The sequence below is a fragment of the Acinetobacter ursingii DSM 16037 = CIP 107286 genome (assembly GCF_000368825.1).
In the GTDB taxonomy this organism is placed as follows: Bacteria; Pseudomonadota; Gammaproteobacteria; order Pseudomonadales; family Moraxellaceae; genus Acinetobacter; species Acinetobacter ursingii.
Genome location: NZ_KB849711.1, coordinates 1 through 57,671 on the forward strand (window position 1 = coordinate 1; position 57,671 = coordinate 57,671).

55 protein-coding genes, 2 tRNA genes, 1 rRNA gene and 1 pseudogene (1 of these 59 running past the window's edge) are annotated in these 57,671 nt (G+C 41.7%); 15 read left to right on the forward strand and 44 right to left on the reverse strand.

Annotated elements, in window-relative coordinates:
• From F944_RS00985 to F944_RS01000, 4 genes are all read right to left on the reverse strand, one after another.
• A tRNA-Ala gene (locus F944_RS00985) sits at nt 1–76 on the reverse strand.
• A 55-nt stretch (nt 77–131) separates the two neighbouring features.
• A tRNA-Ile gene (locus tag F944_RS00990) sits at nt 132–208 on the reverse strand.
• 169 nt (nt 209–377) lie between these two features.
• Nucleotides 378–1,914: ribosomal RNA gene (locus tag F944_RS00995) — 16S ribosomal RNA — on the reverse strand.
• A 471-nt stretch (nt 1,915–2,385) separates the two neighbouring features.
• The gene (locus F944_RS01000; RefSeq protein WP_004985559.1) at nt 2,386–2,979 is read right to left on the reverse strand and encodes a TetR/AcrR family transcriptional regulator; all 594 of its coding nucleotides are present in this window, start codon (nt 2,977–2,979) and stop codon (nt 2,386–2,388) included.
• A gap of 86 nt (nt 2,980–3,065) precedes the next feature.
• Here F944_RS01000 and F944_RS01005 point away from each other — a divergent pair, with 86 nt between their 5' ends.
• Complete coding sequence (locus tag F944_RS01005) at nt 3,066–4,271, forward strand: oxygenase MpaB family protein (RefSeq protein WP_004985562.1); 1,206 nt, start codon at nt 3,066–3,068, stop codon at nt 4,269–4,271.
• A gap of 45 nt (nt 4,272–4,316) precedes the next feature.
• Here F944_RS01005 and F944_RS01010 read toward each other — a convergent pair whose 3' ends face one another.
• The 4 genes from F944_RS01010 to def all read right to left on the reverse strand — a co-directional run bounded on the left by F944_RS01010 (nt 4,317) and on the right by def (nt 7,803).
• The gene (locus F944_RS01010) at nt 4,317–4,574 is read right to left on the reverse strand and encodes a hypothetical protein (protein ID WP_004985566.1); all 258 of its coding nucleotides are present in this window, start codon (nt 4,572–4,574) and stop codon (nt 4,317–4,319) included.
• A 43-nt stretch (nt 4,575–4,617) separates the two neighbouring features.
• The gene (locus F944_RS01015; RefSeq protein WP_004985567.1) at nt 4,618–6,660 is read right to left on the reverse strand and encodes a TonB-dependent copper receptor; all 2,043 of its coding nucleotides are present in this window, start codon (nt 6,658–6,660) and stop codon (nt 4,618–4,620) included.
• A gap of 101 nt (nt 6,661–6,761) precedes the next feature.
• On the reverse strand, nt 6,762–7,193 hold the full coding sequence (locus tag F944_RS01020) for a DUF2946 family protein (RefSeq protein ID WP_370685012.1): 432 nt from the start codon (nt 7,191–7,193) through the stop codon (nt 6,762–6,764).
• A gap of 85 nt (nt 7,194–7,278) precedes the next feature.
• The gene (gene def / locus F944_RS01025) at nt 7,279–7,803 is read right to left on the reverse strand and encodes a peptide deformylase (protein ID WP_004985572.1); all 525 of its coding nucleotides are present in this window, start codon (nt 7,801–7,803) and stop codon (nt 7,279–7,281) included.
• Between the two features lie 121 nt (nt 7,804–7,924).
• On the opposite strand from def, the gene F944_RS01030 reads away from it, so the two are divergent.
• The 3 genes from F944_RS01030 to F944_RS01040 are packed head-to-tail and all read left to right on the forward strand — an operon-like array spanning nt 7,925 to nt 10,833.
• Nucleotides 7,925–9,076, forward strand: coding sequence for a LysM peptidoglycan-binding domain-containing protein (locus tag F944_RS01030; protein ID WP_004985575.1), 1,152 nt, complete (start codon nt 7,925–7,927; stop codon nt 9,074–9,076).
• Nucleotides 9,077–9,087: 11 nt separating this feature from the next.
• Nucleotides 9,088–10,218, forward strand: a complete 1,131-nt coding sequence (dprA, locus tag F944_RS01035; protein ID WP_004985578.1) for a DNA-processing protein DprA — start codon at nt 9,088–9,090, stop codon at nt 10,216–10,218.
• A gap of 42 nt (nt 10,219–10,260) precedes the next feature.
• Complete coding sequence (locus tag F944_RS01040; RefSeq protein WP_004985579.1) at nt 10,261–10,833, forward strand: L-threonylcarbamoyladenylate synthase type 1 TsaC; 573 nt, start codon at nt 10,261–10,263, stop codon at nt 10,831–10,833.
• Between the two features lie 493 nt (nt 10,834–11,326).
• Here the strand turns inward: F944_RS01040 and F944_RS01045 are convergent, their stop codons facing one another.
• The 12 genes from F944_RS01045 to F944_RS01100 form a co-directional block, all read right to left on the reverse strand.
• Nucleotides 11,327–12,244: an ABC transporter permease gene (locus F944_RS01045; RefSeq protein ID WP_004985582.1), complete on the reverse strand. Its 918-nt coding sequence runs from the start codon at nt 12,242–12,244 to the stop codon at nt 11,327–11,329.
• 9 nt (nt 12,245–12,253) lie between these two features.
• Nucleotides 12,254–13,360, reverse strand: a complete 1,107-nt coding sequence (locus F944_RS01050; protein WP_004985584.1) for an ABC transporter permease — start codon at nt 13,358–13,360, stop codon at nt 12,254–12,256.
• Nucleotides 13,361–13,387: 27 nt separating this feature from the next.
• Nucleotides 13,388–14,998 carry an ABC transporter ATP-binding protein gene (locus tag F944_RS01055; protein WP_004985586.1) on the reverse strand — a complete coding sequence of 537 codons (1,611 nt, stop codon included), beginning with the start codon at nt 14,996–14,998 and terminating at the stop codon, nt 13,388–13,390.
• A 119-nt stretch (nt 14,999–15,117) separates the two neighbouring features.
• Complete coding sequence (locus F944_RS01060; protein WP_004985588.1) at nt 15,118–15,612, reverse strand: nucleoside deaminase; 495 nt, start codon at nt 15,610–15,612, stop codon at nt 15,118–15,120.
• A gap of 100 nt (nt 15,613–15,712) precedes the next feature.
• Complete coding sequence (locus F944_RS01065) at nt 15,713–16,621, reverse strand: hypothetical protein (protein WP_004985591.1); 909 nt, start codon at nt 16,619–16,621, stop codon at nt 15,713–15,715.
• Nucleotides 16,622–16,942: 321 nt separating this feature from the next.
• Complete coding sequence (locus tag F944_RS01070; protein WP_004985592.1) at nt 16,943–17,884, reverse strand: LysR substrate-binding domain-containing protein; 942 nt, start codon at nt 17,882–17,884, stop codon at nt 16,943–16,945.
• Nucleotides 17,885–18,004: 120 nt separating this feature from the next.
• Entirely contained in the window at nt 18,005–18,622 is a 618-nt protein-coding gene (locus F944_RS01075) for a glutathione S-transferase family protein (RefSeq protein ID WP_004985594.1), read from the reverse strand.
• Nucleotides 18,619–19,530 (reverse strand): hypothetical protein, encoded by a 912-nt coding sequence (locus tag F944_RS01080; protein WP_004985597.1) that lies wholly within the window; start codon nt 19,528–19,530, stop codon nt 18,619–18,621. Before F944_RS01080 ends, F944_RS01075 begins: the two co-directional genes overlap by 4 nt.
• Nucleotides 19,523–20,179, reverse strand: a complete 657-nt coding sequence (locus tag F944_RS01085; protein WP_004985598.1) for a Rieske 2Fe-2S domain-containing protein — start codon at nt 20,177–20,179, stop codon at nt 19,523–19,525. Before F944_RS01085 ends, F944_RS01080 begins: the two co-directional genes overlap by 8 nt.
• 42 nt (nt 20,180–20,221) lie before the next feature.
• Complete coding sequence (locus F944_RS01090; protein WP_004985599.1) at nt 20,222–21,400, reverse strand: BMP family ABC transporter substrate-binding protein; 1,179 nt, start codon at nt 21,398–21,400, stop codon at nt 20,222–20,224.
• Nucleotides 21,401–21,764: 364 nt separating this feature from the next.
• Nucleotides 21,765–22,679: a DMT family transporter gene (locus tag F944_RS01095; RefSeq protein ID WP_004985600.1), complete on the reverse strand. Its 915-nt coding sequence runs from the start codon at nt 22,677–22,679 to the stop codon at nt 21,765–21,767.
• Between the two features lie 115 nt (nt 22,680–22,794).
• Nucleotides 22,795–23,448: a TetR/AcrR family transcriptional regulator gene (locus F944_RS01100; protein WP_004985603.1), complete on the reverse strand. Its 654-nt coding sequence runs from the start codon at nt 23,446–23,448 to the stop codon at nt 22,795–22,797.
• Between the two features lie 139 nt (nt 23,449–23,587).
• Here F944_RS01100 and F944_RS01105 point away from each other — a divergent pair, with 139 nt between their 5' ends.
• From F944_RS01105 to F944_RS01125, 5 genes are all read left to right on the forward strand, one after another.
• Nucleotides 23,588–24,802 (forward strand): MFS transporter, encoded by a 1,215-nt coding sequence (locus tag F944_RS01105; RefSeq protein ID WP_004985605.1) that lies wholly within the window; start codon nt 23,588–23,590, stop codon nt 24,800–24,802.
• Nucleotides 24,799–25,569: a helix-turn-helix transcriptional regulator gene (locus tag F944_RS01110; protein WP_004985610.1), complete on the forward strand. Its 771-nt coding sequence runs from the start codon at nt 24,799–24,801 to the stop codon at nt 25,567–25,569. Before F944_RS01105 ends, F944_RS01110 begins: the two co-directional genes overlap by 4 nt.
• Before the next feature lie 123 nt (nt 25,570–25,692).
• Nucleotides 25,693–26,238, forward strand: coding sequence for a glutathione peroxidase (locus F944_RS01115; protein ID WP_004985611.1), 546 nt, complete (start codon nt 25,693–25,695; stop codon nt 26,236–26,238).
• A 211-nt stretch (nt 26,239–26,449) separates the two neighbouring features.
• Nucleotides 26,450–27,592 carry a S8 family peptidase gene (locus F944_RS01120; protein WP_004985612.1) on the forward strand — a complete coding sequence of 381 codons (1,143 nt, stop codon included), beginning with the start codon at nt 26,450–26,452 and terminating at the stop codon, nt 27,590–27,592.
• A gap of 145 nt (nt 27,593–27,737) precedes the next feature.
• Nucleotides 27,738–28,355: a hypothetical protein gene (locus tag F944_RS01125; protein ID WP_010588874.1), complete on the forward strand. Its 618-nt coding sequence runs from the start codon at nt 27,738–27,740 to the stop codon at nt 28,353–28,355.
• A 58-nt stretch (nt 28,356–28,413) separates the two neighbouring features.
• On the opposite strand, the gene adhP is transcribed toward F944_RS01125, so the two are convergent.
• The 12 genes from adhP to F944_RS01185 form a co-directional block, all read right to left on the reverse strand.
• Nucleotides 28,414–29,445, reverse strand: a complete 1,032-nt coding sequence (gene adhP / locus F944_RS01130) for an alcohol dehydrogenase AdhP (protein WP_004985615.1) — start codon at nt 29,443–29,445, stop codon at nt 28,414–28,416.
• 166 nt (nt 29,446–29,611) lie between these two features.
• Complete coding sequence (locus F944_RS01135; protein WP_004985618.1) at nt 29,612–29,917, reverse strand: hypothetical protein; 306 nt, start codon at nt 29,915–29,917, stop codon at nt 29,612–29,614.
• An 83-nt stretch (nt 29,918–30,000) separates the two neighbouring features.
• Entirely contained in the window at nt 30,001–30,420 is a 420-nt protein-coding gene (locus tag F944_RS01140; RefSeq protein WP_004985620.1) for a F0F1 ATP synthase subunit epsilon, read from the reverse strand.
• 27 nt (nt 30,421–30,447) lie between these two features.
• Nucleotides 30,448–31,842, reverse strand: coding sequence for a F0F1 ATP synthase subunit beta (gene atpD / locus F944_RS01145; protein WP_004985622.1), 1,395 nt, complete (start codon nt 31,840–31,842; stop codon nt 30,448–30,450).
• Nucleotides 31,843–31,871: 29 nt separating this feature from the next.
• Nucleotides 31,872–32,741, reverse strand: a complete 870-nt coding sequence (gene atpG / locus F944_RS01150; protein ID WP_004985623.1) for a F0F1 ATP synthase subunit gamma — start codon at nt 32,739–32,741, stop codon at nt 31,872–31,874.
• A gap of 76 nt (nt 32,742–32,817) precedes the next feature.
• Nucleotides 32,818–34,362: a F0F1 ATP synthase subunit alpha gene (atpA, locus tag F944_RS01155; protein WP_004985624.1), complete on the reverse strand. Its 1,545-nt coding sequence runs from the start codon at nt 34,360–34,362 to the stop codon at nt 32,818–32,820.
• Nucleotides 34,363–34,404: 42 nt separating this feature from the next.
• Nucleotides 34,405–34,941 carry a F0F1 ATP synthase subunit delta gene (locus F944_RS01160; RefSeq protein WP_004985625.1) on the reverse strand — a complete coding sequence of 179 codons (537 nt, stop codon included), beginning with the start codon at nt 34,939–34,941 and terminating at the stop codon, nt 34,405–34,407.
• Between the two features lie 11 nt (nt 34,942–34,952).
• Complete coding sequence (locus tag F944_RS01165; protein WP_004985627.1) at nt 34,953–35,423, reverse strand: F0F1 ATP synthase subunit B; 471 nt, start codon at nt 35,421–35,423, stop codon at nt 34,953–34,955.
• Between the two features lie 38 nt (nt 35,424–35,461).
• A complete protein-coding gene (atpE, locus tag F944_RS01170) occupies nt 35,462–35,707 on the reverse strand; it encodes a F0F1 ATP synthase subunit C (protein WP_000424060.1) in 246 nt (81 codons plus the stop codon).
• 83 nt (nt 35,708–35,790) lie between these two features.
• A complete protein-coding gene (gene atpB, locus F944_RS01175) occupies nt 35,791–36,666 on the reverse strand; it encodes a F0F1 ATP synthase subunit A (protein WP_004985629.1) in 876 nt (291 codons plus the stop codon).
• A 99-nt stretch (nt 36,667–36,765) separates the two neighbouring features.
• Entirely contained in the window at nt 36,766–37,164 is a 399-nt protein-coding gene (locus tag F944_RS01180) for an ATP synthase subunit I (RefSeq protein WP_004985632.1), read from the reverse strand.
• Between the two features lie 170 nt (nt 37,165–37,334).
• Nucleotides 37,335–38,174, reverse strand: coding sequence for a metal ABC transporter solute-binding protein, Zn/Mn family (locus F944_RS01185; RefSeq protein ID WP_004985634.1), 840 nt, complete (start codon nt 38,172–38,174; stop codon nt 37,335–37,337).
• 122 nt (nt 38,175–38,296) lie between these two features.
• On the opposite strand from F944_RS01185, the gene F944_RS01190 reads away from it, so the two are divergent.
• From F944_RS01190 to znuB, 3 genes are read left to right on the forward strand one after another with little or no spacing between them, the layout of a single operon-like run.
• On the forward strand, nt 38,297–38,797 hold the full coding sequence (locus F944_RS01190; RefSeq protein WP_004985636.1) for a transcriptional repressor: 501 nt from the start codon (nt 38,297–38,299) through the stop codon (nt 38,795–38,797).
• Complete coding sequence (gene znuC / locus F944_RS01195; RefSeq protein ID WP_004985638.1) at nt 38,767–39,558, forward strand: zinc ABC transporter ATP-binding protein ZnuC; 792 nt, start codon at nt 38,767–38,769, stop codon at nt 39,556–39,558. The genes F944_RS01190 and znuC overlap by 31 nt, the downstream gene beginning before the upstream one ends.
• Before the next feature lie 3 nt (nt 39,559–39,561).
• Nucleotides 39,562–40,380 (forward strand): zinc ABC transporter permease subunit ZnuB, encoded by an 819-nt coding sequence (gene znuB / locus F944_RS01200; protein ID WP_004985643.1) that lies wholly within the window; start codon nt 39,562–39,564, stop codon nt 40,378–40,380.
• Between the two features lie 2 nt (nt 40,381–40,382).
• Here znuB and F944_RS01205 read toward each other — a convergent pair whose 3' ends face one another.
• The 5 genes and pseudogenes from F944_RS01205 to F944_RS01225 form a co-directional block, all read right to left on the reverse strand.
• Complete coding sequence (locus tag F944_RS01205) at nt 40,383–41,003, reverse strand: LysE family transporter (protein ID WP_004985646.1); 621 nt, start codon at nt 41,001–41,003, stop codon at nt 40,383–40,385.
• A gap of 177 nt (nt 41,004–41,180) precedes the next feature.
• A pseudogene (locus tag F944_RS17215) lies at nt 41,181–41,878 on the reverse strand (hypothetical protein).
• A 13-nt stretch (nt 41,879–41,891) separates the two neighbouring features.
• Nucleotides 41,892–43,937: a peptidoglycan DD-metalloendopeptidase family protein gene (locus tag F944_RS01215; RefSeq protein WP_004985651.1), complete on the reverse strand. Its 2,046-nt coding sequence runs from the start codon at nt 43,935–43,937 to the stop codon at nt 41,892–41,894.
• Between the two features lie 10 nt (nt 43,938–43,947).
• Entirely contained in the window at nt 43,948–47,268 is a 3,321-nt protein-coding gene (locus F944_RS01220) for a type VI secretion system Vgr family protein (protein ID WP_004985653.1), read from the reverse strand.
• A 151-nt stretch (nt 47,269–47,419) separates the two neighbouring features.
• Nucleotides 47,420–49,120 carry an NAD-dependent malic enzyme gene (locus tag F944_RS01225; RefSeq protein WP_004985662.1) on the reverse strand — a complete coding sequence of 567 codons (1,701 nt, stop codon included), beginning with the start codon at nt 49,118–49,120 and terminating at the stop codon, nt 47,420–47,422.
• A gap of 275 nt (nt 49,121–49,395) precedes the next feature.
• On the opposite strand from F944_RS01225, the gene F944_RS01230 reads away from it, so the two are divergent.
• The 3 genes from F944_RS01230 (at nt 49,396) to F944_RS01240 (ending at nt 52,573) form a co-directional block, all read left to right on the forward strand.
• Nucleotides 49,396–49,950, forward strand: coding sequence for a hypothetical protein (locus tag F944_RS01230; protein ID WP_004985664.1), 555 nt, complete (start codon nt 49,396–49,398; stop codon nt 49,948–49,950).
• Nucleotides 49,951–50,088: 138 nt separating this feature from the next.
• Complete coding sequence (gene argS / locus F944_RS01235) at nt 50,089–51,879, forward strand: arginine--tRNA ligase (protein WP_004985667.1); 1,791 nt, start codon at nt 50,089–50,091, stop codon at nt 51,877–51,879.
• A gap of 76 nt (nt 51,880–51,955) precedes the next feature.
• Nucleotides 51,956–52,573: an SPOR domain-containing protein gene (locus tag F944_RS01240; RefSeq protein ID WP_004985671.1), complete on the forward strand. Its 618-nt coding sequence runs from the start codon at nt 51,956–51,958 to the stop codon at nt 52,571–52,573.
• A 68-nt stretch (nt 52,574–52,641) separates the two neighbouring features.
• Here F944_RS01240 and F944_RS01245 read toward each other — a convergent pair whose 3' ends face one another.
• The 7 genes from F944_RS01245 to F944_RS01275 form a co-directional block, all read right to left on the reverse strand.
• Nucleotides 52,642–53,904 carry a ParB/Srx family N-terminal domain-containing protein gene (locus F944_RS01245; protein ID WP_004985673.1) on the reverse strand — a complete coding sequence of 421 codons (1,263 nt, stop codon included), beginning with the start codon at nt 53,902–53,904 and terminating at the stop codon, nt 52,642–52,644.
• 164 nt (nt 53,905–54,068) lie between these two features.
• Complete coding sequence (locus F944_RS01250) at nt 54,069–54,710, reverse strand: glutathione S-transferase (RefSeq protein ID WP_004985675.1); 642 nt, start codon at nt 54,708–54,710, stop codon at nt 54,069–54,071.
• A gap of 100 nt (nt 54,711–54,810) precedes the next feature.
• The gene (locus F944_RS01255) at nt 54,811–55,209 is read right to left on the reverse strand and encodes an OsmC family protein (RefSeq protein ID WP_004985679.1); all 399 of its coding nucleotides are present in this window, start codon (nt 55,207–55,209) and stop codon (nt 54,811–54,813) included.
• Complete coding sequence (locus tag F944_RS01260; protein WP_004985681.1) at nt 55,206–56,153, reverse strand: pirin family protein; 948 nt, start codon at nt 56,151–56,153, stop codon at nt 55,206–55,208. Before F944_RS01260 ends, F944_RS01255 begins: the two co-directional genes overlap by 4 nt.
• A 305-nt stretch (nt 56,154–56,458) precedes the next feature.
• Nucleotides 56,459–56,761: a DUF3861 domain-containing protein gene (locus tag F944_RS01265; protein WP_004985683.1), complete on the reverse strand. Its 303-nt coding sequence runs from the start codon at nt 56,759–56,761 to the stop codon at nt 56,459–56,461.
• Nucleotides 56,762–56,787: 26 nt separating this feature from the next.
• Nucleotides 56,788–57,177, reverse strand: a complete 390-nt coding sequence (locus F944_RS01270) for a Fur family transcriptional regulator (protein ID WP_004985684.1) — start codon at nt 57,175–57,177, stop codon at nt 56,788–56,790.
• A gap of 14 nt (nt 57,178–57,191) precedes the next feature.
• Nucleotides 57,192–57,671, reverse strand: the 3' portion of a protein-coding gene (locus tag F944_RS01275; RefSeq protein WP_004985686.1) for a PadR family transcriptional regulator. The gene runs 45 nt beyond the window's last position; the window shows 480 of its 525 coding nt (coding positions 46–525); its start codon lies off the right edge, out of view — the gene reads right to left on this strand; its stop codon occupies nt 57,192–57,194.

A 57,671-nucleotide genomic window follows, 5' to 3' on the forward strand; every position in this document is an offset into this window, starting at 1 on the left:
TGGTGGAGACTAGGAGAGTCGAACTCCTGACCTCCTGCGTGCAAAGCAGGCGCTCTACCAACTAAGCTAAGTCCCCAGCTTATATCATTTACGTATCTTTAACTCTGTACTCATTAATCTATTCGTCAGAATGGTGGGTCTGACAAGACTTGAACTTGTGACCCCACGCTTATCAAGCGTGTGCTCTAACCAACTGAGCTACAGACCCTGAGAAAGTTTTAAAGCACCGCTTTAAAAGTTTCGCAAGACAAACAGCTTCGCTGTGCGTAGTGTTTGATTCTCGCTCTTTTTTTAAAAGCTTCTCTCTAAATCTTTTTCATTCAGATACCAGAAGAACAACTTGTTGTGGATTCTTACCAATCAACCAATCTTTTCGTTAAGGAGGTGATCCAGCCGCAGGTTCCCCTACGGCTACCTTGTTACGACTTCACCCCAGTCATCGGCCACACCGTGGTGAACGTCCTCTTTGCAGTTAGACTATCCACTTCTGGTGCAACAAACTCCCATGGTGTGACGGGCGGTGTGTACAAGGCCCGGGAACGTATTCACCGCGGCATTCTGATCCGCGATTACTAGCGATTCCGACTTCATGGAGTCGAGTTGCAGACTCCAATCCGGACTACGATCGGCTTTTTGAGATTAGCATCCTATCGCTAGGTAGCAACCCTTTGTACCGACCATTGTAGCACGTGTGTAGCCCTGGTCGTAAGGGCCATGATGACTTGACGTCGTCCCCGCCTTCCTCCAGTTTGTCACTGGCAGTATCCTTAAAGTTCCCACCCAAAGTGCTGGCAAATAAGGAAAAGGGTTGCGCTCGTTGCGGGACTTAACCCAACATCTCACGACACGAGCTGACGACAGCCATGCAGCACCTGTATGTAAGTTCCCGAAGGCACCAATCCATCTCTGGAAAGTTCTTACTATGTCAAGACCAGGTAAGGTTCTTCGCGTTGCATCGAATTAAACCACATGCTCCACCGCTTGTGCGGGCCCCCGTCAATTCATTTGAGTTTTAGTCTTGCGACCGTACTCCCCAGGCGGTCTACTTATCGCGTTAGCTGCGCCACTAATCCCTCAAAGAGACCAACGGCTAGTAGACATCGTTTACGGCATGGACTACCAGGGTATCTAATCCTGTTTGCTCCCCATGCTTTCGTACCTCAGCGTCAGTGTTAGGCCAGATGGCTGCCTTCGCCATCGGTATTCCTCCAGATCTCTACGCATTTCACCGCTACACCTGGAATTCTACCATCCTCTCCCACACTCTAGCTAACCAGTATCGAATGCAATTCCCAAGTTAAGCTCGGGGATTTCACATCCGACTCAATTAGCCGCCTACGCACGCTTTACGCCCAGTAAATCCGATTAACGCTCGCACCCTCTGTATTACCGCGGCTGCTGGCACAGAGTTAGCCGGTGCTTATTCTGCGAGTAACGTCCAGTACCTGGTAGTATTAATACCAGTACCCTCCTCCTCGCTTAAAGTGCTTTACAACCATAAGGCCTTCTTCACACACGCGGCATGGCTGGATCAGGGTTCCCCCCATTGTCCAATATTCCCCACTGCTGCCTCCCGTAGGAGTCTGGGCCGTGTCTCAGTCCCAGTGTGGCGGATCATCCTCTCAGACCCGCTACAGATCGTCGCCTTGGTAGGCCTTTACCCCACCAACTAGCTAATCCGACTTAGGCTCATCTATTAGCGCAAGGTCCGAAGATCCCCTGCTTTCTCCCGTAGGACGTATGCGGTATTAGCATCCCTTTCGAAATGTTGTCCCCCACTAATAGCCAGATTCCTAAGTATTACTCACCCGTCCGCCGCTAAGATCAGTAGCAAGCTACCTCTCTCCGCTCGACTTGCATGTGTTAAGCCTGCCGCCAGCGTTCAATCTGAGCCATGATCAAACTCTTCAGTTAAAATCATTTCGCACCTTATTAAAGACAAGGTGCCAATTCTGGCTCATCAATTACTGACAAATTCTCTCAAATAAACTTCGAGTAATTTAAACCAATCAATTAATGATAATATTTCGATCAATCAATTAGTAAAAATCCACACAAGTTGTTCTTCTATATTCTTAATGATCTTCTTCATGCTTCGTCAGCATCAAGCTAGGTCGGCTATATTACTCTCAATCTCTTAAAAGTCAACAGGCAATTTAGATATTTTTAAAACTCATTTTACTCAACCAAAATATCAATCAAATCCCTCAAGACCCAACCAACACCCTGTTTTTCAACAAGTTTTTATCCGCTTCACCGCCGATGAGTGCGCATTCTACAGCATTATCAGTTCTTCGCAAGCCTTATTCTGGTTTTTAATTTTCAAGTGCTTATCTTTTAAACCAAATTAAACATAAATACATGATTTTAATTGTTTAATTTATTTTAGTTTTTTAAGTAAGCTAAAATCATTTTCGATAACTCATTCTTAAGTTGCTGTTCTTCAATCAAAAAATCATTATTACTGACGTAGCGCATCATGGTAAATAAAGTGCTATTAATAATTACAAAGGATTTATGTTTTAGGGTTTCAAAGTCCCACTCTCGATCAAAACGATTAAATACATATAAACCAACTTCAAAAAAATGTTGTTCTAAAACCTGAGCGGCTTTTGAATGGTTATAGCCATGCCAGTGTTTAAGCACTTCAATAAAAAAGCCCTGATCGGCTTTCATCATATCAAAACCGAATTGAACACTCAGTGGAATAATCTCTTCAATCGTGAGCTGTTCTTGTGTCACCACAAGCTGTTTAAGCGCCTGCCCTAATGTTTCACTTTTGCGCAACAGTAATTCCTGAACAATTTGTTCTTTATTTTCAAAATATTGATAAATTGATCCGACACTAATTCCTGAACGCTCTGCAATTTTAGGTGTCGTGAGTTGCAACAGCCCATATTCAGCAATACATAATTGGGCTGCATGTAAAACAGTATCAACCAAATAAATGGCGCGTTGTTGTTGTGGCTGCTTTCTCATGGGATGTTCTTTTCAAGATGCGAATTGAATACGAATAATTATTCGTATTAGAGTTTGATTAAACTATAATCAGGCACAAACTTCAAATGCAAAATACAACCCCCTCAAGATTATCTTCTTTTGAACGCATGTCCGAGCAGAGCTGGTTGAGTCGTGTTTTATCACGCATCAATAAACGTCCGATTCAACCCAGCTTTGAGGAATACACCGCACTGGGGCAGGCCTTGCAGTCGGGCGATCAAGAGATGGATCAGCTCATACTCTGGATGATGAAAAATCCACGTTTACATCGTCAGTTCTTTGAAACAGCCTTGTTTCAGGGCATTGAGCAACTTCCAGAGTCGATCCCAGAACTTGAGCATTTCTTCGCACATGTCACCCAAGCGCCTGTTTGGCTGGAACAAGATAAGATCGATGCTGCATTAGCTTTTACACATAAATTAGGTATCAATAATGGTTTTATTCTTCGGGACTTATCACTTATGGCGGGTTATTTATATCCTGGATTTAATCAACCTTTGATGCTCACTGGTGCCTTAAAAAAACAGGCAGGAACACGCTTGGCTGAAACCACCAAGTGGTGGGTTGATATTACTGAACCTAATAGTTTACAACGTTTTAATGCAGGTTTTACCTCAACCATTTATGTACGGTTTATTCATGCATTAGTCCGTCATCAGTTAGGTAAATCAGAACGTTGGGATGCCCGTACTTGGGGCTTACCGATTAATCAGTTTGATCTGGCCATGACCAATATTGCTTTTAGTGGCGTGGTATTACTCGGAATTCGTGCGCTGGGAATTTTACCCAATCAACAAGAAGTCGAAAATTTTCTGCATTTTTGGAAATATATTGGTTGGCTAATGGGCGTCGATGAAAAATGGCTGGTGGATCAGGAAAGTGAGGGTTGGCGATTGTTGTATTGGATGCAATTTGCCCATCCCCAATCTGATGATTCCAGTTTTGCACTTGGACAGAGTTTATCGAAAGAGCCTTTTGAACGGCGTTATCGTTATCTTCGCCCCTTACAACAAAAAATAGCTTATCGACAACATCTGCAAGTGACTCAGTTTTTTATTGGTCGAAAGCGTATGCAAAAGTTAGGCTTAGAACATGGTTCAGCGGCTTGGTTTGCTTATTATCTGATGATTCGCAATTTGGTGTTATATACAGGGGCTAAATTTGTGCCCAAACTGGATCAAACTTTGCGAGAAAAAGGACGAAATATTCAAAAACTGGGACTAGCTTTATATCAAAGTGAATCGAAACAATTGGCCAGTATGCATCAATAAGACAAGAGGGAGTTTAAACTCCCTCTTGTCTTTTAACGAACGCTTTTAATGTGAAGATGATGGGTCATGTTGATGATCCATCGGCATATCTTTCATATCCATCGGCATAGCATCATTTTTTTCAGACTCAGACTGCATCTGATGCTGCATTTGCATCTGCTTTTGTTTGTGCATTGGCATATAGTCAGGCTCATTATTCATTGCCAAATAAAATACCCACATAAACAAAAAGGCTAAAATAATCGCGATGATCAGGAGTTTCCAACCCCAAATCGATTTTTCGGGTGACAGTTTTTCACGCATGGACATTCTCCATAAAATTGAAACGATGTTTATATCCAGAAAATCAGAATTTCATACTGACACGCGCCCAGTAGTTACGACCAATGTTATTGAACTGTTCATTGGCAGCATAACCGAACAAGGCAGCACCCGATTTATTCAAGTGTTCGCTATAGGCTTTATCGAGTAGGTTATCAATCCCGACTGAGAAGTCGAGTGCTTCACTGTACTTGTATGTTGCATTCATGGCTAGCGTCGAAAAGGCTTTGCTTTTCCCCATATCATAGCCCACGATATTACCGTCGTTTAGGCTAATCCGATTCTGTTCAGCAACGGCGCGCCATAACAGACCTAAGCTGTATTTTTCCTGTACATAACGTAGATTCAAACGCCCTTCCAACGGTGCAATTTGCGGTAAGGGCTTATTGTCCGTGGTATTTTCGCCCCATGCATACATCGCTGAAAGATCAGCCTGAAGATGCTCATTAAATTGATAACCCACACCTGCTTCTGCACCTGCAATCGTCGCATCAACATTATTTGCCAATGGATACATTTGACTTGCGTTTGGCGCATTATATCTGACCAGAATAAAATCATTGATCAACCCCGCATACGCTGAAGCCCATGTGTTCCAAGCACCATGTTGCTGCTCAAACCCGATATCCAATTGAGCAGTTTTCTCGGTCTTTAAGTTATTTAAATTATTAACCATTAAATAAGAAGACTGACCCATCATATTGGTTGAACCGTTTCCATGATCCGTCGCGGTGCTATACAGCTCCCAATAATCTGGACTACGTTCAACATAACCTATTCCTGCATAGGTTTTAAAACCATGCTCAGGCAAGGTGCTTTCGATACGAATAAACCCACTTGGATTAGTATCTGTTCGTTCCTGATCATTTTCAGCACTGCCCACTTTGACATGGTCAAAACGTGCACCAGCAACCAGTTTATTGTTTGGATTTAAACGATAGGTCCATTCGCTAAACGCACCATAAGATTCAAAGCGTAAATCTCCATCTAACGGTGGAATTGGATTTGCATCGCGCATGTACATATTGCCCGCATGTTTATTTTCCTGACGATCAACACCAGAAATCACACTAAAATTATCCCACTCTGTAGTGATCGCTGCTCGTGTATTAAGTGTACGGCGCGTGACTTCCATGGCCATAGGCATCATGGGTGGGGTACGCATTTTATAATTATCCATGATGTGATCGTTGTAGCTATAGTCCACTTGAACTTCAACTTTTTTAATCACATCAGTTAGGTTTTTTTGTTCTGCGTGTAATCCTAAACTTTCACGTTGAAACTGTGTTCCGTCCATTGTACGTCCAGCGTATGCCGCTTCGCCATCGCCTTTTCCGCCTTTCAGTTCAATCCATGAATCCTGTGTCGGTTTCCAGCCTAGAGCCAAGTCAGCATTCCAACGTTCCCAATTAGAATGAACCTTGTCACCATTGCCATCCTGATAATCATTGGCTACTGAACGATTGGCATTAATACGCGCATATTTAGTTTCATCGCCAATCGCCGCTTCCACATTATGATCGAGTCGCCCATAAGATCCCATCAAGACACTGGCCTGACCACGATAAGGTTGATTGGCCGTTAAATTTTCTGGTTCCCGATCAAAAATCACGGTCGCCGCAGAACCTGTATTGGCATATTGAACCGTTTGTGGCCCTTTGATCACAGTAATTCGATCATAACTTTCTGGATTAATATAGGAAGTGGGCGCATCCATACGCGCTGGACAAGCACCCAGATTTTCTGTGCCATCTGTCAAAATTTTGATGCGCGAACCAAACATGCCACGAAAGGTGACATCACCATTAGTTCCACCATTTTTAATCGCATTAAAGCCCATAATGCTTTGTAAATAATCGGCACCATCGGTCGCAGGTACAGGCTGGATCGGCTGCTTGGGATTCGCTTGAACCATTAAACCATTTGATAGGCGATTATCCTGAGCCGTCACCACGATGGGTGCCATTTTCTTAGTTTGAATATCATCTTCTGCAAACACGCCACTTGAGCTTAGGGCGATCAAAACCGCAGCCGAAAGCGGCTGTAATAAAAATTGAGTTTGAGTCATGTCTGTTTATCTCAAAACATAAATACGGAGTGGCCTAAACTGCGCAAAAACAGCTTAAGCATGATGTAAGCTTTAAAACCTAGAAAGCTAAAGGTATTTAGTTATGCGAAAACAGGCGGGGCTCGACCCTGAGGTAGTAAAAAAAGTCGCTGAAGCGCGAAGTAAATATGCCGAAACGTTTGTTGATATGCCAATAAGCGAATCTGAATCCGGACTAAAACTTCTTTAACTTCGAGTTCAGGAGGTAACACTAGATTGCCATAGACCGTACAATACTGACATTGATGATTCAGATCATGATGGTCATGACCCTGTACAGGCTTGGATGGTGCAGACATATCATGATGCATATGCTGCATCGCTGAAAGCGAGGAATGATCAGAAGAAGATGATGCAGTTAACCTTAACGCTTGGGTAATAGTTTCACAGACCGGAGCAATTTGATATTGCTTCGGTAATAGCGGTTGTAAAAATACCGCGACCTGTAAAAATACTGCGGTAAAACCCAGCAGCAACCCTGTGCGTAACAGCAAAACGTTCATCTCAACATTTTTTCGTCGGCAAGTATAACAAAGCCCAATCAAAATTGGGCTTTTAGTACAACAGCTTTTGCCAAAATTAGCGTTTTACTGCCACTTTTTCACGTTGACGCACCACTTTTTCAACTTTTTCACGCGCTCGTTGACGTTTTAGTGGCGATAAATAATCCACAAATAACTTGCCATTTAAGTGATCCATTTCATGTTGGATACAAACAGCGAGAAGTTCGTCAGCCTCCAACTCAAATGCTTGACCATCAAGGTTAATTGCCTCTATTTTGACACGTGACGGACGCTCAACTTTATCGTATATTTGAGGCACTGAGAGACAGCCTTCTTCGTACGGCTGAGTTTCTTCGGTGAGTGGGGTAACTTTGGGGTTAATAAATACCATGGGTTGGTCTTTATTTTCAGACAAATCCATGACAATCAGTTGAATATGACGATCTACTTGTGTCGCAGCCAAACCAATACCTGGTGCTTCATACATAGTTTCAAACATATCAGCTGCAAGTTGACGAATTTCATCGGTCACTTCTTCAACTGGCTTAGCAATGGTGCGCAGGCGGGGATCTGGGAAACTTAAAATAGGTAATAAGGCCATATGGTTATCCTCACTTATGCCATTGATCGAAAAACCAATGAAGAAAAAGCTTCATCAAAAAAATGTGTGTATTGTGCTGATTATAACGCAACTACACACATAATTTTTAGGAATTATGATAATGAAAAAGGTTTTGCACGGCATTCGATCATTTAATGCCTTGGGGTTGAAAAAACATTGTATCGCTGTGGCGATTTGCGCTGGACTCGGGATGACGGGACTCAGTGCAACCTACGCAGCAAGTCCAAACGTGAATCCACCTTCACTCAGAGCAAGCGCACCAAATGTTTATGTCGTTAAAAAAGGCGATACATTGTGGGATATTTCAGGAAAATTTCTGGATAAACCTTGGCGCTGGCCTGAAATCTGGGCAAGCAATAAACACGTTAAGAACCCGCACTGGATTTATCCCGGTGATCGCTTGTTGTTATGTACGCTAGATGGACGTCCACTGGTAGGCCGTGACGAAGGTGATGGTTGTGAAGGTATTATCCGTCGTTATTCGGGACGAACCACGCTACAGCCTCAAGTTCGTATTGAACAACTCAGTAATACGATTCCTGTGATTCCACTGGACAATATCAAACAATGGTTAGATCGTACCGCCATTGTCGCGAGTGACAGTATCGAAAATACACCTTATATTTTAGGGACAGCAGATCAGCGTGTACTGGCAGGTAAAGGGCAAAATGTTTATGTACGCGGTCAGGGCCTAACTTCGGGTCAACGCTATGCGGTCTATCGTAAAGGCGAACCTTATGTGCTGACAGATGCAAATGGCAAAAAACACACCGTGGGCTTGGAATTACTGCAAGTCGCTTCAGGTATTGTGACTCAAGTCGACCATGATATTGCCACCATGGAACTGACCGATAGCTACAATGCTGAAGTTCGTCGTGGTGATCTGGTCATGTTTGAACAAGAAGCCATGTTACCAACTTTGTTCTATCCAACAGAAGCCAATCAGGTGACTCAAGGTGGACAGATCATTCGGGTAATGGGTTCAATCGGTTCTGCTGCTAAAAATAGTGTAGTCACCATTGATCGTGGTCGTCTGGATGGTGTGCAATCAGGTCATGTTTTTGCAATTTATCAACAAGGTGAAACGGTTCAGGACCCTAAAACCAAAGAAAGAATCAAATTACCAAATCAGAAAGTCGGAACCTTGATGGTATTTAGAACTTTTGACCAACTAAGCTATGCCTATGTGTTAGAAAGTTCCCTACCGATTAAAGTGGGTGCTGAGATTTTGCCTCCCCGTCTTGACGATTAAAAACCCATCTTATGCTAAACAATTTGAATCCTCATCACTACCACACCATTGCGGTGTGGTATCTGGTGCAACATTCTCTTTCTGCATTTCAAAAAATCAAACATCATTTTGGTGATTGTGAACAAGCCATGTTGCCCCAACATTTGGCGCAGTGGTCACAGTTGGGCTTACATGCCAGTCATCTGAAACGTGTTCAAGAATATCAAAGCGATGCTGGTCAACAGGATTTTGCTAGACTGATTAATTTGGTAAAACAGTACACCGATTTTATTGTTACACCCGATGATACACTATACCCATCGCAACTGCTTCCTTATGAAGATCGCCCACCGATTATTTTTGGGCAGGGTAAAGTTGATGCCTTACTACAACCACAAATTGCAATTGTAGGTAGCCGCAAACCTAGTCCACATGGTCGACAGGTCGCTTATGATTTTGCTTTTTATTTAAGTGAAAAAGGCTTCTTTGTTAGTAGCGGTCTGGCACATGGGATTGATGAAGCAGCACATCAGGGTGGTTTACAGCATCAGCGTAGTATCGCGGTCATGGGTACGGGTCTGGATACGACTTATCCGACAGCCAATCAAGATTTACGCCAACAAATAGCACAACAAGGTGCAGTCATTAGTGAATTTTTACCGCAAACCTTGCCCTTACAACGTCATTTTCCACGGCGTAACCGAATCGTGAGTGGCTTAAGTCTGGGAGTACTGGTGGTTGAAGCCAAACAGCAAAGCGGCTCATTAATCACCGCCAATGAAGCAGCCAAACAAGGCAAACTCATTTTTGCGATTCCAGGGCATATTTATAGCGAATTTCATCAAGGTTGCCATCAACTGATTCGGGAAGGTGCAATTTTGGTTGATCATCCTGAACAGATCATTGAAGATTTAGCGCTGCCAACACAATGGCAAATCAATCAGCAAGTGCAACCTGACTCAACTGAGCAAACTCATCATATCCCAGAGCATTTAATTGGCTTATATCAACAACTGGATTGGATCGGACAAAGTATCGATCAACTCGCTCAAAACTTTACTGGATCAACTGCCGAATTAACTGGTCAATTGATGGAACTTGAACTCTCGGGACTATGTATGCAACAGGCTGGTTTATATCAACGTTGCCGACCAAACTATTAACGTTCACAATAGCGACTGTTTTTATCCAAGCAGGACATCATCATGCTGACCACCTCCGTTGTAGAAGCAGCACAAAGCTTAAAACAGGGCAATGTGCTTGCCTATCCTACTGAGGCCGTGTGGGGATTAGGTTGCGATCCTTTTAATGAGCAAGCCTTTCATAAAATTCTCAACCTAAAACAACGCCCGATTGAAAAAGGGGTTATTTTACTGGCAGGTCATATCGATCAAGTCCGACCTTTACTTCAGAATCTTGATTCAAAACGACAACATCAGGTGATTCAAAGCTGGACCGATCGCAGCGTGACTGAACGTGCGACCACGTGGCTACTCCCCGTCAATGCAGCACAAATTCCCAAGTGGATTACTGGACAGCACAGCCAAGTCGCGGTAAGAGTGACGACACATGCTTTGTGTATGGCGCTGTGTCATGCATTTAATGGTTTTATTGTCTCCACCAGTGCCAATCCCGCGGGATTAGAACCTGCACGTTCTTTGCAGGATGCGAGTCAATATTTCGACTCAAAAGTTGATTATCTCAATGGTGATTTAGGCTTGAGTCAAGAACCGAGTCGCATTATCGACGCTTTGACAGGGCAAGTTATACGCGCTTAGAGTCATCCTAAGTAGTGATCGTTAATTTGTCTAAATCCAGTTTGCTTATTTAATGCAGAGACATTGATCTTTGAAAATAAAAAAAGCTCAACCATGTAGAATGGTTGAGCATAAAAAAGGATGTTTTTCAATCACATCCAGAGGGTAAACTAAATCTGATCGCAATGACTGATTAGAATTTAAGTCATATTTTGCAATGAATGTATTATGGATGATTCTTTTGTCTTATACAAATATATTATTTATCTTATAAAAACCTATAAATAATGAGCATTATTATTCAATTATACTTAATAATTAAAATTATCATTCTATTTTCATTCATTTTTTTAAAATTTTGAATTTATTGTCATATTTTAAATTTATTTAAAAATCATATAGAAACAACAACCCAACGGCTCTTTAAGCAAATTATTTTAAAAGATTTAACGCTGATGAATAGATCTCTGAATGCGTGATCTATTCATCATTAGGGTTCTTGTTTTTAGAAACCTTAAGGAATAAATGATTTACCTAAAGAGGCAGGCAAATTCATTTGCAGCAATTTTTTATCTCGCGAAATGACCACCAACACTAAAATAGTTGCCAAATAAGGTAAGGATGCCAACAGTTCAACAGGTAGATCTAAACCCAAAGCCTGTGCATGGAACTGTAAAATCGTAACACCGCCAAATAAATATGCACCAATCATCAATCGTGCTGGCTTCCAGACTGCAAATACCACTAGGGCAATCGCAATCCAGCCACGACCTGCCACCATATTTTCCACCCACAGTGGCGTATAGACAGTCGATAAAAATGCACCGCCAATTCCCGCCATTGCACCGACAAACAGAACTGCACCGTAACGAATCAATAAGACGGGATAACCCATGGCATGTGCCGACTCTGGCGATTCTCCAACAGCTTTAAGCAATAAACCCAGCTTAGTTTTTGCCAAAACCCACCAGATCACAAAAAACGTTAAAATCGACAAATACACGACATAGTTTTGATGAAACAAAATCGGGCCAATAAAAGGAATCTCGGAGAGCACTGGAATATCTAGCGCTTTTAAGCCTTCCAGACTGTTACTCACAAAATGTTGTCCCACAAATGCCGATAAACCTACACCAAAAATCGTCAGTGCGAGACCACAGGCTGCCTGATTGGCTGCTAGAGATAATGCCAAAATTGCAAAAATTAAGGCGGCTGCCATCCCTGCGATTGCACCTGCGATTAAACCCGCGGCAGGCCCTAATCCCGTGCTTGCACAAAAAGCAAAACCTGCAATCGCGCCAATCAGCATCATTCCCTCAACGCCTAGATTGATCACACCTGTACGTTCTACCACTAATTCTCCCATCCCTGCAAAGATCAGTGGTGTACCTGCGGCCAGCGTTCCGGCCAGAATTGGAACTAAATCAATCATGTCTGACTCCTAAGCTGTTTCAGTTGATGCAAGGGAAGCTGTATTTTTTTTCATGGTTTTAGACTTGCCAAAACGATAGCGATTTTCGATAAAAGCATCGGCTGCCAGTAAGAAAAACAACAACATGCCCTGAAATAATCCTGTAATTGCGGCAGGGAGTTGTAGATTGAGCTGGGCTGTTTCCCCGCCGATGTAAAGCAGAGCCATCAAGAAGCCTGACAGTACAATTCCAATCGGATTTAATCGACCTAAGTACGCGACAATGATTGCTGCATAGCCATAGCCTGGAGAAATATTAGGATTAAGCTGTCCGACAGGCCCCGCGACTTCACCCACTCCTGCAATACCGGCCATAAAACCTGAAATCATCAAGCTAAACCAAATCGCCTGTTTGGCAGAAAAACCTGCGTAACGTGCCGCATCAGGCGCTTGTCCACCCACTTCGAGCTTATACGCCAGAAAACTGCGTTTACTAAACAACCAAAATGCCAAGACTGCAAAAATGGTGACCACGATCAAGGCATTGATCCGTGTGCCTTCAAATAAAATTGGAAACAAGGTTCCATCATCGAACATTACCGATTGTGGAAAATTCATACCTGCTGGATCTTTCCACGGCCCATTAATTAGGTACAGTAAAATGAAGGTCGCGATATAATTCAGCATTAACGTGGTCAGCGTTTCCTGTGCATTAAAATGGGTTTTTAATAAAGCAGGAATGGCTCCCCACAACGCACCACCGATCGCCCCTGCAATCACCATACATGGCAATACCCAAAATCCTGAAACTCCCTGACAGGCAATGGCCAGTCCACCCCCAAAGATCGCCCCCATAATCAACTGACCTTCGGCACCAATATTGAAAATACGAGCTTTAAATCCAACAGATAAACCTAATGCAATTAAAATTAAGGGACTGGCTTTAATTATCAATTCACTCCAGCCATACCAACTGGATAATGGCTCGATAAAAAACACCTGAAACGCTTCAAGTGGATTTTTCCCTAGAGCCATAAACAGCAAGCCACCAATAGTGAAAGTCGCGACCAGCGCAATGATAGGTGAAAGCCACTTCATTAATGTCGATGGATGATCACGTGGTTCGAGTAAATGCATATATAATCCCCGTTCAAATGAAATGGTCTAAGCTGTTGCGCTTAAAACACTTGAGCTTTCAGCTTGCCGATTTAATCCTGACATCATCAAACCAATGGCTTCTGCATTGGTTTCGCTGACAGGTTGAGCTTGGCTCAGGCGACCTGCCGCCAGAACAGCAATTCGATCACTGATCTCAAATAATTCTTCCAGTTCTTCAGAAATCACGATGATGGCAACCCCTTGACGGGATAAATCAATCAAAGTCTGCCGGATAAAAGCTGCGGCTCCGACATCGACGCCCCAAGTCGGTTGTGCCACCACCATGACCTTTGGCTGTTGTAAAATTTCACGTCCTACAATGAATTTTTGTAGGTTACCTCCCGATAAGGAACGAGCAGCAGCTTCAGTGCCAGAAGCTTTTACTGCAAATTTTTGAATACAGTCCTGTGCAAACTGACGTGCTTTTTCATAACTGACCAGTCCATAACGAACAAAACCTTGTCGAAATGCGGTCAACAATGCATTTTGAGTTAAACTCATGGCAGGCACTGCGCCACGTCCCAGACGTTCTTCGGGGACAAAGCCAAAACCCAATGCACGGCGTTGTCCTGCATTTAAATTCCCAATCGCACGACCTTCTAACAGGACACAATCTTTGGCTGTGGTGATTTCACCAGACAAAGCGGTCAAAAGTTCAGCCTGACCGTTTCCAGAAATCCCTGCAATCCCTAAAATTTCACCTGTTTTTACACTGAGCTGAATATTCTCAAGGGATGTCCCAAAAATATCGGGTGCCTGTACATTGAGCTGTTTGACTTCAAATATGGGCAGACTTTCACCTGTATAAACTGGATGTTCGTAAGCAGGAAGATCACGACCTATCATCATTTTGGCCAAACTAGCGGTACTTTCTTGTTTTGGAATGGCCGTGCCTGTAACCTTTCCACCACGTAAAATAGTGGCACAGTCACAGAGCGTTTTTATCTCATTGAGTTTATGACTGATATATAAAATTGATACGCCTTCGCTGGCCAGACGGCGTAGGGTTTCAAATAAGGTCAACACTGCTTGAGGCGTCAGCACTGAAGTCGGTTCATCTAAAATGAGCAATGATGGGTTTTGTAATAGGCAACGAACAATTTCAACCCGTTGTCGTTCCCCGACCGATAAACTATAAACGGTTCTTTTTGGATCGATAGGCAATCCATATTTTTCAGACACCTCAATCACGCGTTTGGATAAGGCGTTTAGATCAAATTTTTCATCCAAGCCCAATGCAATATTTTCCACAACGGTCAGGGTTTCAAATAACGAGAAATGCTGATAGACCATCCCAATACCCAAACGTCGGGCTGCGGCAGGACTTTCGATACTCACCGAACGACCATTCCAGACAATTTCTCCTTCATCGGCTTTGACAGCACCATAAATAATCTTCATCAGGGTGCTTTTACCTGCGCCATTTTCTCCAAGCACTGCATGGATTTCACCTGGTGCGACCTGTAAGCTAATTTGATCATTGGCGACTAAGCTGCCATAGCGCTTGGTAATATTGATCAGTTCCAGACGATTTTGCTGCATAATAGGCGTTGACTTGTTGCTCGTCGTATTGAAGACAGGATCAACAGAGACTGTATCGGAAGGTAGTGCCATCATGTCATCTCTTTGGTTCAGGTGATTGAAATGAAGCAAGGGACATGCCATGCTAAAATCACATTGCTTTGGTAGATATAGATCATTTAAAAAATAAAATAATGATCAGCTTCAGGCTTACCTCAAGACCAGAACCCCTGATGGGCTTGTGCTGCTTCTTCACTTAAACACGGTCCAATCACTTGTATAGCTCGTTGTCCACTGGCAAAGACCTGTCGGCAAGGTAAAGACAAGGTTGGATTTTCTGGATGATTACCCGTGATTTCGAGTAATTGACCCTCACTCATGCCATAAACCACGCGACCAATGCCCGTCCAATAAATAGCACCTGAACACATCGCGCAGGGTTCTGCATTGGTATATAACGTGCAACCTCGAAGCTGTTCTAAGGGTAACAGTCGCGCAGCCTGTCCTGCGGCTACAGTTTCTGCATGGCGAGTCGGATCACCTGTGGGTGGTAATGAGTTATTGCCTGCCTGTGTCACGATTTCCCCTTGTGCATTCACGACAATTGCAGCAAAGGGATGTAAGCCTTGTTGTTTGGTTTGTTCTGCCAGTTCAAAGGTTTTTCTTAAAAAAAACAGGTCTTGAGCTGTGGCCTGATCATGTGTTGTCATTTCGCTGTCCCTTGGGATTCAATGGCGTTTGAGCATGAGCATGGAGCGTAAACAAGCTAAGGTCTTGTTGCTTACGCTCAACCTGCATCCTCAATACATTTTAGAAGTGGTAGTCCACACGAACCATTGGAGTACTGGCTGTTGCGCCTTTTCCTGCAAAACCATCGGTATCATTGCCGAATTTATTTTTCCAGTACTCATAACCTGCACCAGCACGCAACTTACTGCCTTTAAGACCTATCACTGAACTTAGGTCATACATCACCCGTGCATCGATATGGGTTTCAGCTTTGGTATCGCCACCCGATTCATTTTTTCCTTTAGAGTCAATCCAGAGTGCATAACCTTCAAAAGATAATGGTGTTTTTGCAATCGGAATGCCCCAAGTGAATTGAGCTGCTGCATGTGTATCGTAAGTATAGCGACCAGAAGAATAGCCAAAACGTGGTGTATCTGAGGAAGGATCATTACTTTCAAATAATGCCAAGATGCTAAAATCTAGAAAGCCAGGCACATCAAATTGAATCGTTGGTCCAACCACCCACATCCGCTTTTTAGAACTATAACTATCATTTTTGGTATTCCAGTCCAACCCTGCTGTTAAACCTGCGCCACGAATGTAGCCTGGTACAGATAAGTTGGTTTTGGTGATTGCACCTAAATCCAGATAGCGACGGATAACCACATAAGCTTCCTGAGTGCCTTTATTGTTGGATTGCGTGCTATTTGGCTCATCATTAGACTGAAGCAAGTCGACATTAAAGAAATTTGAACCATATTTATCGCCACTGGCATGGGTCAGGTTAAAAATTTGTTTGGTAATATCAGTACGGCTGCCATCTGCATCATTTTTATACGGTTCAGCAAATTGAGTGCCGTAGCGCCAACCAATCGAAGTATCACTCCATGTTGCGGCCTGTGCAGATTGCATGACACCTACTCCCCCTAGAATAGTCGCCATAGCAGTCATTAACGTTTTAAGTGCATTACCTTGTTGTAATACTTTCATTACACATTTCCCCTTATCACCTTGTTAAGATCAAAGCGCACAATATTCGTTTCAAGATACTGATTGATTGCTTTGTTAAAATCACGTTTGCCCCAATGCAAAACGATCTGACTTAGAGATAAAGGCAAATTTCCTACCAAAGATTGGCATATTAAAAATGTACAATGTTGCTTATGTTAAAATAGATATAAACCCGCAATTCAGTCTTTTTTTAATCGAATTTCATGAAAATACAGAGCATTAAAAGCACAGGGCAATAGCTGCACGACCTCCCTGTGCTTGAACGTAAGTGATTGAGAGAATGAAACTGCGAAGAATTAATTAATTGACCACATGACTATCATTTCTCAGCACCGAAATCACCAAATCACGGAACCAACGAAATTCAGGAGAGCGGTGCTGGCGTTCATGCCAAAGTAGATAATAAGAAATTTTAGGAAACTGAATCGGTGCTGTCGAAATCGTCAACGGCAATAATGCACTATAATGGCGAGAAAATGAGCGCGGTGCAGAAAAAATCGCGTCAAGTTGTAGCAACATGTACGGAATCATCCCAAAATACGGAATAAATGCCACAATATTACGTTTCAGTCGTTCTTTAGATAAATGTAAATCGATGACACCACGCTGGCCAACCGTATAAGGCGTGGGTGCAATATGATCAGCATTTAAATAATCATCCATGGATAAAGGTTTGTTGGCGAGTGGGTGTAACTTACGCATCAGGCAAACGACTTCATCTTCAAACAGTGGCGCAAGCCGTAAATATTCTGGGGGTTGTGGCCAATTGCCAATCACCGCATCATACATGCCACTTTCCAGTGCATGGGCATAATCCACATTGTGTCCCATCGAATGCATAATCACCGTACAATGCGGAGCTTCCACATGAATCCTACGCAGGATTTCACCAATCGCGATCGGATTTAAATAATCGGATGCCGCCAGATTAAACACTTGGCGCGATTGCGCAGGATCAAAATTGACTTGCTGAGTCGCGATCAGTTCGAGTTGGCTAAGTACCTGACTCACAGGCTCAAGTAGAGATAATCCGCGCTCAGTTGGTGTCATGCCATTTCGACTACGCACCAAGAGCTGATCGCCCGTAATTTCCCTGAGTTTTTTTAAAGCAGTACTAATGGCAGGTTGTGATTGATTCAGTCGTTTGGCTGCATTAGATACACTTTTTTCAGTCAAGAGCACATATAACACTTGCAATAAATGTGCATCCAACGCTTCCCATTTGTTTGTAGGATGAATCACCAAGCTGTCCTTATTTTACTAAAACGAAGTTTATAGGCAAAATTTATACCATCTCTGGCATGCAATAGAACAGCACTATTCACAATGATGAAAATAAAAACTGTTTTTTTATGAATTATTTCAATTGACAGCCAATAAACCCGCCATGGGAATAAAGTGGCTTTGATGACGAATACGATTGATCCAGCGACGAATATGCAAAAATGGCACTAAGCTCAGTCCAGCATCCCACGCCAGCGCGACTTGTGGAAAGATCATCAAGTCAGCAATCGTGGGTTGTGAGCCCAATAAATAGCCCTGCCCAATAACGGTTTGCTCACATAAGTGATCATCTAATTCGCGTAATTGTTGTGTTGCCTGTTGGATCAGCTGTTCCTCATTAGATAAAAATTGATCGACCGACAAATTCGCCTGACGTAAGATTCCTAAACTGAGTTTAAGTGTTTCATTAAAATCAGACCAACCCTGTATTTGTGATGACAAATTTTCAGGCATCCATTGCGATTGAGTTTGTGTTATTTCAAGCAGTTGTTTAAAAATAGGCATCAACCCAGAACGGTTTGACGTGGAATCGAACAAAACTGGACATTCAAATTTGCGCTCCAGTTGCTCGACATCTGCATAGATGGATTGATAAGGGAGCTGTAAAAACTCAAGTAGCAAACGAACGCTGTAACAATCCGTGGATAATGGATCATCTGCGAGTTGAAAAGCCGTTTGTGATTGATTTAAGTTCATGCCACATGCCCCCTGTGGGTGTTTTGATGTACACCATAACTCCAGTTTTTCGCGATCAACCATTTACGATAGGCGGTCGCCAGTGCATCGGCTTTAGTTGGAATTTCCAATTTTTCAAGTGGAAGTTTCAAAGGCAGATGATTTTCCAGAATCGGTTTATCCTGTGTAAAAATTTTCTGCTGAAACAATACCATATCGGTCATGCTACTGGTCTGATCATCCAGAATCATGAGTAAATGCGCCCGAATATGAGTTTCACTCAAGGGTTGAATAAACAGACACACCACATCGGCAGGAATAATTCCCTCAGCCGCAGTATTCACTTTATATAAAATCGCATTTAAGGGGGAAGCAACACGATAAACATATTCAGTTTCCTGTGGCTGAGGAGAACTCGGTGCAGCAAGCGGTTGAGTAAAAAAACATTCCGTTGCCCAAATTTCATCGACCTCTTCACGCCATTCAACTTGATAAGGTTTGACGGCGGTTTCTGGTTCAGCGCCCAATATCCCTGTATGTACGTAAGGAAAATGTGCCATATCCAGAAAATTTTCAATACCACGCAATGGCGAAGTCCGCACACCATAAGCGCCACAGGGTACACGGCGGGCGGCGGCAACATCATATTCTTGTAGCTGAAATAGTGGTTTTTTCTCAGTACCAATACACAACCAGACAAAGCCATAAGCCGCTTGTACTGCAATATCTGATGGAGCAATATCGAGTGCATCAAATCGAATCTGATACACTTTTTCAGCATGGATAATATCTTGCTGGATCGTCAAATTATGACCATCCAGACGAGTTTTGATCTTTTGCTGCTGAACAAACTCCTGTTCAGATGCCACCACAATCCACTCGCCAACCAAGCTTGGTGCAAGTGATGGAAGATGCTGCTGATTAGACATAACTCAATTGCTCCAACTCCAAATCCTGTCGCATCTGATTTAACAGAGGATGACGCTGGGTTGCATGTTCTTCTTGTAATAACATGGCATGTATCGTCACCACATTGGACTGAGTAGGTGTTAAATAAATGCGTAGCGCGGAATCTTTAGCATGACCTTGCCACACTAACCGATTGTGACTAACGCAGTCACTTATCCCCAGTTCAGATAGATAATCCTGTACCTGAGGCAATGTCGTCGACAGTGTTACCGAACCTGCATAAACGAACGGCACCTCCTCCAAAGGAAGATCAGCACAATAATCAGCATCACCGCCATACCAAATCATGCCTGACTTTTCAGTGACAGCATAAGACTTGGCACATAAACTTTTCGGCGCACGTTGATCAGGTTGAGCAGGTATTCGCTGACAATGCCCATCTTCAGCCGCAAACTGCCAACCATGATAGGCACACACGAGACTTTCGCCTTGTACTTGTCCCAGACTTAAACGCACACTGCGATGCGGACAACGATTTTCCCAAATTTGGACATGACCCTGCATAGAGCGCCATACGGCAACATCTTTATCCTCTACCAGAAATTGTTCCACTTCACCCGCTTCGATCAACATCGAAGGAACTAAAGGGATCCATTGTCCTGTGATCATGTCCATCTTCCTCAGAAAAACCATTGACTTAAATTTTACAATTTATTTTGGCAATACGCCCTGAACACCTTGTACATAGAAGTTCATCTTATCCAGTTGTGCTTCGGTATAAATACTGCCTGCTTTCACAAACTCTTTGCCAGCTTGTGTATACAGTGGACCTGCAAATGGATTCAGTTTACCTGCCTTAATGGCATCACGACGAGCCAAAACCATTTTTTTAGCGTCAGCCGAAACTGCTTTTCCAATATTTTCCACATTGACCGTGCCTTCTTTGACACCATAATAAATCGGCGCATTGGTCCATTTGTTCGCAGCAACATCTTTCAGCACTTTTTCATAAATCGGATCCCAATGCAGTACCGCCGCAGCTAATTGCGCATCGCCACCAAATTTACCCATATCCGAATTCCAACCGAGACCCCAAACCCCTTTTTGCTTGGCCGCCTGTACCACTGCTGGCGAATCGGTATTTTGTAATAACACATCGCACCCTTGTGAAATCAAGGCTAAAGCAGCATCACGTTCTTTACCCGGATCAAACCAAGAACTGACCCAGACCACTTGGGTGGTAATTTTTGGATTGACACTACGCGCACCAATAGTAAACGCATTAATATTGCGCACCACTTCTGGAATTGGATACGAACCTACAAAACCAATTTTACCAGTCTTGCTCTTACTTCCCGCCAATACACCAAGCAAATACGCACCCTGATAAGTACGAATATTATAGTTGCCCATATTTTTGCCAGATTTATAACCTGTGGCATGCATAAACACCGTATTTGGATAAGTACGTGAGACTTTCTCCATTGCATTCATATAACCAAATGACGTGCCAAAAATGACCTTATTGCCTTGTTGCGCGAGGTTACGAAAAACACGTTCTGCATCACCTGTTTCAGGCACATTGGCCACAAAAGTGGTTTTCACCACCCCTTTAAAATCTTGTTCGGTACGAATACGCGATTGATCATGTGCGTAAGTCCAACCATGATCCCCCGGTGGGCCTATGTAGACAAAAGCAGCTTTGAGCGGATCAGCGGCATGTGCAGTCGTTACGACTGTGGCTGTCGTCGATAAAGCGCCGATAGTGAGTAAACCGCTACTGGCTGCACAAAATGCAGTCTTTTTGAATTTCGAAAATAATTTGGAAAATAAACCCTGTTGGCTTTGATCATGAAGCTGATTTGGATTTTTGTTCATTTCAACAGACATCGCACTACCCCATTTTTGTTATGGTATAAAGACACCAGAAAATAAACTTACGCTGAACCAAAGATTTATTTTCCAGAACACATCAAGCTAAAATGCAACCTTTGCGCCAACATGAGCTGTGTTGTTTTTAATTGATCATTTTTAAATAAAGGTTATATAAAAACTAAAATAGAGCCAATGAATCGATCAAATCAAAATTTAAATAAAACAAAAATAATCAATAGGTTATACAATGCACACATTACAATATGACTTTAGCTTATTGCTTGATAAACGTTTAAGAATCGCCATTGTTTTCATAGCGTAGAGATTCTGCACAAGTGTGGAACATCCCTGTCCACCCCACTGTTTAAAAGCCATATATCTAGTTTGGAATGATCTTTTTGGTTTTTATTGATGTTTTCTTTTGCGCCAAAATGATGCCTAACAAGATCATCATTCCACCCAGTGTATGATAGATCGTCCAGTGTTCTGACAACCACAGACTGGCAATAATTGCTGTAAATACAGGCATCAGATTCATAAAAATACTGGTTCGATTGGGTCCAATTTGCTGAACAGCCACCATCCACAATAATGGTGCAATCAGTGATGGAAAAATGCCCGCATAAAAAACACTTGGTCCATTTTGGAGATTAATCGGATCTAGTCCCAACCACACAATAAAGGGCAGGTGATAAATCAGGGCAAAACCGATTTGCACATATAGACTGATCAATAACGGAATCTGTAACTGCCATTTCTTTAAAAACACCCCATAAAAGGCATAGAAAAACACCGCAATCACCATGATGGCATCGCCCCAATGCCCACCACTTTGCAATAAGTTAGCAAGATGTCCCTGACTCATGACATACATGAGACCGAAAAAAGAAATCAAACTCCCAATCACGGCGAATTTGTTGGGGATATCCTTTAAAATAAACATTGAGACAAAAATGGTAAACACTGGAATAAAGGCATTGATAATCCCCATATTGGTCGCAGTGGTATAATGTGCAGCACTATAAGCCAGCCCTTGATATAGCACCATCCCAAAGGCACTTAACACCGCCAGTTGACCCAAATGCCGCCGTACCAGCATCCGTTGTTTCCAGACTTGAGGCAGGATAAAAGGGGTCAATACTAAAAATGCCACCAGCCAGCGATAAAAACTAATGCTCACTGGAGAAATATAATCGGCCACATAGCGAGTCACTGTAATGTTCAGCGACCAAATTAATACAGCCAGCATGGGCAGTAACAATGCCCACCAATGGACTTTTGCAGCATCTTTCATGAATTTTTCAAACTAAATGAGAATAAATCTATTTTATCCTTGTCGAGATAAATTGAAATATCGCAAATCAGACATTTGTATCGCAGTTAAGACATCACTTATTGATCAAAATCGGTTATTGATCAAATAAGTCCCATGCTTTCATGGCATGTTCCACCACATGATTTAATTCATCAATTTCTGCGCCATCCCGTGCCTGCACCGTTAAACCTTGAATCACAGTGCAATAAAAATCAGTCATCGTTGCTATAGGTGCATGTTTAGATAAATCACCCTCCTTAACTCCCTGCTCCAGACGCTCATGTAGTTTTTGTTTGGTCGCTAAACGTTTTTCAAGTAGGTTATGTTGTATATCCTGCACTTGTTCCGAGCCATTCATGGCAGCAGTAATTAACATACAGCCTTTGGGCTTATTGGGTTGAGCCAAACGTTTGACGTTGTCATATAGATACAGCTCAAATGCAACTTTGGCGGTTTTGGCTTCTAAAAAAATGCGGAGGATCGGACAAGCTTCATGAGCCAGATAATAATCAATACATTGATAGAACAGCCCAGCTTTGTCACCAAAACTACTGTATAGACTTGGTGCTGTCAGTTCCAACGTTTGAGTAAGATCACTGATTGAGGTGGCTTCATAACCATGCTCCCAAAACAACAACATGGCTTTTTCCAAGGCCTGTTGCTCATTAAAGCACTTTGGTCGACCGCGTTTTTTCTTTGCTAACGCAATCGGCTCATCCAAAACCAGTGTTTTATCTAATTTTGTCATAAAGCTCACAGCTATTTTTATAACAATCATTATTAAATTAATTGACGCTGATATTTTTTTCAACTATTTTTATTTTCATAGTGATCACTATGAAAATAAATTGACGCATTTCTATTTTCTACAATAAGGTTGAAATTCAATGGATAGCTCAACACCCATTCCGCCCAGTCCCGTCCCACAAGGTAGCTGGCTGGCGATATTGGCAGTTTCGATTGCCGCATTTGCTTTGGTCACCAGTGAATTTTTACCGATTGGTGTCCTCAATAGCGTGGCCAGCGATTTAAATATTTCAACAGGTACGGCTGGGCTGATTATTACCCTTCCAGGTGTAATGGCTGCTTTTGCTGCACCTTTACTACCTGTGGCAATGAAACAACTCGATCGTCGTTATGTGCTGATTTTACTCACCTTCATAATGGTCATTGCAAATACGATTACTGCATTTTCTGACAATTTTACCCTGCTGTTACTCAGCCGATTAGTTCTAGGGATTTCAATTGGAGGTTTCTGGGCGACTGCAATTGCCCTGAGTGGCAAACTGGCACCCAAAAGTTTACCCATTGCCAAAGCCACAGCCGTCGTCATGGCAGGTGTGACACTAGCCACCGTGCTAGGTGTTCCAATTGGCACATGGTTAAGTGAGTTTTATGGTTGGCGCAGTGCCTTTGCGATCACGGCAGTCATTGGATTTATCGTGCTTGTGCTTCAAGTCGTATTTTTACCGCCATTACGCCCTGATGCTGCCATTCATTTACGTGACTTGCCTGCTTTACTTCGTATTCCGAAAGCTCGTAGTGGCATGTTAATTGTACTGCTGATTGGGCTGGCACATTTTTGTGCTTATAGCTATTTGGCACCATTTTTTAAACATATTGCAGGCTTTGATGGCACGACCATTGGTATGTTGTTATTACTATATGGCATCGCGGGTGTTTTCGGGAATGCGTTTGCAGGTTATAGCGGTAATTTAAATATTCGTTATACCTTAGCATTTGTGGGAATTTGCTTTGCCATTGTATTCTTTGGATTTCCGGTGTTTGCCATTCATGAAACAGGTGCATTTATCTTAACTGCTTTATGGGGTTTTGCGTTTGGCGCATTTCCAACCTCAGCCAATATCTGGATGTTTGTACATGCACCACAAGCCGTCGAAAAAGGAATGCCGTTATTTGTTGGCTTATTTCAGGTGATGATTGCCAGTGGATCATTACTTGGTGGTTTTGTAGTTGATCATTTTAATGAAAATATTTTAATTTATGGTGTACTCAGCTTTATTCTTTTAGCTTTGCTGTCTATTTTCACGTTAGCTAAAGGTTTAAATAATCCGAAAATCAGCTGTGAAAATGAAGCATGAATGATGTAATTCCCACAACACAGAATGCCTTACAAAATCTGGCTCAACAATTGGAAATTCACGAATTCTTTTTCCATCCGCATGACAGTGTGTGCCCGCATTCTTCACTGTGGGGAGATTTCAACTTCAGTTTAAATGGTGTGCTTGAAATTCAGGTGGGTGAACGTACCTTCTTGGCACCGCCTAATTATGGTTTGTGGTTACCGCCACAAACCAGTCATTTTTGTGTTGCAGTCGATCAACCGACGCATTTTATTTGTATCAGAGTCCATCCTGATCTTTGTTCACAGTTTCATACCAATCCTAAAACCCTCGAAATCCGACCTTTTTTTCATGCTTTGGTAAAAGAGTTATTACATGATCAGTACTCTCCAGATTCGATAGAATATCTGCGGTTATTACAGGTCTTGTTCGATCAAATGCTGGCAGCAGATTGTTATGATCATTATTTACCCCAAACCACGCATCCAACTCTCGCGCCCATTTTGGATAAATTAGGGCAAGCCCAGTTGTTTAATTCTAGTTTGCAGCAGATTTTACAAAGCTTTCAAATTAGTGAACGTCATGCACTACGTTTGAGCCAGCAGGAATTACAATTATCTTTATCAGAATGGCGTAATCGCGCCAAAATTGTGTATGCGATTGGTCAAATTCAGCAAGGGACGGCAATTAAACGAATTGCACTGGATTTAGGTTATCAACATAGCTCCAGTTTTATTGAATTTTTTAAACGTTATACAGGTCAAACTCCCCTTCAAATGCAATAAACAGAGTGCATTGTGGATAACTTCACGGTTATACACAGAAATCCAGAGTAAAACACTTGCCTTTCTGCATAAATCTCCTTAAAACAAGATATCTCTTTTATGTATGCAACTTTAAGGACTTATATGAGCAATTCAGTCTACGACATTCCAGTCAACACGATCTCAGGGGAAGAAGCCACTTTAAATCAGTATCAAGGCAAAGTGTTATTGATTGTCAATGTAGCATCCAAGTGTGGTTTAACACCTCAATATGAAGGACTGGAAAAACTATACCAATCACAAAAAGAGCATGGTTTAGAAATTCTAGGTTTTCCAGCCAATAATTTTTTGGAACAGGAGCCTGGTACAAATGATGAAATTCAACAGTTCTGCTCGTTGACTTATGATGTACATTTTCCGATATTTTCCAAAATTTCTGTCGTAGGTGAAGATAAGCATCCGCTTTATCAAACTTTAATCACTGCACAGCCTGAACGTATTGGTGAAGGACCGTGGTGGCAAGATTTAGTTGAATATGGTCTAACCCCAAATCCAAAGCCTGAAGTATTGTGGAATTTTGAGAAGTTTTTAATCAATAAAAAAGGTGAAGTGGTGGCACGTTTTGCGCCCGATATCACTGCGGATGACTCTCGTTTAGTCGATGCCATTCAGGCAGAGTTAGCAAAATAAAATTTTGCTACAAAGATGACAAATCCTATGTTTTGTCATCTTTATTTTTAGAAATATAAAGTATATTTAAAAAGCAAAACCAATCACAAAATAATGAAAAACAAAATTCTAAATCACATTTAAATATTATATTTCTCATTGATTTGTCGTAGAAATAGATTAATTTACATTCAGATAATGACCTCTTAAAACAAAAACTGGAATGGCTAAAATGAAACGAATACTACGCTGTTTGCCACTCGCCCTGATCGGACTATTGGCGCATACAACTCATGCTACAAGTCCTGCTCAGGTAACTTATCTGATTAAATTTAATACGCCTGTGACCGATCGTTTATTAAACTCCATCAATTTTAACCAACAATTTCAGGGGAAAATTAAATTTATTTATCAACATGCTTTTCAAGGCATCGCTGTTCAAATTCCACAAAATGTAGAGCAGGAATTCGTTCGTATTTTAAAATTAAACCCCACAGTCAGCCTGATCGAAAAAGATCAAGTGTTTAAAAGCAATGCCACGACTCAAACCAATGCAACTTGGGGATTAGATCGCAGTGATCAGCGTAACCTTCCCTTAAATTCGACCTACAATGCCGATGGTAATGCTCAGGGTGTACCCGTTTATGTGGTTGATACTGGGGTGCTGGCTTCTCATCAGGATTTTGCTGGTCGAGTGAAGGCGGGTTATACGGCAGTATCTGATGGTAATGGCACCACGGACTGTAATGGTCACGGTACACATGTTGCAGGAACGATTGCAGGTACAAAATATGGTATTGCCAAATCGGCTTCTATCATCCCTGTTCGAGTACTGGATTGTAATGGTTCTGGAACAACATCAACAGTCATTGCAGGATTAGATTGGGTTGCCTCTCAAAACCCAAGGAATGCGGTGGTTAATTTGTCACTTGGTGGTGGAACTTCAACTGCACTTGATGATGCAATTAATCGGGTTGTGAATAAAGATATTGTCGTGGTGGTCGCGGCTGGTAACAACAATGCCGATGCGTGTAACTATTCTCCATCACGAGTCCCGGCAGCGATTACAGTAGGCGCAACCACCAATCAGGATCAACGCGCCAATTATTCTAACTATGGAAAATGTCTGGATGTCTTTGCGCCTGGCAGTAATATTACTTCGGATTGGTATTCTAGCAATACAGCGACAGCAACGGCCAGCGGCACCTCGATGGCAAGTCCACATGTGGCGGGATTGGCCGCTATTTTACGAGCAATATATACAGGTGAAAATGTATCACAAATTACCAATCGTATTCTCAATAAAGCGACAACAAATAAGGTAACAGATAGCCAGACAGGCTCACCTAATCGCTTGCTTTACACGCGTTTATAACCTTTCTTATTTCTTGAATACAAACCTTGATAGATGAAGGTTTGTATTCAGGGTATTTTTGCTTTTGTTATAATTTTGCAAATCTCAATTCTCCCTCCATGTTTTCATCATATTCTAAGAAATTAAATACTAATTTTTTTTGATTATGACATTTTTTTCTGGTCGATCTCTGCTGATCTCTGCTTTTATCGGAACCACTATGGTTTCATTACAAGGTTGTGATCAGCCTCCCACAAATAATGCGCAGGAAACGACAGCATCAGATCATGAGGCGACCGCCCAAATCACTGATCAAACGACTACAGACACCCCATCTTCCGATTTTAAAAGTGGTAATTTCTTTTATATCGCTCGTGATGTCGCTGATCTGCAACTACGTGCAGGTGATTACATTCAACAATTAAAACAAACTCAAACTGAGCTACAGCAAGCCATTCAAGACAGAGATAGTCGTCAACTACAGCAAACCGCCATGACCTTGCAGCAGCAACTCCAAGGCTTTGATCAGGCATTAAACAGTTTAAACTTAAAAAGTCAGGAAATTGAAGATGTTCGTAAAAAAATACTGGAGAGCAACCAACAGGTATTAAAAAGTCCATTTTTAAATGGACAAGTCAACTGGGATCAGGTCAATTTTAAACAGATCGAACAGCAAATGAATAATGTTCAAAGCGAAATGTTAAAGTTGGCAAGCATGATGATTCCGCAATCAGATTCCGCTCAATCTGAAACATCTCAAGAAGCTTCTGATACTGACTCATGAAATGATAAAACCCACTCTTCAAAGAATGGGTTTTGATTCGATTCAGTGGCGAAGCATTTTATTTTTTAAAATCAATCACAATACGGCCATCAATTTTACCCTGTTCCATCCGATCAAAAATATCATTGATATTTTCTAGCGGCTCCACACTGATATGTGCTTTGACCTTACCACGTGCCGCGATATCCAGTGCTTCTTTTAAATCTAGTCGTGTACCGACAATCGAACCACGCACGGTAATGCCATCTAACACCATATCAAAAATCGATAGGTCAAACTTGCCCGGTGGTAGGCCATTCAAGACCATGGTTCCGCCACGACGAATAATCGAAACCGCTTGTTCAAACGCCTTCGGCGAAACCGCCGTAACCAATACGCCATGACAACCTTCACCAGTAGCTTTTAATACTTCTTCTTTTACATCTACCTTAAGTGCATTAATCCCAACATCAGCGCCTAATTCTTTGGCTAATGCTAGTTTACTGTCATCGACATCGATGGCAACCACATTAAACCCCATGGTCTTTGCATATTGCACCGCCACATGACCCAAGCCACCAATACCTGAAATTGCCACCCAATCCCCTGTTTTGGCTTCAGTCATTTTCAGGCCTTTGTAAACGGTCACGCCTGCACATAAGATTGGCGCGATTTCGAGTAAATCCACACCATCTGGAATCACACCGACATATTCACCATCCGCCAGACAATATTCGGCAAAACTTCCATTGACCGAATACCCTGAATTTTGCTGTTCCTTACATAAGGTTTCCCAACCTGCGTAACAATGGTCGCAATGTCCACAAGCCGAATATAACCATGGGATACCGACTTTATCACCCACTTTCAGGTGAGTAATTCCTTCACCAATCTCCACAACTTCACCCACGCCTTCATGACCTGGAATAAACGGTAGACTCGGTTTAATTGGCCAATCACCATGCATGGCATGTAAATCAGTATGGCAAACGCCAGTCGCAATCATCTTGACCAGAACCTTGCCTGCGCTGACTTTTGGAATGTCTACATCCTTGATTTGTAGCGGTTGATTAAACTCGTTGACCACCGCAGCTTTCATTGTGCTTCCCATTTTATTATCTCCGTCTTATGTCATATTAAGAATTTGTTCATTATTATAAGAACTATTCTCAACTATAAAGCAGAATAAAATGACTAAGGTTGGAGTTTGGTAGGTTATTTGAACAGGTTGGGAATACAGTTACAGTTGCATAACAATTTGTTCAAATAGAATTCGTTTAACGCTGTGCCTTTTGTTGCTGCCAAACCTTAAATGTCTCATGCATCATTTGCTGCTGTTGAGGAGAAACTTTACATTGTTCAAGACGAGTAGAATCACCGCGATAAATCTGTGCCACAAACTGCTCAGCGAGCGCTTGAATTGCATCACGACCTTGCATTTGATAGTGCAAGGTATCTTCATTGCTTAAAATGATATCCCAACAAGACACAACCGAACTTAGATCAATCGCAATACTTAAAAATAACTGTTCATCCTGCTGATACAGTTCCCAAAAATGTGGTTCAATTTCAATTAATTTCATGCTGATCTGATGATCTCTTACACCATTTAAAACTTATAGCATAAAAAAAGCCACCTTTCGGTGGCCTTTTAAAAACGGGCAACTTACATTGCACGGTTTTTAATTTTACGGATAGTTTCAAGCTGACCTGCAATCTCAGAAAGAGATGCCAGTGCAGCCGCAGAGTCCAAATCGCTCTTTTGGTTGGCAAGTAATTGTTCAGCCTGTTTACGGGCTTCTAAAATTGCTGCTTCATCCAAGTTGTCGGCACGAATTGCAGTATCTGCAAGAATCGTTACGACATGCGGTTGAACTTCTAGCACACCACCTGATACATAGACAATTTCTTCTGTACCATTTTCCAACTGAACACGAATCGGGCCCGGCTGGAGCAAAGTCACTAGTGGCGCATGCTCAGGTAAAATACCCAGCTCACCACCCGCACCTTTTGCGATCAGCATGGTCACTGTTCCAGAGTAAATTGACTCTTTAACACTGACTACGTCACATTGCATCGTCGCCATGAGAATCTCCTAAATTAGGGTTGCTAATTAAAGTTTCTCAGCTTTAGCAATCACTTCGTCAATACCACCCACCATGTAGAACGCTTGTTCTGGGATGTGATCGTATTCACCAGCAAGAAGACCTTTAAAGCCACGAATCGTTTCTTTAAGCGGTACTAATTTACCAGGAGCACCAGTAAATACTTCAGCTACGTGGAACGGTTGAGAGAAGAAACGTTGGATTTTACGCGCACGGTAAACTACCAATTTATCTTCTTCTGCTAACTCATCCATACCCAAAATTGCGATGATGTCTTTAAGCTCTTTATAACGTTGCAATACGTTCTGTACAGAACGTGCAATTTCATAATGCTCAGCACCAACAACTAAAGGGTCTAGCTGACGTGAAGTTGAATCCAGTGGATCGATCGCTGGGTAAATACCACTTGACGCGATGTCACGGCTCAATACAACGGTTGCGTCCAAGTGAGCAAACGTGGTTGCTGGAGATGGATCCGTCAAGTCATCCGCAGGTACATAAACCGCCTGAATCGATGTGATCGAACCAGATTTAGTTGATGTAATACGTTCTTGAAGAACACCCATTTCTTCTGCAAGTGTAGGCTGATAACCTACCGCAGATGGCATACGACCTAACAATGCGGATACTTCAGTACCTGCAAGTGTATAACGGTAGATGTTGTCAACGAACAAAAGAACGTCACGACCTTTACCATTTTCGTCTTTTTCATCACGGAAATATTCCGCCATGGTCAAGCCAGTCAACGCTACACGTAGACGGTTACCAGGTGGCTCGTTCATCTGACCGTAGACCATTGCTACTTTGTCAAGAACGTTAGAATCTTTCATTTCGTGATAGAAGTCGTTACCTTCACGAGTACGCTCACCAACACCAGCAAACACAGATAAACCTGAGTGAGCTTTGGCGATGTTGTTGATCAACTCCATCATGTTAACGGTTTTACCAACACCCGCACCACCGAACAGACCAACTTTACCACCTTTTGCAAACGGGCAAAGTAAGTCGATGACTTTAATCCCTGTTTCCAAAAGATCAGTAGACGCTGCTTGTTCAGCATAAGAAGGCGCTTGACGGTGAATCGGTAAACGCGCTTCAGTTGCAACTGGGCCTGCTTCATCAATCGGGCGACCAAGTACGTCCATGATACGACCCAAAGTCGCAGGACCTACTGGTACAGAGATTGGCGCATGGGTATTTGTTACATTCAAACCGCGTTTAAGACCTTCAGTTGATCCCATCGCAATTGTACGAACAACACCATCACCAAGTTGTTGCTGAACTTCCAAAGTCGTTTCAGTTCCGTCAACTTGGAGAGCGTCATAGATCTTAGGAACGCTGTTGCGCTCAAACTCGACGTCGATAACCGCGCCGATGATCTGAATGATATGACCGCTACTCATTGCTGTCTCCTCAATTCAAACTAATAATGTTAAACGGCAGCGGCACCACCAACGATCTCAGAAATCTCCTGAGTAATCGCGGCTTGACGCAGCTTGTTATAAATAAGTTGTAGGCTCTTGATCAGTTCGCCCGCATTATCAGTTGCTGCTTTCATTGCAACCATACGTGCAGACTGCTCACATGCGATATTTTCAATCACGCCCTGATACACCATCGACTCGATATAGCGAACCAATAAACCATTCAGCAGTTCTTCCGCTTCAGGTTCATAGATATAATCCCAACCGTAAGTACGGTTTAGACTTTCGCTTTCTTCAGCCGCAGCCAAAGGCACCAGTTGTTCTACTTTCTGGTTCTGAGTCATGGCATTGACAAAGCCGTTTGATACGAGATAAATACGATCTAACTCGCCTTTATCAAATGCATCCAACATCACCTGTACGGAGCCAGTTAACTGTTCCAGACTTGGAGTATCACCAATATTGGTGGTTGCACCAAGTACTTTTCCGCCGTAGTTTTTAAAAAACGAAACCGCTTTTTGACCAATCAAAGCAAATTGAACTTCAATTGACTGCTCTTGTTGTTGCTGAACGTGTTTAACCACTTTTTTGAACAGGTTAATGTTCAAACCACCAGCAAGACCACGATCTGAAGACACAATGATATAGCCAACGCGTTTTACAGGGCGTTCAACCATATAACGATGTTTGTATTCAGGATTCGCTTGTACCAAATGAGCAATTACACGGTGCATATTTTCGGCATACGGACGGCCCTGAGCCATGCGCTCTTGCGCACGACGCATTTTTGAAGCAGCGACCATCTGCATCGCACGCGTAATTTTCTGCGTGGATTTGATACTGGCTACTTTGGCGCGAATTTCTTTTAAATTTGCCATACGCTTAACCTAGTCGTCGAAGGCTTTTAACAGCCTTCGAAGGGTTGATTCCGTGAACCAAACTTAAGCTAAAAAATTAGTAAGTTTGAGTCGCTTTGAAGTTCTCGATACCGGCTTTGATTTCAGCTTCGATGTCTTTGTTATAATCACCAGTGTCATCAATTTTTTGCATCAATGCCGCGTGTTCTGAACGGAAGTACGCGATTAATGCAGCATCAAAGTCTACGATTTTCTTCACTTCAACGTCAGCCATATAGCCTTCGTTAGACGCGTAAACAGAAACAGCTTGGTCAGCAATTGAGTAAGGAGCATATTGTTTTTGCTTCATTAACTCAGTTACACGTTGACCATGTTCAAGTTGTTTACGCGTTGCTTCATCAAGATCAGAAGCAAACTGAGCAAACGCAGCCAATTCACGGTATTGCGCTAGCGCAGTACGGATACCACCAGACAATTTTTTGATGATCTTGGTTTGAGCTGAACCACCTACGCGAGATACCGAAATACCTGCGTTCACAGCAGGACGAATACCTGCGTTGAATAATGATGTCTCAAGGAAGATCTGACCGTCTGTAATCGAAATTACGTTGGTTGGTACGAATGCAGAGACGTCACCCGCTTGAGTTTCAATGATCGGTAACGCAGTTAAAGAACCAGTTTGACCAGTTACTGCACCGTTCGTGAATTTCTCAACATAGTCAGCAGAAACGCGCGAAGCGCGCTCAAGAAGACGTGAGTGAAGATAGAATACGTCACCTGGATACGCTTCACGACCTGGTGGACGACGAAGAAGCAATGAAATTTGACGGTAAGCAACAGCTTGCTTAGACAAATCATCATAAATGATCAGTGCATCTTCACCGCGGTCACGGAAATATTCACCCATGGTACAGCCAGAGTACGGAGCCAAATACTGCATTGCAGCAGGATCAGCAGCCGCAGCAGCGACAACAGTGGTATATGCCATAGCACCAGTTTCTTCTAGCTTGCGTACCACGTTAGCGATGGTCGATTGTTTTTGACCAATTGCAACGTAGACACATTTAATGCCAGAGTTTTTCTGAGCGATGATCGCATCGATCGCCATTGCTGTTTTACCCGTCTGACGGTCACCAATGATCAACTCACGCTGACCACGACCAACAGGAATCATGGTATCTACTGATTTATAACCAGTTTGAACAGGTTGGTCGACTGATTGACGCCAAATAACACCTGGTGCTACTTTTTCGACTTTATCAGTCAATTTAGCATCAATAGGGCCTTTACCGTCAATTGGGTTACCCAAAGCATCGACCACGCGGCCAAGAAGCTCAGGACCAACTGGAACTTCTAATACACGACCTGTACAACGAGCTTTTTGACCTTCTTGCAGGCTTAGGTAGTTACCTAAAACAACGGCACCCACTGAATCCTGTTCTAGGTTCAGTGCCATACCAAATAAGCCGCCGTCGAATTCGATCATTTCACCGTACATTGCATCAGCAAGGCCGTGAATGCGCACGATACCGTCGGATACCATCACAATGGTACCTTCGTTTTTAGCGGTCGCGCTGGTGTCCAGATCTCCGATACGCTGTTTAATGAGCGCACTGATCTCGGATGGATTCAGTTGTTGCATTGCGCTATTCCTCAATCTTTTTTAAGTTCAGTCTTTTTGCGGTTAAGCAAGAAGACGAGTCCGCATTTTTTCAAGCTTGTTAAGCGCAGAGTCATCTATCACTTGATCGCCTGCACGAATAACCACACCTGCAATAAGCGCAGGGTTAACTTCTACTGACACAACCACAGAACTATTAAAACGCTTTTCCAAAGCATGGGTTAATAACTGCTCTTGTACAGAAGTTAAAGGAAATGCCGATTCAATCACGACATCTACTGTGTTGCTATTCTGTGATTTAAGCTGTTCGTACTCTACTGCAATCTCAGGTAACAGAATCAAACGATCATTTTCAGCAAGCAATGTCAAAAAGTTCGACACTGCCTGAGTTTGTTCTTCACCTAAAACTTTAGAAAAAAGTCCGACTTGCTCCACAGGAGTAAGCTCAGGGCGATTTAAATAAGCGGAAAATGCTTCGTCTTGCACCGTAGCACTGAGCACTTGTAACGCATTCGACCAATTGTCAGTTGCACCTTGCTCAGAAGCGTAAGCAAATGCTGCTTTGGCGTACGGGCGTGCCAACGTCAAGAGTTCAGCCATACTTCCCTCGCTTAAAGTTTAGCAGCCAGCTGAGTCAGCATGGCATTATGAGCTTCTGCGTCAACTTGTTGGTTCAGAATTTTCTCTGCACCATCAACTGCCAAGGCAGCGACTTGTTGACGTAATTCTTCGCGAGCAGAATTGATGTCTTGGTCAACTGCTTCTTTCGCTTGTTGACGAATACGCTCACCTTCAGCCGCAGCTTGGGTACGTGCTTCTTCGACCAATTGTGCTGCACGACGGTTCGCTTGTTCGATCAATTGAGCCGCTTGTGCTTTTGCTGCATCGAGTTCCGCTTTCACTTGTGATTGTGCATCAGCAAGATCCGCTTTCGCTTTTTCAGCAGCGTTTAAGCCATCAGCGATTTTACGCTGACGCTCACTAATCGCATTGATTAGTGGTGGCCAAACAAACTTCATGCAGAATGCGACAAAAATCGCAAATGCAATCGCTTGGCCAATCAATGTGAGGTTAATATTCATTGCAATTCCTCAATATGTGGATTTAGGAATTAAGCTGATTAACCTACAAACGGATTAGCGAAGATGAAGAACAAGCCAATACCGACACCGATCATAGGCACAGCATCAAGAAGACCTGCGATTAAGAACATACGAGTTTGAAGTTGCGGAGCAAGTTCAGGTTGACGAGCAACAGCTTCTAAAAAGCGACCACCCAAAAGACCAAAACCAATCGCTGTACCTAAAGCACCGAAAGCGATCAAGATAGCAGATGCAATTGCAACTAGACCTAAAGTGAGTTCCATGAAAAATTCCTCAGAGGTTAGGTTATTACCAAATTAAATAAAAATTAAACCTAACCGTTAACCTAACAGTTAGGCAAATACCATTAATGTTTTTCGCTTGCCATGCTCAAGTACACGATGGTCAGCATCATAAAGATAAATGCTTGCAAGGTGATTACAAGAATGTGGAAGATCGCCCAAGGCACAGACAACGCCCATTGAATCCAGAAAGGAAGTAACGCGATCAGAATGAAGATTAACTCACCTGCATACATGTTACCAAACAGTCGGAGTGCCAATGAAATTGGTCGTGCAAGGAAAGTAACCAATTCCAGAATTAAGTTCACTGGAATTAGCAACGCTTTTGCAATTGGGTTACTTGGGTTAAATGGGTTTAAAGCCAACTCACCAACGAAACCGCCGATGCCTTTCTCACGAATGCTATAGAACAAAATCAACACAAAAACAGACAATGACATACCCAGGGTAATGTTCGGATCTGTTGTTGGAACGATTTTGAAATAAACATGATGAGGATCCATGCCAAACACATGTGCACCCACTTGTTGAGCCAGATATGGAATCCAGTCAACAGGAATTAAATCCATCGCATTCATGAGGAAAATCCACACGAAAATGGTTAATGCCAGTGGTGCAATAAGACGTGATTTACCATGGAAGGTATCGCGAACGCTGGAATCAACGAACTCGATAATCATTTCGATTGCAGATTGAAATTTTGATGGCACCCCTGCATTTGCAGCTTTAGCGGCACACCAAAAAATCAAACAAAAAATGACACCCAGTCCGATAGACCAACCCATTGAATCCAAGTGAATAGCAGAAAACCCCATCTGTTGAGCTTCACCCGCATTCTCAGCCAATTTCCAAGTCCCGTCTGGCATTTTGCCATAGGTCAAATTGGTCAAGTGATGCTTGATATACTCGGTCGAAGTAAGGGCATGTTCTTCAGCAGCCATAAATCACACCTGGTCAATGTCAATTACTAAATAAGGAAACGAATATCGCGCGCTGCCTGATATCTCGTAGTCCTCAAAAATCTTCAATTTTGGATGTGTCTAGACTCGTTTCTGTAGACGTGAAACCCAAAATGGAGCGACCCACGACATGGTCTGAACGAGAATAAAACCACAAAACAATGCCGCTGGAGACAGCGGTTTAACATTGCTTAAAATCAAAATAAAACCCACGATCACGATTCCGAACTTCCCTAGCATACCTCGATACATGTTCGATAGAACCTGTCTCGATGCTCTAGCCCCTGCCGTTCGAAATGACTGCCAGCTAAAATATAGGTTGGCAAGCCAGCAGACCAAGGCTCCTAAAGCGGCACTCATTGCGGCCACACCATCGTGGATAAGCCATGCCATAATCGCAGCTAAAGGAATCATTAATGCTTGTAAGAAGACCAGAGCTTTCGCTAATCGTCGGTCAATCAAGCGACTAGTTCGGCTCATTGTTTATCCACTTACAGCATGAATGCTTGACAAATTACGCTGATGATCGTTTTTAATCGCAGGCATTATAGAGTTACACCCCTGAACATGCAATCTTTTACCGACCTAAGTCGTGTTTTTTTAGATGATTTGTTTACACCCAAATCATCTGCATGTCAGGCATTTTGAGCTTATTTGCTTGCATTTAAGACACATTTTGTGGTTTGACTGGCGAGTTTCTTCCACGCATCAACAAAATCCTGATCTTCATTCATGCTTTCATCGACACGCTGGAATACGATTGGATTCAAGATTCGGTATTGATTTTGATTGGCATTTCCTTCAGCCAAAAGACACATACTCGGTTTGGGGCGGGTATCACTTAAATATTTGAGCTGAGAGGCAGTCACTGCAATATGTGGATCATCTGTCAATGCACCTGCAAATTTTAAATTCAGCGCGCGTTCCAGATATTGATAGGCATCATGATACGACCAATAAGGTTGTACTGTTTTACGCTCATAGCCCTGACTTGCAACCAGCATTTCTTGAGCAAAGCGTCGTGCATTTTCCCAGTATTTGGCTTTACTTTCAGGATGTTGTTGTGAGCGCAGCGCAGCAATAAAAAAACCAATACGCACAGCATTATTAGGATCTAACCAGACATGAGTGTCAATGGTATTGTCTAACGGAACGTTACGGGTACTTCGACGCGGTAAAATCGTCACAATTTGCGAATCCAAAATTGAAATCGCTTTAGGATTATTTTGTAGCAGACTCGCCAATGGCGCTTCGTGGGCTTTGCCTAGCCATATTACCAAAGATGCATCTTGAATGGCTTTGCGATGTGCTGGAGTCAGTTGAATATCATGTCCAGATTGATTTGCCAGCAATAACTGAGGCTCTTCTATCCCTTGTGTAATTTCTTTGGCGATCAAATAAATCGGATGAGTTGCAATCACCAGCGGCGCTTGTGACCATGACAGCGTCGTTATAATAGAAAATAGGCAGAACACCGCAAAACGAAACATAACAAAATCGAACCTAGATAAACAACTCATGTTATAATATAACAAATTTTGAAAAACACCTACGCTTATTCGATAGCAGCCTGACTTCATGCTACTATTCAATAAAATAATGAGGTTTGTCTATGAGTGCTTGTTCACACGAACATCATAATGCCTTACATGGTGTACATGATCACCTGAATGTTGCCACACGTCTAGCTGAAGCGGAAAGCCTTTGCGCCTCGACAGGAGCACGTCTGACGCCTTTACGTAAAGAAGTTCTGGCTTTAATTTTAAATGCCTCTGGTCCGATGGGAGCATACGACTTATTGGCAAAAATTAAAAGTGGATCTGATCGTCCAGCAGCGCCACCTACGGTTTATCGTACCCTTGATTTTTTATTGGAAAAAGGACTGATTCATCGTCTGACTTCGATCAATGCCTATATTCCTTGCTGCCATCCTCGTGAAGGGCATCAAGCTGCTTTTTTGATTTGTAATGAATGTCATGTGGTGAAGGAAGCTTCTTCTGAAGGCTTGCTGCAACAATTACATCAATTGGCAGGTTCAGATCATTTTAATGCTCAACATACCATTATCGAGATTTCTGGAAAATGCCAACAGTGCAGCAAGCTGTCACACTGATGCCTGAACTGATTCGACTAGATCGTGTATCAGTTCATTTGGATGATCGGGATATTCTAAAAAATGTCGACTTTTCATTACATCAAAATGAAATTGTCACCTTGATTGGCCCCAATGGCGCAGGCAAATCGACGCTTATCAAAGTATTGCTCGGGATTACCCATCCCTCACAAGGCAAAGTAGTGAGCAGTCAAAAAAATAAAATGGCCTATGTACCACAAAAGTTCAATCCCTCACACAGTTTACCATTAAGAGTCAAAGACTTACTTGATTTGGAAAAATGTGACCGTGAATTACGCAATGAGATTGTTCGTGATACTGGTATTTCCAAATTACAGGATTCTAAAGTACAACAACTGTCTGGTGGTGAGAAACAGCGTGTACTTTTAGCACGTGCTTTATTGCGCCAGCCCGATATTTTGGTGCTGGATGAACCGATGCAGGGGCTGGATATCCAATCCGAAGCCGAGCTTTATGAATATGTACGTAGCCTGCCTGAACGTTATGGTTGTGCCGTACTCATGGTTTCACATGATTTGCAATGGGTGATGCAAGGGACTCAACGGGTTGTGTGTTTAAATAAACACATCTGCTGTAGTGGTTTACCTGAGAGTGTTCAGCAACACCCAGAATATCTGGCCATTTTTGGTGGACAACGTGTCCCATATCAGCACCATCACGATCACTGTGCGCATGGTGATCATGTTGAGACATGTACACATATCGACCACCCTCATATTCACCCTGAACCGGAAGCTTAAGCAATGCTGGAATGGTTACAACTTTTGCTTCCTGCCTGGACGATGGGAAGTTTACTGGTTTTTTTGACAGCACCTTTAGGCTGCTTGATGCTTTGGCGCAGAATGTCCTTTTTTGCAGATACGATGGCGCATGGAACATTACTTGGGGTCGCGGTCGCAGGAATTCTACAGCTCCCGCTGTGGCTTGGTGTCGCCATGCTGGCATTATTATTGGTTGGGATACTTTGGGTATTACACGACCCTCGCTTACCAAACGATGCATTACTGGCACTGTGTTCAGCGACTTTGCTCTGTTCAGGTTTATTACTGATCCAACAAATTCCAAGTTTACGGCCTGAGTTATTGAGTTATTTATTTGGTGATTTGCTTGCAATTGGCTGGGAAGATTTACCTATCTTTGTCATCATTATTGGCTTGGCGCTTGCTGTGCTTTATCGCTACTGGAAAGCACAAATCCAGATTGCAATTGACCCTGATATCGCGATGAGCGAAGGGATCAATGCAAAATGGCAACGTTTGATTTTTATGTTGCTGCTGGCGTTGTTTACCGTTTTGGCCCTACGTGCGGTAGGTTCATTATTAATGGGCGCGTTATTGGTCATCCCTGCTCTAACTGCCAGACTTCTAGCCAACTCCCCAAAACAAATGGTGATTTGGGCATTTATTTGCGCCCAGACTGGTGTGACTGTGGGACTATGGTCTAGTGCGGTGATTAATATTTCGACAGGCTTAAGTATTGTGCTGTGCATGGCATTATTATTTGCGATCATTTTTGTAATGCAAAAATTGAAAGCGATACGCGGTCAAAGTATAAAACTTTAAACTCATTGATGAATCGAACTGAGCAGCAATGCAGCGACGGCAAACATGATGGCAAAGCTGCGATTTAAATATTTTTGCTGTTTTGGTGAGCGAAGTAAGCGCAGTACTTTCGCAGCAAGTCCTGTATAACCTGCCATCACAATTAAATCGATAGTGATCATTGTGAATGCCATAATTGCGTATTGTGGCCACTGTGGACGGTTCAAATCTAAAAATTGAGGTAATACTGCCAGTAAAAATACAATGGCTTTAGGATTACTCATATTCACCACAAAGCCATTTAACATCAGACTTCGGCGTGATTGATATATAGTTTCCTGCTTAATTTCAATATCTTGTATTGGTGCTATCCATTGTTTATAAGCCAAATAGAGTAAATAAATTACGCCAAACCATTTGACCACTAGAAATGCCCAAGAAGTCGTCGCAAAAAGTACACCAACTCCCGCTGCAACAATCAAAATTTGTAAGGCCAGAGCGAGCTGTAAACCGATCGCATTCGAGTAACCATGTCGAAAACCGTAGTTTAGACCACTCGACATAGAGGCAATCGCACCTGCACCCGGTGATATGCTAATCGCCCAGCATGCGAGCATGAATCCGAGCCAGATTTGAAAGGACATCGATGAAAACCGCTAAAAATAATGTGAATAGTATAGTTTTTGGAGTTAGGACTCTAGTTAAACTGGGGATATCCTGAAGGCAGCAAAACTATTGAGTTGAATAAGTCCAAATGTTTTTAATTTTTTATAAAAATCTCAAAGATGTAATTACTCTCTGAGATTTTACAGTTAAGAATTTTAATTTGATTTGGTTGCTTTTAAAACACCTATTGTCTCACACCCCAATGTTAAGGAAATACATTTTAGATTAATATTAAAAACCGCTTTAAATGGAGAAACTTTTCCATCTGTATAAGTTTTAACATTTGCAAGATACGTATACTGTCCTTTCTTAGCATCATATGTTACCTGATCACCCATAAGTAGATCTGTTTTCTCATCACCATCTTCACTGTCAGATAGTATTACGGGTATTTCAGTGAAATTATTATTTTTTATATTATATAAAAAAGCAGAGACCCTATTTCTTTTGAAAGGGATTTTAACATAGTTAACAGTACTTAACTCTCTCATTCTAAAAGCCAAAATATCTTTATCATGATATAGTAAGACTAAGTCAACATTAGATTGCAAAGGCACTGCCGTTCTTAAAACATCATATATATCTTTACCATTTAATATTTGAATACCGTATTTTTTTAACGTATAGTTAATGTTTTTTTTGTTTTATTAATATCACCAAAATCTCTCAACATAATCTTCAAATTAGGATTAATGGCAGAATATTTATTATATGCTCCTATATACTCTACAGGTGAGTTAACTTGAGTAGCATCTTGTAAATAATCATCCCAAAGGACATTTTCTTTGGCATTGCAAATATTAAAAAAAACACTATAAGCAATTATCATTGCTAGTAATTTTATAGATTTCATTATAACCTCAAAATCAATATGGTAAATTTGCATTTATAAATGGTATAGGATCAATCCTTCCATCCAATCCAACTCCTAATGTAGGAGCACTTCTAGCTTCAAAATGAAGGTGAGCGCCATTAGAAATTGTTGTCATTCCCTTTGCATTGCCTGTTGCACCAGTCTTTCCTATTATATCTCCAGTTTCTACTATAGGATCTTCCAAATTCACATTAATATCTGACAAATGAGCGTAAAAGAAGTAGATATATTGTTTTTTTGTAAGCTTGCTTTGAGCATATTTTTTTTGCTTTTCCGCTAAATCATTGATATCAACTTTTAAGACAATCACTTTACCATATGCGCCACCAGAATCTTGAGCAACAACAATTACTCCACCACATACAGCATATATTTTTGTATCAGGATTAGCCTGTAAATCAACACCCTGATGATTTTTAGTTCCATTATTTCTCACTTTACCAAAGGTAGCACCTTTCGCATTTGCTAATCCCGCTGTTCTTAATTTACATTGTAGTAAAGGATCATGCCACCCCTCATCACCACCAACAGTCTTTCCATCATTTTGAACTTGAGGTTTATTACTTTCACTCTTGGGTGCTGCTTGTTGAGTATTAGTAGTTTGTGAAGTTACTTTTTGCTCTTTAGGAATAGGTGCTGGTATTGGCTGTCCTTTTAATAGCTTAATAGTTTCTTCCATGCTTAAGTTTATTTTAGAAGTTTTATTCATATCAACAACATAGTTATAAATATCAATATGCCCATCAATATAGTTTCTTAACCATGCTCCATAAGCAGCTTTTGCATCACCTTTATACCTTTTCAAGAATTCTTCAGCCTGTTTAGCACCATTTTTTCCGAATTGAGTAAATAGTAATTTCCTTGCTCTTTCAGAATCCAAGGTATTCAATACAAAATTTCTCCCTCCTGTAGCTCCTTCATGGTGTAATAAATAAGCAAATTTTGCCATTGAGCTTGGCTCACTTAAATTCTGATAAGGAAGACCGGAAGTTTTAAAATTATTAATAGCATACGCAGCAGCAGCATCAATTGCCATTTCTGCATTGAATCGCAAATTTAATTTTTGCGCTTTAGTTAATTTTGGATTATTTTTCACATATTGACCAACTAGAGAACTTTGATCATTACACATAGCGAGCCATGTTCCGTCTAAGAATTGAGTTAATCCAGCAGCAGAACTAGAATCTGCTTTACTATTAACATTCCACTCCCCTGTTTTTTTTATTTTTGCTGCTTCGGCATCGATAACAGCTGCTAATGAATGTGCGGTGAAACCATGTCGCTTAGCAGCACTTACAATATAAGCTCTATATTTATTATTAAGTGGCTTTAATAAAAAATTATCTTCTGTAAATTGTGCAGCAATTATATGTGTACTATTACCAGCATCAGTTCGTTTCTGCTCTTGTCTTTCTTCAGGTAATTGATTTTTTTCTTTAGATGTTACTCTGTGGGGTTGATGAGGAGTTTTTGTACTCGATAGACTTTCAAGCACTGAGGAGACTCCATCGACTATCGGTTTACCCACCCTTTTCAAATTATTTTTAATTTCAGATACAGTCTCGTTAAGTAATCCTTCTTTTACATAATGTGATCCTTCGACTTTAATTTTTCTTGAAGTTAATTTTAATACTTTCCGGCCTAAGGGAAGCGTTTTATGGTCAGCAATTAAATCAAAGCTGCCATTTATATTTTTGAAGAATACTTTTAGCCCTTTAGAATGGTCTTCTATTCCTATATCATCAAATATGCCATTAGTTGTATTCTTTATAATTTTCTTGCCATCAAAATCCAATTGAATTGTAGCTTTTAAGATTGGTTTAAAAGAAAGATCCATTAAAACTATTTTTAATTGGGTTTCATATTTATGACCGCTACTAGATCCATCTTTTAAATGAATTTTCTGCCCTATTTTCAAGTTATGAATCATTCTGCTTGATAATGAGTTAATTCTCGCAAGCTCTTTTACTGTAATACGATGTTTTCTTGAGATTCCCCAAAGAGTATCACCAGATTTAACTATATAAACATTTGACATATAGACTTACCTATTGTTCCAAATCTTTTTTTTCAGCTTGCAAACCATGCTCACCAATTTCAAATTCATCGTCATTTTCTTCTTCGTATTTATCCTCATCATCAAAGATACTTGACCATTCATCAAAACCAATCAATGCTTCGTATCGTTTTGATTCTTCTTGCATTGATAAATTACTTTTCCCTGTTGAATTCGTTACCCCTTCCCAAATAATTTCTTTTTTATCTGGCTCATACATCTGTATTTTTGCATTTTCTATCCCCGTACCGGCTAAACTTGAGAATAAGAAATCAACAGCATACGGTCCTATTTTTGGTAATTCAGGAACCTCATATGAAACTTTAGCGCCACTCACAAACAAATGCTGACCAGCCTTACTCTCAAACTTACCACCTGTGGTTGAAAACACACCATCGGCATTAATTTTGAGTTGCGACCCACCCGCTGTTAGTACAATCTCTTTAGGACTGGTGATTTCAATCTTATCTTCAGTAGAAATCAGTTTAATCACCTTCTTGGCAATTGCTTCAATCGCATCGTCCTGCGCCTGCAACTCCAATTTCCCTTTTGCGGCATAAGCCCTAAAGCCCTTTTGTGCAGCAAACAAACTAATCTTATCCTGCGCATGTCCAATAATATTTTTCTGTGCGCTCAAATTAATTGAACCACTGGCACTCTCAGCAATATCCTGAGAGGCCTGTAAAATAATATTTTCAGGCGTAGTTAATGCAATTCCATTCGGTGATGCCAACAACATCAATGCCTGTCTAAAAATCTTGCCTTGTTCTTGTTGCTTGGCATCGGAACTACTTTCCAGACCTTGAGTATAACCTTCCATAAAGCCTTGTAATGAGCTCAATGCTTTAGATGGGGTAATTTCTAGCTTGCTACCTTTGCTAAAAGTCCCACAACTACTCATCAAGTCAAAGTCTTTAATATCGACATTGGCTAAAACTTTTCCAACTTCTTTAATACTCTCAAACGGGTTCTGCTGAATCCGATCTTTAATGCTGGCAAGCTTACCTTTAATAATATCAGCACCATTTTCTTCTACGTTTTCAATGAATTCTTTTAAGTTTTCTACCGCATCTTTGGCATCACTAAAGAATGCATTAAATTCTTCTACCGCGCTTTTGGCATCTCCACCAAGCGCACCAATATCCTCAATGAAACCACCGCAATCTTTAAGGGCATGGATAGGATCATTATTCATACCTTCTTTAAATAGACTTAAAGTGTTGTCAAGTGCTTGACCTGAAGTTTTAAGCTCTAATGATTGAATAAATTTTGGTAAGCGATTAATCACATTCAACGCATCAGTCTGCTGCTTTGCAGCAATTTCACTGAGCATTTTCATATTGTCATAGCCCTGTGACAATAATGATTGTGCTTGAGCCGCTTCCAAATGATCAGCAATCGCCTGTTCCTGTGCATAAGTACTAATCAGCATTCCCTTACCTGCACGCACAGCACCATATTGATCGGTTCTCAGTTCAAAACCTTCACCACGCCCTTGACTGATTTCTTGTTGTTTAGGGTGACTTAAATTACCCAGATTTAATTGACTGGCACCATGACTACTATGTAACTGGGTACTAATCTGTCCAGTAGTATCATCAAACCGAAGCTGGTTAAAGCCTGAGCCTGCGACTTCTTGTGAACGAATACCACTCAAATTTCGGGTTGCGGGCAATTGTCCTTTTACATCAAATTTTGTGGGTGAACGTTGCGCTTCATGGATTCGCCCCGTTACAAATGGTCGATCGACATCGCCATCAAAAAAGTCAATGACGACGAGTTCTCCTACACGGGGTAGAAATCTTGCGCCATATCCTTCGCCAGCCCACGGTGTCAGTACATCGACCCAAGCAGAGTCTGCGTCATTCTCATTGGCACCTGCGCCACCATCATGCGCATGATCCTGATCTCGGGTAAACAGAAAACGAACTTTGATTCGCCCCCATTCATCGACATAAATTTCTTCATTTTCTGGTCCAACCACACGCGCACGTTGTGGATAAACCGATGGTCGATGCTGCAAAGGTTGATATTCTGGGACAACTTTAATCTGGCGGCGTATTAGGGTTAGCTCATTGCCTTGGCGTTCATCCTTTTGCAATGAGGACAATGCCGTTCTGGACATTAAGCGTTCAAATTGTTGTTGAATATCTTTTGGCAAATTATTCTGGTTATAAAAGCGTTTTTCATAAATCAGAAATTGCCGATCACTTCCCGTGTGTTGGTCAATTTCTGGATGTCCTGTGAGTTCAAACCAGTAACCGACTTGGGTATCTCTTACCGTCGTTTGAGCTTTAAAATATTTAGCATGTATTTCCTGATAGGCGCTTAAATTTTGATTCAGCCGCTCAATCTGCTCCGAACCAGAAGGCGTTGCCTGATCGGCTCCAGTCAGATCTGAAGTCCATGCGGCACTCACAGACCAAGCCTGTTCAAGGCTTAGGCTTTCATTGTTATACTGATCGCTGTACAAATGCGCGCTTAATACGGAACCACTACCTTCATCCTGAGTCAGACCATCCGCTTGCCAACGTTGTACATAAGCCGCCGTTGATTGTAATTGGCGGTGTGCAATCAAACTGATCATACTGTCAAAATATTCTGTGGCATGGCTACGGTGAAAACGAATCACACGACGACTCATAGCAGCAAAATGTTGTTGATCATCGATCAAACGTAGTTTCTGTGACTCAATATCGTGTAGCGTATGTACAACAATATTGTTTTGTTCATCAATTAGCCAATTAATCCCCTCACTACGCCATAAACGGGTTAGAAAGTCATGATCCGTCTCATTATTTTGCATAGTAAAGGGACGAATATCATAGTTTTGACCAAGCCCACTCAAATCAAGCGTCAAACTTGCAGCAAATAAGCTGCTTTTAGCTTGCCACTCTTTAAATAAAATTTCCGTAATTTCGGGTACACTTTTATTCATAAAGACACGGCTATTTCGTCGTTTATGCCAAAGTGCGGTCGGGTCTTGTACAGTAAGTGTATAAAGGGTCAATGCACCATCACTCTGACCTTGACTGGCTTGTGTAATGATCCCTGAAGTTCGTGAAAATTGCCCCAGATCATTGATCTGGTCGACTGCGACCTGACAGCCAATAAATTGTTTTAGTGCAATGTGTGCATTATTTGACAAACATGTGAGCTGAAGATTTAAGCCATCATTGAGCGCATGATGCCCGTCAATACGCTGTAAAAAAACCTGAGTATTGAGTAAGGCGTGACTAAATTGCACATGGATGGCGCGTTTTAAAGTGCCAAAACCCGCCTGTTCCAAAATACTATAAATATTATTTAACATCATCTTTCTTCATTTTTAGTTTTATTGATATCAATCGCGCGTAAGTTTAAAAAATACAGACCGTATCGTCTAGTTGTTTTTTATTTTTATTCCATAAAAAAAGAGCCGAAGCTCTTTTTGTGAATGTAGCGACTTTAATCACTAACCTTCATTAAAAAGGTACGCGCTTATAAGTACGATATTCAGGTTGCCAAAACTCTTTTTCGATATTGCTTTGAATTTGCTCATCGGTTAATGGCACTGCAACACCATCCGCTATCGCCGCTTGCGCAACTTTTAATGCAATCACACGCGAGACATTTTGAATATCTGCAATCGGTGGAAGTAAATCGGCCTCGGCATTTTTCAATAATGGCGAACAATCTGCCAATGCATTACTAGAGGCCATGAGCATATTTTCTGTCACGCGCTTAGCACCCGAAGCAATCACGCCCAAGCCAATCCCTGGAAAAATATAGGAATTATTACACTGCGCAATATGATACAAGCGCCCTTGATAATTGACTGGAGTAAATGGACTCCCTGTCGCAATCAATGCCTGACCATTGGTCCATTGAATGATATCAGCAGGCACAGCTTCTACCCGTGAAGTTGGATTGGACAATGGCATCACAATCGGACGCTCACAGTTTGCATTAAGTGCTTCGATTACTTCCTGAGTAAATAATCCCGGTTGACCTGAAACTCCAATCAAAACGGTAGGTTTGGCATTCTTTACCACATCCAGTAAAGAAATCACATCTTCAACCTTGGCCCAATCGGAGATAACATCCGCCTTTTGTGCAAGTTTGCGCTGAAAATCCAGTAAATTTGGCTGGTTCTCTGTAATGAGACCAAAACGATCGACCATAAAGACTCGAGCAAGAGCCTCAGCATCGCTTAAACCCTCAGCCACCATTTGGGCAATAATTTGCTCCGCGATGCCGCACCCTGCCGAACCTGCCCCTAAAAAAGTGACAATCTGATCTTTGAGTTGTTTGCCCGCAGCACGACTTGCTGCAATTAAACTTCCCACTGATACCGCAGCTGTACCTTGAATATCATCATTAAAACAGCAGAATTTATCACGATATTTGGTCAATAAAGGCATCGCATTTTTTTGTGCGAAATCTTCAAACTGAATCAAGGCATGTGGCCAACGACGGCGAATTCCAGTTAAGACCTGATCGATAAAATCATAATATTCTTCGCCAGTAATTCGCGGTTCACGCCAACCCATGTATAAAGGATCATTGAGTAATTGTTGATTATTGGTTCCAACATCAATCGTGATCGGTAAAGTATAAGCAGGACTAATCCCCCCACATGCGGTATAGAGTGATAGCTTTCCGATTGGAATCCCCATCCCGCCAATACCCTGATCACCCAGTCCCAAAATACGTTCGCCGTCGGTAATCACAATCACTTTAACGTTACGACGATTAATATTTTGCAAAATATCATCAATGTGTTCACGGTCTGGATAAGACACAAATACCCCACGATGACGACGATAGATATCAGAAAAACGCTGACAGGCCTCACCTACTGTTGGTGTATAAATAATCGGCATCATTTCTTCTAAATGATCTTCGATTAAACGATAAAACAGGGTTTCATTAGTATCCTGAATATTTCGTAAATAAATGTGCTTATTGATCGCATCATTAAAAGCTGCGAACTGTTGGTAAGAGCGCTGACTTTGTTCTTCGATGGTTTCTATCACATGTGGCAGTAAACCATGTAAATTGAATTGGCCACGTTCTTGTTGGGAAAAAGCTGAGCCTTTATTGAGTAGCGGGAGTTCCAGAAGGGTAAAGCCAGCATAGGGAATATAAAGTGGATGTTTTTTTGCGGTGTTTTCAGCGGTCATTGCCTATCTCATTGTTCAGCTCAAGTGCCAAACGGTTATTCATTCAAATCATCGGTTCGATATAGCTTACGCGCTTTTTTAGCAAAATAGGTATTTCCAAAATTGATAGTCGAATAGATCACATTTTATGTTCAAATAGAATCTGGTGGGAGGTTTATGGCGCTTTTACATATCGTAGCGAATGAGATAAATACTTCTGGATATACTGAACATATTCTGAGCTTTTGATTCTATTGATTATAAATATGTTTATTGTAAAACCATCCTTTTTATCAATGTCTGGATTGGCGTTGATCCTTCTATTAACCGGCTGTCAAAGTGTTTCAAAAACAACCAATAAAGTTGGTTCATGGTTAGGCGTCAAGCCACCTGTTCCCAGAGTCGATGCCAACGGCATTGTTGATCTTAGTCAAACCACCCTGAATCAACTGGAACAATTCAATGCAAACATGCCCAAAAATCAATGGGTTTATATGAAAAATAAAACACAGGATATCTATATCCTACAAAATAAATCTGATGATCAATCTATTTTATCATTTCGTTTTAACTGTCAATTGAGCAATCAGAAACCAACCTTTTATTTATACAATGCCAAAGGTGAGCAAATCTTGAGCACATACGATGATAAACTTGGACAAATTCAATTTCTTCTCGATAATAAAAACTATTTAAATCCTTTTAATCTGTATTCCAGTCAAAAACTTGAGACCTTTAAAAAAGAGCTCGCGACAGCCAAGACCATCAAAATTTATCATGCAGGACATTTATATCGCTTTGAAAATCAACATGCTGAGTTACTCAGTAAACCTGTTTCTTGTCAGGAATAATCCAAAATAAAAGATTGGATCAAATCCCTCTCAGCATTCATTAAAATTAAATCGGTGGTGAAATCAAACAGCCTCACCTAAAGCGGACAAAATTTGCTATATTGAGCGTTTTTCCGCGAACATTCGTTTTAGATAGATATGAATACCGCCATACAAGCAGCTCTTGATCATGCCGTGCAATCTCTTCAACAAGCAGGGATTCTTCCTTCGGATTGGACTAACAACAGTGTGTTAACCCGAACCAAAGACCGAAGTCATGGTGACTTTGCTTCCAACATTGCGATGGTTGGAGCAAAAGCTGCGGGTATGAAACCACGTGATTTGGCTGAAAAAGTATTGGCACATCTGCCAGAAGTCGCAGACATTACTAAAGCTGAAATTGCAGGTCCAGGGTTTATCAACTTTTTCTTAAATGCAGATCAGCGTTACGCTGTACTCGACCAAATTCAGGCACAAAAAGATCAATTCGGTCGTAGTCAGGCCAATGGCGCACAAAAAATTCAGGTGGAATTTGTCTCTGCCAATCCAACTTCAAGTCTGCATGTCGGACATGGTCGCGGTGCCGCTTATGGTATGACTGTAGCGAACTTACTAGAAGCGACGGGTGCCAAAGTTGATCGTGAATATTATGTCAATGATGCAGGTCGTCAAATGGATATTTTGGCGACTTCGACTTATTTACGTTATCTTGAATTACTTGGACAAAACCTTGTTTTTCCTAAAAATGCCTATCAAGGTGATTACGTCAAGGAAATTGCACAAAGCATTATCAACAAAGACGGCGATGCATATGTTCGTGCGGTAGCCAATGTTTATCGCGATGTGCCAGAAGATGTGCAATATGCCGCTGAACTGGATGCCGAAGGCAATAAAGTGGTTCTCTCTGGTGATAAAGAAAAACATATTGATGGGCTGATTGCCAATTCACAGCAGTTACTCGGCGAAGGATATCGTGTTTTTCATCAGGCCGCGCTAAAAGCCATTTTAGATGACATTAAAGATGATCTTGCCGATTTTGGTGTGACTTTTGATCGCTGGTTCAGTGAAGCATCATTGGCGGATAAAATTGAAGAAGCCTTACAAACCCTAGATCAACGTGGTTTTCTCTATGAAAAAGACGGCAATATCTGGTTTAAATCGACTGAATTTGGGGATGAAAAAGACCGTGTTGTGAAACGCCGCAATGGGCAAACCACATATTTTGCATCTGACATCGCCTATCATTTAGATAAATTACAACGTGGTTATACCCATATCGTGGATATCTGGGGTTCAGATCACCACGGTTATATCGCACGTGTAAAAGCTGCGATTGATGCGATGGGTTATGACTCTGCCAAACTTACGGTACTTCTAGTTCAGTTTGTAAGTTTATGGCGTGGTGGTGAAATGGTACAAATGTCCTCGCGTTCAGGTCAGTTTGTGACTTTACGTGAACTCCGTGAAGAAGTCGGTAATGATGCAGCCCGTTTTTACTATGTGATGCGTAAATCTGAGCAACATATTGACTTCGACTTGGATCTTGCAGTATCACAAAGCAAGGACAATGCGGTGTATTACATTCAATATGCGCATGCGCGAATCTGTCGTATGCTAGAAAAAGCAGCGACCAGCGCAGTGAATTTTGATGCTGTTCAGGCACGTCAATATGCGTCACGTCTGGAACTGGACGCTGAAACAGAAATTCTATCGAAACTGGCTGCCTATCCAGATATTATTGTACGTGCGGCAAATGCTTACGAACCGCATCAAATTGGTAATTATTTGAAAGAGTTAGCAGCATTATTCCACGGCTGGTACAATGAGCATAAAGTGTTAAATGATGATGCAGAACTCACTCAAGCGCGTCTTTTGTTGTCCGTCAATGTACAACAAGTGTTGCGTAATGGTTTGGAATTGCTTGGTGTATCTGCGCCAGAATCAATGTAAATCATCTATTGTTTGACTTGTAGCTCAGACCAATTCCTGTTTTTGGTCTGACGACCTAATTTGAAGAGGATTTCACGTGTTTGGAAAAACGCAGCGCGGTGTATCTGAGCGACCAAATAAACCCAAAAAATCACTGATTCCAAAGTGGTTAGGTACATTGGTGGCTATTTTAGCTCTGATGTGCATCGCCGTGGTGTTGATGCTTTGGAAACCGTGGAAGCCTGTTTCAACTAAAAATGAAGTAACTTCGCCGCATTATCAGGAAGAAGAAACCAATCATGACTATCGTTTCTACGATCTGTTACCACAGCAACAAGTTACGCCGATTCCTGAGCAAGCAGTACCCGAGACTAAGCCGCAGCAACCTGTGGTGATTGTAGAAGCGCCAAGTGAAGCCAGCGCGCCTGTGAGCAATGATCCTGCTGCCGCGGTTGCCGCTGAAGAAAATCCACCACAGCCACATCAAGCATCCTTTATCTTACAAGTGCGTAGCTATCCTGACCCTGACAGCGCTGATGCACGTCGCGCAGAAATCATTTTGAATGGTTTGTCTGCCGATGTCGTCAAAAGTGTCGAAAATGGCAAAATATGGTATCGCGTGGTTTCTGGCCCATATGATTCACAAGATGCAGCTGTTGCTGCGCAGCAAACCTTGCAACACAGTGGGATTGATTCTATTGTGGTGAAGCGTTAATACCTTCATAGCATCAAAAAAGAACGCTGATTGCGTTCTTTTTTATCTCAAATGTTTTGATCAAATGCTTACCAGCCCCAACATGTTCCCGTAGTCGGTTTACCACATTCACGATAATGTACCGCATACCAAACACTGCCACCCGATCGTGGTGTGCCATCTTTTTTGACTTCATCTCGATTCAATTCATCAAAAGTACTGATCGCATTGGCGGTCACAGAGCCTTTATCTGCATTTTTTTGCAGGTTTAAGCTTCCCAGACTTTTTGCCGTCTGGCTCTGATAAATCACAGTTTCTGGTGCTGTTGTACCGATCAATAAAGCATAGTTGGCAATTGCTGCGGTATAACCTGTGGCACTACCCGACAAAGTTAAATCCTTTTTGATGCTAGTGCTTGCCAGTACATCTGCCCCGCCATATATTTTCGCATCAAGATGATAAAAGCTTAAAGGTTGCACCATCCCTGTTTTAACCTGAGCTTCTAACCAGTCTTGCCATAAAAACTCCAGAAAGTCGGTGGCATTGTCAGGTTTGCTATAGCCAATATCTCGGACAAAATACATCAATGAACGATACTGATTTTCTTCCATACCCGTTGGATTGGTTGCTGATTTAAGCCCCAAATTTTTTGGTAATTGTTGATATGTAATGCTTTGGTTTTGTCCATTGCGCAACCATGCACGACCATTGGCGACCATTTTTGTCCAAAACTCATCTGCTGTTTTGAGAGAGCTATAATTATCAACCACGCGCACCCAAACTTTCAGCGTTTCACCACCATCGGGTAATTCACGTAACTGGGTCATGGTATGATGCCCATCGGTCAGGTACAAACGACCATCGTAGCCAACCACGACCGTTTTCAAATCAGCAGTTTCTGTTGCTGGTTGTTCGGCACAACCAAAGCTATCGAGTTGTTTTAAATTTGCTGCTTTGAGTTGCTCCATGCTGCTGAAGTCATCGCGGCTTTTGGCACCAATTGCTTCACAGTAATCACTGAATTTTTTGCCTATGGTTTTATTGAGATAAGAAAGCTGATTGGTTGGATCCGCTTGCCAAGTCTGACGATTCCAATCGCCTTGCCAACGACCTAATTTATAATAAATCTGATCATAGCCCACTGCGCCTTGAGTCGGAATCAGATCAGCAATCTGAGCCTGAAGAATATCGCCAGCTTTGGCATTTAAAAAGCGTTGATCGCGCTGATCTTGCGGCTGAGTCGACGGCGTGTTCTGGCTTTGATCATCATTTGAATCATTGCACGCTGTTAATGCGAAAACCGCACAAATCCCCAGAGACAATATTGTCATATTTTTAGTCATCAATTTCATAAAACATCAATCATCTAAAGCTTATTTGAAAAGACGCATATTGACGAGAAAATATTCAAAATAAATGACAAATTTCATTTTGATTGATGTTTTAAAATATAACAAGCATTGCCATGCTGCATCAGTTTGTCAGCAGGCAATATGGTTGGCTATCAAAACTGCCTTTATTCAATTCCTTTTTGTTTGGCACGTTGAAAAGCAGGACGAGATTGAATCCCAGTAAGAAAAGCCTGAATATTCGGATATTGGCCTGTGGTACGGGTTAAAATAGCTTCAAGTGGAAAACTCATCTGAATATCAGCAAAGCTAAACTGACCAGCAAAATAATCATGTTGAGATAAATATTCCTCTAAAAAAGCAATATGATCTTTTAAACGTGGACGAATAAAGCCAGCTTTAATGCCATCGGTAATTTTATTGGCAATCGGACGAATGATAAAAGGTACATTTCTACCCACATTGTTCATGACCAACTGAAACACCAATAATGGCATCAGTGAACCTTCGGCATAATGCATCCAATATAAATATTGAAAAGCATCTTCATCATTTTGTGGCTTAAACTGATTTTGCAAATCGTATTTGCTTTGTAGATATTCCAAAATCACCGCAGACTCTGCAATCGCACGATCATCATCCTGTAAAATGGGTGCCTTGCCCAAAGGGTGAATCTGTTTCAGTTCAGGTGGCGCAGCATAGGTCGGTAAGCGTTTGTAATATTGAATTTGATAGTCTTGTTGTAGCTCTTCTAAAGCCCATAAAATCCGAAAAGAACGCGATTGTTCCAGATGATGTAAAGTCAGCATATTGTTCTCTATTTCTCGCCAAAATTTTAAATTGATTAATCGCATTCAGCCCATGAGCATTGCATGGGCTGAATTGTAAAATCATGAGATTGCAACAGAATTAAGCTAAGGTGGTTTTGATTTCCACACTGCGTAATAAGGTCTTGGTTACTGGTGTTTTACTACAGACATTTAACACTTTTTCCTGCATTTCTTCAGATAATGGATTTTTAAAAGTCACACGACGTTCGATCCATTCCTGTTGTTCCTTATTCATAAAAAAATCAACTTCGACGCTAAACTCACCAAAATCCATTTCTTTATGCTGTGCATACATACGCAAGGTAATCATAGTACATGACGCCAAACTTGCTGTTAGAAAGTCATAAGGTGCTGGCCCCGTATCATGACCACCAAAAGATTCAGGTTTATCGGTAATAAAATGGTGTTTACCGCTGGTGACTTCACCTTTCCACGGTGCTGGATCGGTTTTAACAACGCTACGTGCAATCACACTCATTTGGATGCTCTCATTTGATCAGGAAATGTTGGGGCTTCAAGACGTGGACCATCATAATCTGGAATTTCGCCGAAGCGTGCATCATGATTGACCCATTGCTCACGTGCTTCGCGTAGTCCTTCCGTGGTGCGACCGACAAGATTCCACCACAGTAAAATCGGAGTTTCAAAAGGTTCACCACCAATCAGTAATACACGATGCCCTTCTGGAATATCAATCTCAATATGTTCAACCCCTGGCTCTAATACCACCAGATTGTCCTGATTCAACTCATGTCCATTTACCCAAGCATGACCTTCTAATGCTAAAAAGCCATATTCAAATTTTGGATTGAGTGGAATACGAGTCTTCGCATCTGCCTGAGCGGTCATATCGATGCCGACCAATGGCGTATGTACCGCCACAGGTGAGCTTTGCCCCATAAACTCACCGACCAATACGGTAAATTCAACCTGATCCTGTTGTGTTGTTGGTAATACAGGATAGTGATCAAACTGTGGAGGCATATTGAGTTTGTCATCAGGCAAGGCAATCCAGAGCTGTGCCGCATGCATTTTAGTTTCAGTATCTGGCGCCACTTCAGTATGGGAGATACCATGTCCAGCAGTCATCAGATTAACCTGATACGGGCGAATTAATTGCTTGGTGCCTAAACTATCGGTGTGCATCATAGTGCCTTCAATCATCCAAGTAAAGGTTTGCAAACCTGTATGCGGATGAGGCCCAACATCCAATCCATCGCCTTGTGGAAAAGTTACGGGACCTGCATGATCCAGAAAACACCATGCACCGATCATGCGTTTTTGCCGACTGGGTAAAGCACGTTTAATCACGGTTCCTTTACCAATTTCTGCGCTGCGAATTTGAAAATCCTGAATAAATTGATTGATGTAACTTTCACAATCCTGTGAATCTGAGATTTCCGTATAATTGGTATTGGTCATTATCTTTGTCCTGATGTGTGCTTAAATCATATGAATGGCTAGCCAAACTGAGCGCTGCGCTTGCTGATCAAAATGCTATTCACCACTTGGATACGCTTAAAATTCAGAATAACGTGTCTCAGAGCATTGTTGTTTTATCATTGCGTAAACAGCGCGTTCTAAACCAACTGTTTGTTAGCTTTCATAAATGACTTATCTTACTGATTATGTTTATATTACCAAACTTAATTCAAGATTCTATGCACAACTTTAAGACAGTGTAGTGCTATTTTTAAGACAATCCTTGTCAAAGCCGTACTCAAAGATTATTTGGACTGCGGAATCTGACTTTTCATGTGTTTCATAAAATCACGGAAATGCGGTGCAAACTCTGCAAATAAAGGATGATTACGCTGCTCTAACATCACTTCACTAAATAGTTTGAGCCCAACCGCAAAGGATTGTGTGGTTTGCTCGTCAAAGAATGCTGCGCTTTTTAATTTTTCTACAATCTGAAAAATATCATCATGATTGCGTGTATAAAACTCAAGTTTTTCAGCATAAGTTGATACCTCACCTTTGGCATCTTTTAAATGTTGAACAGTGACAAAGTATTGATGTTGTTTCATAGATCAATTCCAATTCTATTTTAAAATTAAATACTTTCCCGAATTTCAAGTTGCATCACCTCTACTTGAAATTGTTGAAAAACCGCTTGTAAGGACTGTAAAAACTGCGTTTGTTTCGCCTGCGTTAAGGCCGCACACTGGATCTGGAGGAGCTGTTTTTTGCTACGATCAGGCAGGTTAAATTTTGTTTCTGCACGATGAAATTGATAGCTTGCAATTAAACCTACATCCACCAAATCGCTGACAACGCGATAAATTGTTGCCAAACTAAGTTGCTGGTGCTGGGCATGTAATTTTTGATAGATCTGTTTGATGTTTAAGTCATCAGATTGTTGTTCAAGTAAATTTAGGACTGAAACTCGTGAATGAGTAACTCTTAAACCCGCCTGTTTGAGTCGATATTGTGCGTCTAACATCTTAAAATCCTCCGTCATAAACGCCCGATTTCAACGGCTGCCTGATCGATCTTTTCCGCAATCTGATGAATCTGTTGTGAATTTAAATCTGCAACATTGAGTTTTAATCGCAAGGCCGTTTTCAGATTTTCCATCGCACGGTGTATATCAATCAGTTGATCATTGCCATGAATTTCGCGTCGAAAACGTAGCTTTTCCAGCAAAGCATTCAGCATGTCTTGCTGTTGGGTTAAATACACTTTTCCTTCTTCAGTAACTTGATATTGCTTACGCTCAGCATCGAGCAGTGCAATAAAATTCATGTCTTCAAGTGTCGTTAATGTCGGATAGATCGTACCTGCACTCGGGCTATAGTCTCCTCCGACTAAATCACTAATTTCTTTAATGATTTCATAACCATGTTTGGGGCTTTGCTGAATCAGATATAAAACCAAAAGTTTCATTCGACCTGCTTCAAATAGACGTCCACGACGGCCTGAACGTTGAGACATTTC

Excerpts from the sequence above, each read along its gene's own strand:
- F944_RS01105 (WP_004985605.1), top strand. The coding sequence starts at position 23,588 with ATGGATAGCTCAACACCCATTCCGCCCAGTCCCGTCCCACAAGGTAGC.
- F944_RS01260 (WP_004985681.1), bottom strand. The coding sequence starts at position 56,153 with ATGACCAATACCAATTATACGGAAATCTCAGATTCACAGGATTGTGAA.
- F944_RS01220 (WP_004985653.1), bottom strand. The coding sequence starts at position 47,268 with ATGTTAAATAATATTTATAGTATTTTGGAACAGGCGGGTTTTGGCACT.
- F944_RS01100 (WP_004985603.1), bottom strand. The coding sequence starts at position 23,448 with ATGACAAAATTAGATAAAACACTGGTTTTGGATGAGCCGATTGCGTTA.
- F944_RS01215 (WP_004985651.1), bottom strand. The coding sequence starts at position 43,937 with ATGTCAAATGTTTATATAGTTAAATCTGGTGATACTCTTTGGGGAATC.
- F944_RS01270 (WP_004985684.1), bottom strand. The coding sequence starts at position 57,177 with ATGTTAGACGCACAATATCGACTCAAACAGGCGGGTTTAAGAGTTACT.
- atpB (WP_004985629.1), bottom strand. The coding sequence starts at position 36,666 with ATGGCTGCTGAAGAACATGCCCTTACTTCGACCGAGTATATCAAGCAT.
- F944_RS01085 (WP_004985598.1), bottom strand. The coding sequence starts at position 20,179 with ATGATCACAGGACAATGGATCCCTTTAGTTCCTTCGATGTTGATCGAA.
- F944_RS01040 (WP_004985579.1), top strand. The coding sequence starts at position 10,261 with ATGCTGACCACCTCCGTTGTAGAAGCAGCACAAAGCTTAAAACAGGGC.
- F944_RS01140 (WP_004985620.1), bottom strand. The coding sequence starts at position 30,420 with ATGGCGACGATGCAATGTGACGTAGTCAGTGTTAAAGAGTCAATTTAC.
- F944_RS01265 (WP_004985683.1), bottom strand. The coding sequence starts at position 56,761 with ATGAAACAACATCAATACTTTGTCACTGTTCAACATTTAAAAGATGCC.
- adhP (WP_004985615.1), bottom strand. The coding sequence starts at position 29,445 with ATGGGAAGCACAATGAAAGCTGCGGTGGTCAACGAGTTTAATCAACCG.
- atpD (WP_004985622.1), bottom strand. The coding sequence starts at position 31,842 with ATGAGTAGCGGTCATATCATTCAGATCATCGGCGCGGTTATCGACGTC.
- F944_RS01160 (WP_004985625.1), bottom strand. The coding sequence starts at position 34,941 with ATGGCTGAACTCTTGACGTTGGCACGCCCGTACGCCAAAGCAGCATTT.
- F944_RS01075 (WP_004985594.1), bottom strand. The coding sequence starts at position 18,622 with ATGAACTTAAATCAATCACAAACGGCTTTTCAACTCGCAGATGATCCA.
- F944_RS01165 (WP_004985627.1), bottom strand. The coding sequence starts at position 35,423 with ATGAATATTAACCTCACATTGATTGGCCAAGCGATTGCATTTGCGATT.
- F944_RS01190 (WP_004985636.1), top strand. The coding sequence starts at position 38,297 with ATGAGTGCTTGTTCACACGAACATCATAATGCCTTACATGGTGTACAT.
- argS (WP_004985667.1), top strand. The coding sequence starts at position 50,089 with ATGAATACCGCCATACAAGCAGCTCTTGATCATGCCGTGCAATCTCTT.
- F944_RS01055 (WP_004985586.1), bottom strand. The coding sequence starts at position 14,998 with ATGATGGCACTACCTTCCGATACAGTCTCTGTTGATCCTGTCTTCAAT.
- atpE (WP_000424060.1), bottom strand. The coding sequence starts at position 35,707 with ATGGAACTCACTTTAGGTCTAGTTGCAATTGCATCTGCTATCTTGATC.
- F944_RS01225 (WP_004985662.1), bottom strand. The coding sequence starts at position 49,120 with ATGACCGCTGAAAACACCGCAAAAAAACATCCACTTTATATTCCCTAT.
- F944_RS01060 (WP_004985588.1), bottom strand. The coding sequence starts at position 15,612 with ATGACAACACATGATCAGGCCACAGCTCAAGACCTGTTTTTTTTAAGA.
- F944_RS01250 (WP_004985675.1), bottom strand. The coding sequence starts at position 54,710 with ATGCTGACTTTACATCATCTGGAACAATCGCGTTCTTTTCGGATTTTA.
- F944_RS01015 (WP_004985567.1), bottom strand. The coding sequence starts at position 6,660 with ATGACTCAAACTCAATTTTTATTACAGCCGCTTTCGGCTGCGGTTTTG.
- F944_RS01245 (WP_004985673.1), bottom strand. The coding sequence starts at position 53,904 with ATGAAATTGATGACTAAAAATATGACAATATTGTCTCTGGGGATTTGT.
- F944_RS01135 (WP_004985618.1), bottom strand. The coding sequence starts at position 29,917 with ATGAAATTAATTGAAATTGAACCACATTTTTGGGAACTGTATCAGCAG.
- F944_RS01000 (WP_004985559.1), bottom strand. The coding sequence starts at position 2,979 with ATGAGAAAGCAGCCACAACAACAACGCGCCATTTATTTGGTTGATACT.
- F944_RS01180 (WP_004985632.1), bottom strand. The coding sequence starts at position 37,164 with ATGAGCCGAACTAGTCGCTTGATTGACCGACGATTAGCGAAAGCTCTG.
- F944_RS01065 (WP_004985591.1), bottom strand. The coding sequence starts at position 16,621 with ATGAAAGTATTACAACAAGGTAATGCACTTAAAACGTTAATGACTGCT.
- F944_RS01010 (WP_004985566.1), bottom strand. The coding sequence starts at position 4,574 with ATGCGTGAAAAACTGTCACCCGAAAAATCGATTTGGGGTTGGAAACTC.
- F944_RS01255 (WP_004985679.1), bottom strand. The coding sequence starts at position 55,209 with ATGAGTGTGATTGCACGTAGCGTTGTTAAAACCGATCCAGCACCGTGG.
- F944_RS01125 (WP_010588874.1), top strand. The coding sequence starts at position 27,738 with ATGACATTTTTTTCTGGTCGATCTCTGCTGATCTCTGCTTTTATCGGA.
- F944_RS01080 (WP_004985597.1), bottom strand. The coding sequence starts at position 19,530 with ATGTCTAATCAGCAGCATCTTCCATCACTTGCACCAAGCTTGGTTGGC.
- F944_RS01095 (WP_004985600.1), bottom strand. The coding sequence starts at position 22,679 with ATGAAAGATGCTGCAAAAGTCCATTGGTGGGCATTGTTACTGCCCATG.
- dprA (WP_004985578.1), top strand. The coding sequence starts at position 9,088 with ATGCTAAACAATTTGAATCCTCATCACTACCACACCATTGCGGTGTGG.
- F944_RS01110 (WP_004985610.1), top strand. The coding sequence starts at position 24,799 with ATGAATGATGTAATTCCCACAACACAGAATGCCTTACAAAATCTGGCT.
- F944_RS01005 (WP_004985562.1), top strand. The coding sequence starts at position 3,066 with ATGCAAAATACAACCCCCTCAAGATTATCTTCTTTTGAACGCATGTCC.
- znuB (WP_004985643.1), top strand. The coding sequence starts at position 39,562 with ATGCTGGAATGGTTACAACTTTTGCTTCCTGCCTGGACGATGGGAAGT.
- F944_RS01045 (WP_004985582.1), bottom strand. The coding sequence starts at position 12,244 with ATGATTGATTTAGTTCCAATTCTGGCCGGAACGCTGGCCGCAGGTACA.
- F944_RS01090 (WP_004985599.1), bottom strand. The coding sequence starts at position 21,400 with ATGTCTGTTGAAATGAACAAAAATCCAAATCAGCTTCATGATCAAAGC.
- atpA (WP_004985624.1), bottom strand. The coding sequence starts at position 34,362 with ATGCAACAACTGAATCCATCCGAGATCAGTGCGCTCATTAAACAGCGT.
- znuC (WP_004985638.1), top strand. The coding sequence starts at position 38,767 with ATGCCAACAGTGCAGCAAGCTGTCACACTGATGCCTGAACTGATTCGA.
- F944_RS01185 (WP_004985634.1), bottom strand. The coding sequence starts at position 38,174 with ATGTTTCGTTTTGCGGTGTTCTGCCTATTTTCTATTATAACGACGCTG.
- atpG (WP_004985623.1), bottom strand. The coding sequence starts at position 32,741 with ATGGCAAATTTAAAAGAAATTCGCGCCAAAGTAGCCAGTATCAAATCC.
- F944_RS01050 (WP_004985584.1), bottom strand. The coding sequence starts at position 13,360 with ATGCATTTACTCGAACCACGTGATCATCCATCGACATTAATGAAGTGG.
- F944_RS01205 (WP_004985646.1), bottom strand. The coding sequence starts at position 41,003 with ATGTCCTTTCAAATCTGGCTCGGATTCATGCTCGCATGCTGGGCGATT.
- F944_RS01120 (WP_004985612.1), top strand. The coding sequence starts at position 26,450 with ATGAAACGAATACTACGCTGTTTGCCACTCGCCCTGATCGGACTATTG.
- F944_RS01115 (WP_004985611.1), top strand. The coding sequence starts at position 25,693 with ATGAGCAATTCAGTCTACGACATTCCAGTCAACACGATCTCAGGGGAA.
- def (WP_004985572.1), bottom strand. The coding sequence starts at position 7,803 with ATGGCCTTATTACCTATTTTAAGTTTCCCAGATCCCCGCCTGCGCACC.
- F944_RS01030 (WP_004985575.1), top strand. The coding sequence starts at position 7,925 with ATGAAAAAGGTTTTGCACGGCATTCGATCATTTAATGCCTTGGGGTTG.
- F944_RS01230 (WP_004985664.1), top strand. The coding sequence starts at position 49,396 with ATGTCTGGATTGGCGTTGATCCTTCTATTAACCGGCTGTCAAAGTGTT.